This is a genomic window from Pseudomonas sp. CBZ-4 (genome assembly GCF_000346755.1).
Classification (GTDB): domain Bacteria; phylum Pseudomonadota; class Gammaproteobacteria; order Pseudomonadales; family Pseudomonadaceae; genus Aquipseudomonas.
Window position 1 is genome coordinate 1 of record NZ_ANNV01000113.1, and the last position, 54,891, is coordinate 54,891.

Below are 54,891 nucleotides of genomic sequence, written 5' to 3' on the forward strand. Positions count from 1 at the left end.
CAGGAAAATATGGGCTGGCTGGCACACCGCTATCGCAGGCAAGCCAGCTCCCACAGGGGTTCAGCGTAATGCTTCAGGGGCGGGGGGCGTAGGCAAACACGTCGGCGCGCATCTGGTGCGCATCCATCCCGGCCTCGACCAACGCATCCAGGGTGCCGTAGATCATCGCCGGTGAACCGCTGGCGTAGACGTGCACGGCCTTGAGGTCGCTGATGTCTTCGCACACCGCTTCATGCAACAACCCGCAGCGCCCTTCCCAGCCGCACAGGTCGCTGACGACTTTGTGCAGGAACAGGTTGGGCAGTTGCTGCCACTGGTCCCAGTGTTCGATTTCGTAGAAATCTTCCGGGCGCCGCACGCCCCAGTACAGGTGCACCGGGTGCTTGAAGCCGGAAGCGCGGCAGTGTTCGATCAGGCTGTGCATCTGCGCCATGCCGGTGCCGGCGGCGATCAAGACCAGTGGCCCGTCCGGCAATTCGGCCAGGTGGGTGTCGCCAAAGGGCAGTTCGATGCGCGCCATCTGGTCGCGCTGCAGTTGCGCCAGCAGGCTGCGGGCGCTGTCTTCGCGGGCCAGCACATGCAGTTCCAGCTCACGCCCGCCGTGGGGCGCCGACGCCAGGGAGAACGCCGACTTCTCGCCATTGTCCCGCTCGATCATCAGGTATTGCCCGGCGTGGTAACGCACCGCCTTGCCGGCCGGCGCGCGCAGGCGCACGCGCCACACGTCGCCACCGACGTCCACGCACTCGCTCAATTGGCACGACAACTTGCGCAACGGCAACTCTCCCGGTGCCAGCACGCCATCCCACAGCACGATGCAATCTTCCAGCGGCTCGGCAATGCAAGTGTAGAACTCACCGTGGTCGCGCACCTCACCGGCTTGCTGCACCCGGCCTTCCACCAGCAGCGCGGCGCATATATGGCACACGCCGTTGCGACAGGCCTGGGGGCATTCGTAGCCCAGGCGCCGCGCGCCTTCGAGGATTCGCTCGCCGGGGACCAGCTCCAGGATGGCGCCGGAAGGTTGCAGGGTTACACGCATCAATCTATTCCCAATTCTTTCCACATGGCATCGACACGGGCCGTGACGGCTTCATCCTTGACGATCACCCGGCCCCACTCGCGGGTGGTTTCACCCGGCCACTTGTGCGTGGCGTCCAGGCCCATCTTCGAGCCCAGGCCCGACACCGGCGAGGCGAAGTCGAGGTAGTCGATCGGCGTGTTGTCGATCATCACCGTGTCGCGCTTGGGGTCCATGCGCGTGGTGATGGCCCAGATCACGTCGTTCCAGTCGCGGGCGTTGATATCGTCGTCGGTGACAATAACGAACTTGGTGTACATGAACTGTCGCAAAAACGACCACACACCGAGCATTACCCGCTTGGCATGGCCCGGGTACGACTTCTTCATGGTCACGATGGCCATGCGGTACGAGCAGCCTTCGGGCGGCAGGTAGAAGTCGGTGATTTCCGGGAATTGCTTTTGCAGGATCGGCACGAACACTTCGTTGAGCGCCACGCCAAGGATCGCCGGTTCATCCGGCGGACGGCCGGTGTAGGTGCTGTGGTAGATCGGCTTGATCCGGTGGGTGATGCGCTCGACGGTGAACACCGGGAAGCTGTCCACTTCGTTGTAGTAACCGGTGTGGTCGCCGTACGGGCCTTCGTCGGCCATTTCGCCCGGGTGAATCACGCCTTCAAGGATGATTTCGGCGGTGGCCGGCACTTGCAGGTCGTTGCCACGGCACTTCACCAGCTCGGTGCGGTTGCCGCGCAGCAGGCCGGCGAAGGCGTACTCGGACAGGCTGTCGGGCACCGGGGTTACGGCGCCGAGGATGGTGGCTGGATCGGCGCCCAGGGCCACGGAGACAGGGAACGGCTGGCCCGGATGCTTCTCGCACCACTCACGGAAGTCCAGCGCGCCGCCACGGTGGCTCAGCCAGCGCATGATCACCTTGTTGCGGCCGATCACTTGCTGGCGGTAGATGCCGAGGTTCTGGCGGTCCTTGTTCGGGCCTTTGGTGACGGTCAGGCCCCAGGTGATCAGCGGGCCGACGTCGCCGGGCCAGCAGGTCTGCACCGGGAGCATGGCCAGGTCGACGTCATCGCCTTCGATGACCACTTCCTGGCACACCGCGTCCTTGACCACCTTGGGCGCCATGGCAATGATCTTGCGGAAGATCGGCAGCTTCGACCAGGCATCCTTCAAACCCTTGGGCGGCTCGGGTTCCTTGAGGAAGGCCAGCAGCTTGCCGATCTCGCGCAGTTCGCTGACCGATTCGGCGCCCATGCCAAAGGCCACGCGCTCGGGCGTGCCGAACAGGTTGCCGAGCACCGGGATGTCATAGCCGGTCGGGTTTTCGAACAGCAGCGCCGGGCCCTTGTTGCGCAGGGTGCGGTCGCAAATCTCAGTCATTTCCAGGACCGGGGACACCGGCATCTGGATACGTTTCAACTCTCCGCGCTGCTCAAGTTGCTGCACGAAATCCCGAAGATCCTTGAATTTCATTAACCATGCCACCCGTAAAATAGGCGTACATCCTACCTGCTCCGAGGGGCATTTGGCTGCCGGGCGCTGAAAAAGCGGGCGCAAAAAAAATGGCGCCCCTGAGGGCGCCATTCTTTCGGACCTGAAACGCGGTATTACTTGCGCTTCATCGACAGGAAGAACTCGTCGTTGGTCTTGGTGGTTTTCAGCTTGTCGACCAGGAACTCGATGGCGGCGACTTCGTCCATCGGGTGCAGCAGCTTGCGCAGGATCCACATGCGCTGCAGTTCGTCGTCGGCGGTCAGCAACTCTTCGCGGCGGGTGCCGGAACGGTTGATGTTGATCGCCGGGAACACGCGTTTTTCCGCGATGCGACGGTCCAGGGGCAGTTCCATGTTGCCGGTACCCTTGAACTCTTCGTAGATCACTTCGTCCATCTTCGAACCGGTTTCAACCAGTGCGGTGGCGATAATGGTCAGCGAGCCGCCTTCTTCGATGTTTCGCGCGGCGCCGAAGAAACGCTTCGGTTTCTCCAGGGCGTGGGCATCGACACCACCGGTCAATACCTTGCCGGAGCTCGGGATCACGGTGTTGTAGGCACGGGCCAGACGGGTGATGGAGTCGAGCAGGATCACCACGTCTTTCTTGTGTTCGACCAGGCGCTTAGCCTTCTCGATCACCATTTCGGCAACCTGCACGTGGCGGGTTGGCGGCTCATCGAACGTCGAGGCAACCACTTCGCCGCGCACGGTGCGCTGCATTTCGGTCACTTCTTCCGGACGTTCATCGATCAGCAATACGATCAGGTGAACTTCAGGATTGTTACGTGCGATGTTCGCTGCAATGTTCTGCAGCATGATGGTCTTACCGGCTTTCGGCGGTGCGACGATCAGGCCACGCTGGCCCTTGCCGATCGGCGCGCACAGGTCGATCACACGGCCGGTCAAGTCTTCGGTGGAACCGTTGCCGGCTTCCATCTTCATGCGCACGGTCGGGAACAGCGGCGTCAGGTTCTCGAAGAGAATCTTGTTCTTCGCGTTCTCGGGACGATCGAAGTTGATCGTGTCGACCTTGAGCAGGGCGAAATAACGCTCGCCTTCCTTTGGAGGGCGGATCTTGCCAACGATGGTGTCACCGGTGCGCAAGTTGAAGCGACGGATCTGGCTCGGCGAGACGTAAATGTCGTCTGGGCCGGCGAGATAGGAGGCGTCAGCAGAGCGGAGGAAGCCGAAGCCGTCCTGGAGAATCTCCAGCACGCCATCACCGGAGATTTCCTCGCCGCTTTTCGCGTGCTTTTTCAGCAGGGAGAAAATCACGTCCTGCTTGCGCGAACGGGCCATATTTTCTATGCCCATTTCTTCGGCCAGCTGGAGCAGGTCGGTAATCGGCTTTTGCTTGAGTTCAGTCAGATTCATATAGGAATGACGTAATCATTTATGGAGGGGGGAAATTAAGCTTTTGGCTTAATGAGGCCGCGCCGCAGAGAAGGCGACAGGATCGCGTACTAATCGAAAAGGAGTGCGTCGGCGACGGCATGCAGGGGGCAGTGGAGAAACCAGTGCGGGGCCGAATGTATCACCTGAGTTTCGGAGCGTCTAGCCCTGTTTCACGAAAAAGCCCCGCAATTTGCGGGGCTTTTTTGACGACGTTTAGATGTTCGCGTCGAGGAAAGCTTGCAGCTGGGACTTCGACAGTGCGCCTACTTTAGTGGCTGCAACGTCACCATCCTTGAACAGCATCAGCGTCGGGATACCACGCACGCCGTGCTTGGCCGGGGTTTCCTGGTTGTCGTCGATGTTCAGCTTGGCAATGGTCAGTTTGCCTTCGTAAGCAGTAGCAATGTCGTCCAGAACAGGCGCGATCATTTTGCAAGGGCCGCACCATTCAGCCCAGTAGTCAACCAGCACCGGGCCAGCAGCCTTGAGTACTTCGGCCTCAAAGGTCGCGTCGGTGACGTGCTTGATAAGATCGTTGCTCATGGATGTCTCCGGTTTGTAAGCAAAAAAAACGTGGCCCATCATAGCCGCCCTTCCACCGTTCAGGAAGCCGCCTCTGATTGAGTCTTGCTATGACCGGTATAGCCCAACTCAAGGCGCTACGGGCGTGACGAAGGCAATCCCGGTGCGCAGCGCGGCATTGCGCACGTGCTCCTGCATGGTTTTCTGCGCCGCGGCACTGGCACGCCGGGCCAGGGCGCGCAGGATCTTGCGATGTTCCTGCCAGGTTTCCATGGCCCGTTCCGGCCGGATGAACGGTAGTTTCTGGCTCTCCAGGAACACCTCCGCACTGGCGCTGAGGATGCTCACCATCGCCTGGTTGCCGCTGGCCAGCAGGATGCGCTGGTGGAATTCGAAGTCCAGCCGTGCCGCCGCGTCAAAATCGCCGGCCTTGAGCACCTTGCGCATCGCCTCGACATTGTCCTCAAGGCTGTCCAGCTCAGCCGTGCTCAGCGTCACCGCCGCCAGCCCCGCCGCAAAACCTTCAAGGGCATAGCGCAGCTGGAAGATATCCAGCGGCGTGGCCTGCGCGGCGAAGGGCCAGGCAAACCCCGGCGCCTCCTCCGCTGCCTGTACAAACACGCCTTTGCCCGGCTGCACGCTGACCACGCCCAAGGCGCTCAATGACGACAGCGCCTCGCGCAACGACGCCCGGCTCACGCCCAGTTGCACCGCCAGATCGCGCTGGGAGGGCAACGCATCGCCCGGGCCGAAGCCTTGTTCCTTGATCAGTTTGCGGATGGCCTGCAGGGCCGCTTCCGGTACGGCTTGGGCGATGGTATTCATAAAAAACTCAAGGTTCCGGTCAACTGAGTGGCTAGTTGTAAAGCTATTCGCAGCGGGCGGCAAGCCACGCCCCAAAGGGGCTCGCAGGGTTTTGGCGGCGCTCGAAAAGAGTGCGAAAAATGCAGCCACTGTTCAGACCAGTAAGACCACCGCAACGCAACAAACCCCTGGGTTCCAGCTAATCCCACACGTCATGGCATGGGCTGTGCAATCACCCCATGAGTCAAATCCAGAACATTCCTTCGCCCCTCGGAGAGTTGCCATGACCAAGCGCTACAGCGCCCTGCTCACTGCCCTGTTTGCCAGCCTGATGCTGGGCCAGGCACCCGCCCAGGCCAATGGTCTGGACGATATCGTCGCCCGTGGCACCCTCAAGGTCGCCGTGCCCCAGGATTTCCCGCCGTTCGGCTCGGTCGGCCCGGACATGAAACCGCGCGGCCTGGACATCGACACCGCCAAGCTGTTGGCCGAACAGCTCAAGGTCAAGCTGGAACTGACGCCGGTGAACAGCACCAACCGCATTCCGTTCCTGACCACCGGCAAGGTCGACCTGGTGATCTCCAGCCTGGGCAAGAACGCCGAGCGGGAAAAGGTCATCGACTTCTCCAAGGCCTACGCGCCGTTCTACCTGGCGGTGTTCGGCCCGCCTGATGCGCCTGTCACCGGCCTCGACGACCTCAAGGGCAAGACCATCAGCGTGACCCGTGGCGCCATCGAAGACATCGAGCTGACCGCCGTCGCCCCCAAGGAAGCCACGATCAAGCGCTTCGAAGACAACAACTCCACCATCGCCGCCTACCTCGCCGGCCAGGTCGACCTGATCGCCAGCGGCAACGTGGTGATGGTGGCGATCAGCGAACGCAGCCCGAAACGCGTGCCGGCACTGAAAGTGAAACTCAAGGACTCGCCGGTGTACGTGGGCGTGAACAAGAACGAGCCGGCGCTGCTGGAGAAGGTCAATCAAATCCTCGTTGCAGCCAAGGCCGACGGCAGCCTGGAAAAGAACGCGCTGCAATGGCTCAAAGAGCCACTGCCGGCTGACCTCTGAGGCGGAGCTGACCCATGGCCTATCAATTCGACTTTGTGCCCGTGCTGGCCAATACCGACCTGCTGTTGCGCGGCGCACTGTTCACTCTTGAGCTGACAGCCATCGGCGCCATCCTCGGCGTGGCCCTGGGCACTGTCGGCGCCGTGGTACGGGCGTGGAAGATCCAGCCGTTCGCCTGGTTCTTCGGGGTGTACGTCGAGTTGATCCGCAACACGCCGTTCCTGGTGCAGCTGTTTTTCATCTTCTTCGGCCTGCCGTCCCTGGGGCTGAAGATTACCGAGTGGCAAGCCGCCGTGCTGGCGATGGTGATCAACCTCGGCGCCTACTCCACCGAGATCATCCGCGCCGGCATCCAGGCCATCCCGCGCGGGCAGCTGGAAGCCGCGGCGGCGCTGGCGATGACACGCTTCGAAGCCTTCCGCCATGTGGTGCTGCTGCCAGCGCTGGGCAAGGTGTGGCCGGCCCTGAGCAGCCAGATCATCATCGTGATGCTCGGCTCGGCGGTGTGCTCACAGATCGCCACCGAAGAGCTGAGCTTTGCCGCCAACTTTATCCAGTCGCGCAACTTCCGCGCCTTTGAAACCTACGCCCTGACCACCTTGGTGTACCTGTGCATGGCGCTGATGATTCGCCAACTGCTCAACTGGATCGGCCGCCGCTTCGTGATGAGGAATAGCCGATGAGTGATTTTTCGTTCTGGGACATCGTGCGCAACCTGCTCACCGGCCTGCAATGGACGCTGTTGCTGTCGCTCGTGGCGTTTATCGGCGGCGGCGTGATCGGCTTGCTGGTGATGACCATGCGCATCAGCCGCAAGTCCTTTGCGCGCAACCTCGCACGCACCTATATCGAACTGTTCCAGGGCACGCCGCTGCTGATGCAGCTGTTCCTGGTGTTTTTCGGCATCGCCCTGCTCGGTGTGGATATCTCGCCGTGGCTCGCCGCCGCGATTGCCCTGACCCTGTTTACCAGCGCCTACCTCGCCGAAATCTGGCGCGGCTGCGTCGATTCCATCGCCCACGGGCAATGGGAAGCCTCGGCCAGCCTGGCGCTGAACCCGCTGGAACAGCTGCGCTACGTGATCCTGCCCCAGGCCCTGCGCATTGCCGTGGCACCCACTGTGGGTTTCTCGGTGCAGGTGGTCAAAGGCACCGCCGTGACCTCGATCATCGGCTTCACCGAACTGACCAAGACCGGCGGCATGCTCGCCAACGCCACCTTCGAGCCCTTCATGGTCTACGGCCTGGTGGCCCTTGGTTACTTTTTGCTCTGCTACCCCTTGTCCCTCAGTGCGCGCTACCTGGAAAGGAGACTGCATGCCTCTGCTTAGAATTTCCGCCCTGCATAAGTATTACGGCGATCACCATGTGCTCAAAGGTATCGACCTGACCGTTGAAGAAGGCCAGGTGGTGGCGATCATCGGCCGCAGTGGCTCGGGCAAGTCCACCTTGCTGCGCACCCTCAATGGCCTGGAATCGATCAACGACGGCGTGATCGAAGTCGACGGCGAATACCTCGACGCCGCCCGCGCCGACCTGCGCAGCCTGCGGCAGAAAGTCGGCATGGTGTTCCAGCAGTTCAACCTGTTCCCGCACCTGACCGTCGGCGAAAACGTCATGCTCGCGCCGCAAGTCGTACAGAAAGTGCCCAAGGCCAAGGCCGCCCAGTTGGCCAAGCAAATGCTGGAGCGCGTAGGGCTGGGCGAGAAGTTCGACGCTTTCCCTGATCGCCTGTCCGGTGGCCAGCAGCAACGTGTTGCCATCGCCCGCGCCCTGGCCATGTCGCCCAAGGTGCTGCTGTGCGACGAAATCACCTCGGCCCTGGACCCGGAACTGGTCAATGAGGTGCTCAGTGTGGTGCGCCAGTTGGCCCAGGACGGCATGACCCTGATCATGGTCACCCACGAAATGCGCTTCGCCCGGGAAGTCGGCGACAAGCTGGTGTTCATGCACCAAGGCAAGGTGCATGAAGTGGGGGACCCCAAGGTGTTGTTCGCCAACCCGCAAACCGCCGAGTTGGCCAACTTCATCGGCTCTACGGAGCCGCCGGGCTGACCAGCTCGAACGTACCCTGCCCTTCCAGCCGCTCTTCATTGCGTACCTGTAGGGCAGCGGACGGCAGGGTGGTTTCGACCTCGACCTGAGCGCTCAATCGCTGCCCCGTCACCGGGGCTCCAGCGGCCCGGGCCACCAGGATCTGGCCTGGCAACAGTTCACCGCTGGCCGTCTCACCGGGCAGATGGGCCACCTGCCACTCAACGGTGCGCCCATCCACCTGAGCGTGCTTGAGCCTCAGATGGAAACGCCCGTGGCGACCGAACAAAAAACCTCTGCCGTCTGCCGCCCCGATGAACCGCAACGCCATTGCCGCAGGCGCTGCGCAGGTTACGTTCAACTGCACCGTGCGAGTGCCAAGCGCCAGGTTGGGCTTCTCGACCAGCGCTTCCCGATGGATAACACCATAGTCGATGCGCGGCTGGCTCACGGTCAACCGGCAATTCTCGGCGTGCACCCCCGGCGCTGTCACCATCGCAAAGAACAGCACAAAGCCCATACGCTTCAGGTTACCGACCATGACACACCGCCGATTGAGTCTCATAGAACATGTCATTGTCAGGCCGGGTACCGGAATCAAGGCTGATCAGGCAGGTGGAAGAGTCCGGTAATGAAACCCGCAGCGTTTGCGCTTCACTCGCGTCGTTCAGGAAAATCATGCCCTCGCCCACCACGCTGGTCAGGAAACGATCATCCTTGCCGAACACCGAGGCGCCCTGGGGCAGTTGCCGACCTTGTTGATCACTGGCATTGAGCAAGACCCGGCGCACCTTCACCACATCGAACGCCACGGTACTGAAAGACCCTCGGCCAGCGGCGAGCACCTGGGTGCCGTTTTTCAAGTCAACGCGCTTGGGCAAGGACTGGGTCTGCACTTCGACGCGGCTGTTGGCATAGGCGGGCAAGCTGGCAATCACCGCCTGCCCGGTAAAATCCGTCCACACCGGCCCTTGCGGGGTATCGACCTTTGCGGCGCCGATATCCCCCACCGACACGATGCCGAACGTGTCCCCTACGGGGTAGGGCGAGAATGTCAACCCACCTTCGTGAGCCACGACACCACCTTGCAGCTGCCCCGTGTAACTGGTGCTTGATGGGGCACGACTGACGCCAAGGCCAACCCGGGCATAACGAGGCATCAGGTCGATCTGGCCACGCGTCGATTGCTCCTGGGCGCTGAGATCACGCTCGACGCCCACCTCGTAATTCACATAGTCATTGACCCGCTCACTGAGGGCCGTACCGGCGCGGGACTGGTCGCCACGACGACTGATATAGCTTTTCACACGGCGATCCGCGCCCAGGGGCACGCTGACTTGCAGGCGCACCGACAGGTCGTCGTCCATCGCGGCGTCGCGCCCACGGCTGGCTGGCGGGGTGTCACGGCGAACATGGCTCCCGCCCACCTGCGAATCGGCGATCAGTGCGACATCGGCGTAGCGGAACGTCTTGTTCCATGAGGCAAATACATGCTCGGTCATTTGCGCATCGAATTGGGCGCTGCGGGTATAGCCCACAGAGAAGCCGCCCAGCGTAGGGTCCAGCCAGCTCAAGCCCGCCGTGTATTGGTGCTTGAAGCGCGAACCCAGCTCATCGGCCCGGGCCGAACGGCCCGCCTCGAATACCTCACGATAGCCCTGGCTCTGCAGGGTTGCGCTGAGGCTGACGTCGATATTGGCAACCACCGGGCTGCTCACGGTCACGCTGCTGCGTGCCCCGGATACGGCGTTGCGACCGTCCCGGGACAGGTTGTGGCGGGCGCCCACGGAAACCCGCTGGAAAAACACACTGCTCAGAGCGCCACCGGCCGACGCATATTCATCCGTGCTCAACAAACCAAAGCCCGCAGACGAGTCGCGCCCCAGGCCCCACGTGCCACTGCCCATGGCAACCACCGGCGAGGGCCCCTCTTCCCCCGTGTTTTCCCGCATCTTGCCGAGGGAGAAGTAGTAACCCGGCGCTGTCGGCGCAGCCCCCGCGAACGACGCTGCGGGCACCACGAAACTGCGCTTGGCACCCTGTACATCGATCACGCTGACGTCCAGGTCGCTGGTGCCATTGAGCAACGCCAGCCCCGTCAACCGGAAAGGCCCTTCAGGCACCAGCGTACTGTGGATCAACACGCCGGACTGGCGCACCTCAATCCGTGACTGACTTTGGGCCAGCCCCTCCACCACGGCATTGTTACTGCCTGCTGGCGCGCGTGACTGGCCATCGGGGGAAAACTGTACGCCCGACAGCTGGACGCCACCAAACAACGGGTTGTTGCTGGCAATCTGGCCCACCTGGAAGGTCGAATGCAGCGTGGCGATATCCCGCTGGGCATAGGCATACAGGTGTTCCGTACGGGTGTCGCCATTGTCAGACACATAGAACTGGCGACTGCGCACAATCCAATCACCCAGGTTGAAGCCCGCCTCGCTGTAGGCCGACAAAAACCGACTGGTCCCGCCGCGTGAACGGCTGTCGAAGCCCAGCACGTCGTAGTTGAACAGGGCCGCCATGCCGCCCTGGGAAAAATGCCCCGCCTCCCATTGCGGCTCTCGAAATGACTGGGTTGGCACCACCAGCGCCACTTCATCGATACCCGGGCGCAACCGCACCATCGTTGTCGGGAAGGCACCAAGGAAGTCGTGGCAGGCCTGGTCCGCAGTGGCCCCTTTACGAACGATCTCCCGGGGCAACACCAACCCGGCTTTTTCCAACAGTCCTGGGGTGAAACACAATTGCCCCTGCGCATCGAACTGCGCATCCACCAGCCCGAGCGGGTTGCCATTGACCCGTAGCCCCACCACATGGCTACCCTCGCGAAAACGCGCTGCACTGCGGAAGTAGTCCGAGACCTTGGGGTCAATGCCGTAGGTGGTCAGTGCCGCCAGGTCAAAACCCTCCCCCAACTCCAGCGCGGAGGCAAAGCCCGGGGCGCCCCATAGCGTGGCGAACCCCATGAGCAGCGTGGGAACCGGAAGCCTGTTGCTCGACAGATAGGTCATGATTCGATCACCTTCCATCGGCATTGACCGAGGTCCGGTAGCTATCCACCGAAAACCCATAGACCGTCGCGGGCTGGATCTCGACTTCGGTCAAGTCGCCCAGGGCCCCCTCCACCCTTGCTGCCAAGGTCTCCCCCGGCAGGATGTAGGTGCGCGGCAACGTTGCCATGCGCCCCTGGGGCAGCAAATGCACATCTGCCGCCAGACGCACCACATAGGCACTGTCGTTATGCACCGCGAGGCGCTCACCCGACCGACTCCAGGTCAGCAATTCCCAGGGCGCGTCGTGCCGAGGCAGGCCCTTTGGATGCAGGATCAGCGGCAAATTCTGTCGAATGGTGATACCAATGGTCGCCCCCCCGGCAGCACGCGCCTGGGGAATGCCCTCGAACGTCACGCGCTTCAGACGCTGGGTCTTCAGCGGCGTCTTCAGCGTGGCGATGAAACGCACCAGCTGGGTTTCACCCGCCTCCACCCGTGTAATGGGCGGCGTGACAATCAATAGCGGCTCAACGTCCTCGGGCACATTCTCAACAACCGAATGAAGCAGCGCGGGGGCCTCATCGGTATTTTTGATGTTTATCGTGGCCTCGCCCTGCTCCTCATGAAGTATAACCACCGAAGTTTCCGGCAACATGCCCTCCGCGACCGCTACACCGGCAAAACATAAGTACCCACTTACACTCAACAGCAGCACACTATTTAAAACTGAAAGACTACGCACTCAGTATTCCCCACGACCATTGAGTGAACTATTGACATCCATGCGCCCACGTAAAAACAGCCGACAAAAAACGCTGGGTTTTCGATCGGCTGTATTTAAATCACTTAGATGTAATTCAACTCAAGCGACGCGCGGCCATCAAGCGTAACGTCACGACTCAGGTCCAGGTCCTGGGGCCTATTGATAACCGCCCTCACGGCGATAGTGCCGCTCAACTGAGAGATGGTGGCCGGTATAAATGGCGTGCCACTGCGCCAGGAGTGCTGGGTAGGGGACTGAGCGGCCTTGCCATCGCTGGTTTGCCAACTGGTCGTGCTGGCGCTCGCACGCATGATGGGGAACAACGTTGTACCCGACGACTTGAGGTCCCTGAGGGTGATCGCAAAACCGCCGGTTTTCCGGGCCGACACCATCCCCAAACCGTAGTTGTGCGCCTCGGTATAGCCGGTACCAAGAGCGTTCAGAATGCCCGGCACCTTGCTGGCGGACTGAAGGTCCTTGAAGGTCAGCCCGAACTTGGTCGCGCCGCTGGCGCAGGTAATACTCAGGGGAACGGTCCTTTCTTGAAGTGGGGTGAACGCTCCCGGCAGCAGCGTGCCCGAGGGAATGTCGCCGTAATTCACAACGCCCGCCCCGGTCAGGGTGAGGTTGCAGGCGGCAGGTTTGATCGTCCCCCTGACGCTCAGCTCGGCAGCAGTGGTTGCATGAGCGCCGAGAGCTGCGGCCAAGCATGCGATACCGAGGGTCAAGCCAATAATTTTCTTCATATTCGACCTATCACTGAAAGTTTTCAGGTGCATTTATTTTGTGTTGATCGATAAAAATCATAAATAAATAACACCACGGCAAAATCGCCGAGTGACAGTCTGCCGCCAAGCCGCCCAACTAAAAAATAAGCCAGCACCTCAATCATTGTGGGACCGATAAACATAGACCGACAACCAAGTAGAGTTCAAAGGTAGTCCAACACCAGATAACACATAGAACACTAAACCTTAACCTGTAGGGAAAGTTACTCATTGCACAAGGGAAGATTTAGACCAGTCTCCTTACAACAAACTAGTTAAACTCAACCGGCACGCGAAACAACATCCTACATATCCCACAGTATTTCCCCGCAGACAACACCCGGGAAATTACCCGAGCACAACGCGTTGGCTCCAGCGGTCGATCGTGGCACGATGGCAAGGTTATCGACCGAGACCCCCAAACCATGCCGCAATCCCAAGCCAAGAATCTGTCCCTGATCGCCGCCATCGACCTGGGCTCCAACAGCTTTCACATGGTCGTGGCCAAGGCCCAGAACGGTGAGATCCGCATCCTTGAGCGGCTCGGCGAAAAAGTACAACTGGCTGCCGGGATCGACGACGAGCGCCAGCTCAACGAAGAATCCATGCAGCGCGGCCTCGACTGCCTCAAGCGGTTTGCCCAACTGATCAACGGCATGCCCCTGGGCGCCGTACGCATCGTCGGCACCAACGCCCTGCGCGAAGCACGCAACCGCGGCGAATTCATCCGCCGCGCCGAGGAAATCCTCGGGCACCCGGTAGAAGTCATCTCCGGCCGTGAAGAAGCGCGCCTGATCTACCTCGGCGTGTCCCACACCCTGGCCGACACCCCGGGCAAGCGCCTGGTCGCCGACATTGGCGGCGGCAGTACCGAATTCATCATTGGCCAGCGTTTCGAACCGCTGTTGCGCGAAAGCCTGCAGATGGGCTGCGTCAGCTACACCCAGCGCTACTTCAAGGACGGCAAGATCACCCCGGCACGCTACGCCCAGGCCTATACGGCGGCGCGGCTGGAGATCATGAGCATCGAACACGCCCTGCACCGCCTGACGTGGGATGAGGCCATCGGCTCCTCCGGCACCATCCGCGCCATCGGCCTGGCCCTCAAGGCTGGCGGCCATGGCACCGGTGAAGTCAACGCCGAAGGCCTCGCGTGGCTCAAGCGCAAGCTGTTCAAGCTGGGCGATGCGGAAAAGATCGACTTCGACGGCATCAAGCCTGATCGTCGCACCATTTTCCCCGCGGGCCTGGCGATTCTCGAAGCGATCTTCGACGCCCTCGAACTGCAACGCATGGACCACTGTGACGGCGCCCTGCGTGAAGGCGTGCTTTACGACCTGCTCGGCCGCCATCATCACGAAGACGTGCGTGAGCGCACCCTCAGCTCGCTGATGGAGCGTTACCACGTCGACCTGGAGCAAGCGGCCCGGGTGGAGCGCAAAGCCCTGCACGCCTTCGACCAAGTGGCCGAGGACTGGGACCTGGAAGACGGCGTCTGGCGCGAACTGCTCGGCTGGGCGGCCAAGGTGCATGAAGTGGGCCTGGACATCGCCCACTACCATTACCACAAGCACGGCGCCTACCTGATCGAGCACTCCGACCTCGCCGGTTTCTCCCGCGAAGACCAGCAAATGCTCGCCCTGCTGGTGCGCGGCCATCGTCGCAATATCCCCAAGGACAAGTTTGCCGAGTTCGGCGACGAAGGCAGCAAGCTGATCCGCCTGTGCGTACTGCTGCGCTTCGCGATCCTGTTCCACCACATCCGTGGCACCCAGGAAATGCCCCAGGTCACCCTGCGCGCCAACGGCGACAGCCTGGACGTGGTGTTCCCCAAAGGCTGGCTGGATGAGAACCAACTGACCCAGGCGGATTTTGCCCAGGAAGCGGAATGGCTGACGCGGGTGGGGTTCACGCTGAACGTGCGCTAAAGCGCTCTAAAGAACACTGCAAAAACAAATGTGGGAGCGGGCTTGCCCGCGATGACGGAGTATCAGTCAATGCATCTTTGACTGACCTACCGCTATCGCGGGCAAGCCCGCTCCCACATTGGGTTATCGCCGGGGGTTAGTTCACCGTGAGGATCGGGCTACCCAACCGCTCCAGCAACGTCGCCTGCGCACTGCGCGGGTTCTGGTTGCCGGTTGGCGTGTTGCGCACGTAGCGGCCGTCCGATTGCAGGCTCCAGCTGTGGGTGTTGTCGGTCAGGTAGCTTTCCAGCTCCTTCTTGACGCGCATGATCAGCTTCTTGCCTTCCACCGGGAAGCACGTCTCCACACGCTTGTCGAGGTTGCGCTCCATCCAGTCGGCGCTGGAGAGGAACATCTGCTCTTCGCCGCCATTGAGGAAGTAGAACACCCGCGTGTGCTCCAGGAAGCGACCGATGATCGACCGCACGTGGATGTTGTGCGACACGCCGACAATGCCCGGGCGCAGGCAGCACATGCCACGCACCACCAGGTCGATGCGCACGCCGGACTGGCTGGCCTTGTACAGCGCGCGGATGATCTTCGGATCGGTCAGCGAGTTGAACTTGGCAATGATGTGCGCCGGTTTGCCGTCGAGGGCGAACTGGGTCTCGCGGGCAATCATGTCGAGCATGCCCTTCTTGAGGGTGAACGGCGCGTGCAGCAGCTTCTTCATGCGCAGGGTCTTGCCCATGCCGATCAGCTGGCTGAACAACTTGCCGACGTCTTCGCACAAGGCGTCGTCGGACGTCAGCAGGCTGTAGTCGGTGTAGAGCTTGGCGTTGCCGGCGTGGTAGTTGCCGGTGCCCAAGTGGGCGTAGCGCACGATCTCACCGGCTTCGCGGCGCAGGATCAGCATCATCTTGGCGTGGGTCTTGAAGCCGACCACGCCGTAGATCACCACCGCGCCCGCCGCTTGCAGGCGGCTGGCCAGTTGCAGGTTGGATTCTTCATCGAAGCGCGCGCGCAGTTCGATCACCGCGGTGACTTCCTTGCCGTTACGCGCGGCATCCACCAGCGCATCGACGATTTCCGAGTTGGCGCCGGAACGGTAAAGCGTTTGGCGTACGGCCAATACATGCGGGTCCTTGGCGGCCTGGCGCAGCAGGTCGACCACCGGGGTGAAGGACTCGAACGGGTGCAGCAGCAGGATGTCCTGCTTGCTCACCACGCTGAAGATGTTCTCGCTGTTTTGCAGCAGCTTCGGGATCTGCGGGGTGAACGGCGTGTATTGCAGTTCCGGGTGGCTGTCCAGGCCGGTGATGCTGAACAGGCGCGTCAGGTTCACCGGGCCGTTGACTTGATACAGCTCGGACTCTGCGAGGTTGAACTGCTTGAGCAGGTAGTCCGACAGGTGTTTCGGGCAGGTATCCGCCACTTCCAGACGCACCGCATCACCGTAGCGCCGCGAGAACAGCTCGCCGCGCAGGGCGCGAGCCAAGTCTTCGACGTCTTCGGAGTCCAGCGCCAGGTCGGCGTTACGGGTCAGGCGGAACTGGTAGCAGCCTTTTACCTTCATGCCCTGGAACAGATCGTCCGCATGCGCATGGATCATCGACGAGAGGAATACATAGTTGTCGCCAGCGCCCCCCACCTCTTCCGGTACCTTGATGATCCGTGGCAACAGACGCGGCGCCGGAATGATCGCCAGGCCGGAATCGCGGCCGAAGGCGTCGATGCCTTCCAGCTCGACGATAAAGTTCAGGCTCTTGTTCACCAGCAACGGGAACGGGTGCGTCGGGTCGAGGCCGATCGGGGTGATGATCGGCGAAATCTCGTCACGGAAGTAACGACGCACCCAGGTCTTGATCTTGGTGGTCCAGTGACGGCGACGGATAAAGCGGACCTGATGTTTTTCCAGTTCCGGCAGCAGGATGTCGTTGAGGATCGCGTACTGGCGGTCCACATGGCCGTGTACCAGCTCGCTGATGCGCGCCAGGGCCTGATGGGGTTGCAGGCCGTCGGCGCCGGCTTGTTCACGGGCGAAGGTGATCTGCTTCTTGAGGCCGGCGACGCGGATCTCGAAGAACTCGTCCAGGTTGCTGGAGAAGATCAGCAGGAACTTCAGCCGTTCCAGCAACGGGTAGGACTCATCCAGCGCCTGCTCCAGCACGCGGATATTGAATTGCAGTTGCGACAGCTCGCGGTGGATGTACAGGCTGCTGTCATCCAGGTTGGTCACCGCGACCACCGGCGCTGGCGCCGGGGCTTCGACCACCACGGCAGGCGGTGCTGGCTCCAGCTCTGGCGGGGTCTCGGTGACGGGTTCAACCACCGGGTGAGCGTCTTTTACGGCAACTTCTGTGAGTCCTTCGGTATTCATCGAGTGTTCCTGTGAGGGCTATTGTTGCTCTCTAAGCAATTGGGCAGCGCGGGCGGCGAAGTAAGTCAGAATGCCATCAGCGCCGGCACGTTTAAAGGCAGTCAGGGATTCAAGGATCACCCCTTCACTCAACCAACCGTTCTGGATCGCGGCCATGTGCATGGCGTATTCACCGCTGACCTGATAGACAAAGGTCGGCACCTTGAATTCCTCTTTGACCCGGTAAAGGATGTCCAGGTACGGCATCCCGGGCTTGACCATCACCATGTCGGCGCCTTCGGCGAGGTCGGCCGCCACTTCGTGCAGGGCTTCCTGGCTGTTGGCCGGGTCCATCTGGTACGAAGCCTTGTTGGCCTTGCCCAGGTTCAGCGCCGAGCCCACCGCATCGCGGAACGGGCCGTAATAGGCGCTGGCGTACTTGGCCGAGTAGGCCATGATCCGCACGTTGACGTGGCCGGCCAGCTCCAGGGCTTCGCGGATCGCCTGGATGCGGCCGTCCATCATGTCCGACGGCGCAACCACCTGGGCACCCGCCGCCGCGTGGGACAAGGCTTGCTTGACCAGCGCATCGACGGTGATGTCGTTCTGAACATAGCCGTCTTCGTCCAGAATGCCATCCTGGCCGTGGGTGGTGAACGGATCAAGGGCGACGTCGGTGATGACGCCCAGCTCCGGGAAACGCTCGCGCAGGGCGCGGGTGGCGCGCTGGGCGATGCCTTCCGGGTTCCAGGCTTCGGCAGCGTCAAGGGACTTGAGTTCAGGCGGCGTGACCGGGAACAGCGCCAGCGCCGGAATGCCCAACTCGACCCAGCCTGCCGCTTCGATCAGCAGTTGATCGATGGTCAAGCGCTCTACACCCGGCATCGAGGCCACCGCTTCCCGGCGATTTTCACCGTCGAGCACAAACACCGGCAGGATCAGATCATTCGTCGTCAGCACGTTTTCACGGACCAGGCGGCGAGAAAAATCATCACGGCGATTGCGACGCAGACGGGTAGCGGGGAACAGGCGATTGGCAGGGGTAAAGCTCACGACAGACTCCTGAGCCCGCGTTTACGGGCGAGCGTTGCAGTTATAAGCGGGCATTATGACGAATGAATGACAGTTGTGCTTATCGGTGCGACCTGTAGCCGCATTCGCGGTTTATGTAGGAATTGTTCACTTCGTGACACATCTCGATACTTTCACGAATGTTCACGAAGGCGTAGGCTGCGCGTTCATTTCGCCAGCACCCCCAGACCATGCTTCAACAATTTCTGCATGACTTCGGCTACTTTGCGCTCTTCCTGGGCACCTTCTTTGAAGGCGAGACCATCCTGGTTCTCGCAGGCTTCCTGGCGTTCCGTGGGTACATGGATATCAACCTGGTGGTGGTCGTTGCCTTTTTTGGCAGCTACGCCGGCGACCAGCTTTGGTATTACATGGGCCGCAAGCACGGGCGCAAATTGTTGGCCCGCAAGCCCCGCTGGCAATTGATGGGCGACAAGGCCCTGGGGCATATCCGCAAGCACCCGGATCTCTGGGTATTGAGCTTCCGCTTTGTTTACGGATTGCGCACGGTCATGCCGGTAGCGATTGGCCTGTCCGGCTACCCACCGTTGCGCTACCTGATCCTCAACGGGATTGGCGCGGCGATCTGGGCGGCCGCACTGGGCGCCGCGGCGTACCACTTCGGCGCGGTGCTGGAAGGCATGCTGGGCAGCGTCAAGAAGTACGAGCTGTGGGTGCTGGGCGCCTTGCTGGTCCTGGGCTTCGGCCTGTGGCTGCGTCGCCGCTTCAAGAACGCGCGTATCGCCCGCGAGGCCTGTGCCGACGCCAAGGCCCGGCTCGCCGCCGAGCCGGCCCCGGTCGAAACAACTAAGACGCCAGTCGAGTAAGTCGGCTTCTACAGCAGTAGAGGCCGATCACGCTGAGCAGGCTGTAGCTCAGCAGGCCCAGCCAGCCCAGGTTGCTGGCCGGCCACAGCCCCACCTGCGGTGCCAGCCACACCAGCGGCACGTTCAGCGCCAGCCGCGCCAGTTCGGCCTTCAATGCCCACGGGCGGTTCTCCAGGGCCACGCCCAAGGTAAACAAGCCCAGCGCCATCGCACTCCAACCCAGGATCAGCGCGGCCGTGGGCAACCCCTCGCCGAAATTCATCAGGTAGCTGCCAAAGCCCACATACGCGGCAAACTGCAGGGCGATGTACACCTGTTGGCGCACGTCCAGCGCCACCTCGAACTTACGGAACTGACTCAAGTCGTGCTTGGCCAACGGGTACTTGGCCTTCACATCCGCCGGGCGCCAGCCGGTACGCATGAACCAGATGCGCAGCTTGTCCCACCAACGCTCGGTGCGCCGCGCATCACTCCACAGCTGTGCATAAAACTGCAGGTTGGCCCACAGCGGGTTCCAACTGGCCAGGGGCGTGGTCACGCCGAAAATCACCGGTTCGTTGTCGTCTTCTTCCTGGAAGGTGCCGAACAGGCGGTCCCAAATAATGAACACCCCGCCGTAGTTGCGATCCATGTAGAGAGCGTTCTGTGCATGGTGCGCCCGATGATTGGACGGCGTGACGAAGAACCACTCGTACCAGCCAAGCTTCGGCACATGGCGCGTGTGCACCCAGAATTGATACAGCAGGTTGAGGGAGGCCACGCTGATAAACACCACCAGCGGCACGCCGACCACGGCCAGCGGCAGGTAGAAGATCCAGCTCAGCAGGAAGCCGGTGCTGGTCTGGCGCAAGGCGGTGCTGAGGTTGTAGTCCTCGCTCTGGTGATGCACCGAGTGCGCGGCCCAGAGGATATTGCGCTCATGGCCCATGCGGTGCAGCCAGTAGTAGCAGAAGTCGTAGAAGACAAAGGCGAACACCCAGGTCCAGGGGTTCTGGGCCGGCAAGTCAAACAGCGCCAGGTGCTTGAGGGCGAAAGCGTAGGTCAACAGGCCCACGCCCTTGGTCAACAACCCCGTGGTGGTGGACAGCACACCGGTGCTGAGGCTGTTGATGGCGTCCGCCACCCGATAGTTGCGCTCGCCACGCCAGCGGTCGGCGAGCAGCTCCACCACGATCAAGGCGATGAAAAACGGTACCGCGTAAGGCACGAAGTCCATGGGCTAGTCCGGTCTATTTTTGTTACATCTAGAGTAGGTGTAGCGGCGCAAGAGCCCATTGGCAACAGGTGACAAATTAGTAGACATTTAACGCCATGAACCCAGGAGAAATGCCCATGAGCAAAAAGATTGCAGTGATCCTTTCCGGCTGTGGCGTGTACGACGGCGCCGAGGTCCACGAAAGCGTGATCACCCTGCTGCGCCTGGACCAGCGCGGCGCTCAGGTCCAATGCTTTGCCCCCGACATTGCGCAACTGCACGTGATCAACCACCTCACCGGCGAGGAGATGCCCGAGACCCGCAACGTGCTGGTGGAGTCGGCGCGTATCGCCCGCGGCGAGGTGAAGGACATCGGTGAAGCCAACGCCGACGACTTCGACGCGCTGATCGTGCCGGGCGGGTTTGGGGCGGCGAAGAACCTGTCCAACTTTGCCGTGGCAGGCGCCGGTTGCAGCGTCAACCCGCAGGTCTTGGCGTTGGCCGAAGCCTTCGCCGAAGCGGGCAAGCCGGTGGGGCTGATCTGCATCTCCCCGGCCCTGGCGGCAAAAATCTACGGCCCCGGCGTGACCTGCACCATCGGCAACTGCCCCGACACGGCGGCGGCGCTGGACAAGATGGGCGCCACCCACCAGGAATGTGCAGTGGACGATATCGTCGAAGACAAGGCGCGCAAGCTGGTGAGCACGCCGGCCTATATGGTGGGCAAGAGCATCAGCGAGGTGGCTTCAGGCATCAACAAGCTGGTGGATCGGGTGCTGGAGTTGACCCACGAGAACGACTGAACACCGATGCTTGCAAGGGAATTTGTGTTGTAAGGGAGCTTATTGTGGCGAGGGAGCTTGCTCCCGCTGGAGTGCGCAGCGCTCCCAAGATTTTGGGGCCGCTACGCAGCCCAGCGGGAGCAAGCTCCCTCGCCCAGGTCAGGGTTGGCGCATCAGGCGCGTGAGGATGCGGTCCAGGGCATTGGCAAACGCCTGCTTGTCCTTCTCGCCATGAGGCGGTGGCCCGCCGCCCATCTGGCCCTGCTCGCGCAGATCGGTGAACAGGTTGCGCACCGCCAGGCGTTCACTCATGTTCGCCGGGCTGAACTCCTTGCCCCGTGGGTCTAGGGCGGTGACGCCCTTCTTCACCAGGCGATCAGCCAGCGGTACATCGCTGCAGATCACCAACTCACCGGGCACCGCGTGTTCCACCAGGTAGTCATCCGCCGCATCCGGGCCGCTGGGGACCACGATCAGCTTTACGCATGAAAAGCTCGGCTTGATCTGGCTCTGCCCGGCCACCAGTACCACGTCGAACTGGCGCTTGAGGGCGAACTTCACCACCTGGTCCTTGGCTGCCCGAGGGCAGGCGTCGGCATCGATCCATACGCGCATAAACACACCTTCCAGAAACAACATCTATCCAATGTGGGAGCGGGCTTGCCCGCGATAGCGTCGGATCAGCCAACACCTACATCGACTGACACACCGCAATCGCGGGCAAGCCCGCTCCCACACTGACTGTGCCCGATTAAATAGTGGCGCGACGCTTCTCGGCCAACCGACTGCGGCCATACAACACCACAATCGCCAGGATCGCCACTGCCTGCGCACTCAACGAGTACGCATCGGCATGAATCCCCAGCCAATCAAAGTCAAAGAACGCCACCGGCCGTGTGCCGAAGATCCCGGCCTCCTGCAATGCCTTCACGCCATGCCCGGCAAACACCACCGACAACGCGCACAACAGCGCCGCATTGATGCCGAAGAACAGCGCCAACGGCAGCTTCGCCGAGCCGCGCAGGATCACCCACGCCAGGCCCACCAACAGCACCAGCGCCGTGGCGCCACCCGCCAACACGGCGTTGTGCCCAGCCGGGCCGGCTTGCAGCCACAGGGTTTCATAAAACAGGATCACTTCGAACAGCTCGCGATACACCGAGAAGAACGCCAGCATCGCAAAACCGAAGCGCCCGCCGCCGCCCACCAGGCTGCTCTTGATGTAGTCCTGCCACGCAGCAGCATGGCGGCGGTCGTGCATCCACACGCCGAGCCACAGCACCATCACGCTGGCAAACAGCGCCGTGCAGCCTTCCAGCAGTTCACGCTGGGCACCGCTGACGTCAATCACATACGCCGCCAGCGCCCAGGTGGCCAAGCCCGCCAGCAGCGCCAGGCCCCAGCCAACGTTGACACTGCGCACCGCCGACTGCTGGCCGGTGTTACGCAGGAACGCGAGGATCGCCGCCAATACCAGGATCGCTTCCAGGCCTTCGCGCAGCAGGATCAGCAAACCGGAGATGTAGCTCAGCGACCAGCTCAGGCCATCGCTGCCCAGCAGGCCGGCGGATTCAGTCAGCTTGCCCTTGGCCACATCCAGGCGCTGCTGCACTTGTTCGATCGGCAGCCCGTCCTGCAACGATTGCCGATAGGCCATCAGGGCTTTCTCAGTGTCCTTGCGCAGGTTGGCGTCGACGTTATCCAGGGAGCTTTCCACCAGCTCGAAGCCTTCCAGGTAGGCGGCGACGGACAAGTCGTAGGCCTGCTCATGATCACCGCTGCGGAACGCGGCGAGGCTCTTGTCCAGGGTGCTCGCGGTGTAGTCGAGCAACTGCGCCGGGCCACGCTTGACCTGCGGCGGTTGTGCGCGCTGGGCGCGGAAGGTCGCGGCGGCGGCTGGGCCGCTGGCTGCCAGCACTTCGTTCGGGGTCTGGCGGGCCAGGTCGGCGAGGTTGAACGGTTGCTCGCTCTTGGCCGCAGCCGGGTCGGCGGTGAAGCCGGCGATGTAGGTGGCCAGGTCCCAGCGCTGACGGTCGTCCAGCTGGTCGGCAAAGGACGGCATGTCGGTGCCTTCGACGCCCAGGCCGAGGGTGTTGTAGATCGCATACAGGCTCAGGCGATCCAGGCGCGTGGCGTCCGTCAGGTTGGCGGGCGGCGGCGTCATGCCGGTGCCCGCTGGGCCATCACCGGCGCCGGCAGCGCCGTGGCACACCGAGCACTGCTGGGCGTAGAGCGGCGCGCCGCGCACAGGGTCGGGAGTGATCGCCGGGGCCTGGCTGACTTCATAGGCCACCGCCAGCTTGGCGCCCAACTGCCGGGCCTGGCGGGCGACGGTCGCGCCCTCCGCATGGGCAGTGACTGCTGCCAGCAACTCATCAACGCCGCTGATCAACTCGGCGCGCTCGGGCTTGGCCGGCAGATCCGCCACCAAACCCTGCAACACCCCAAGAAACTCAAGCTGCTCACGGTACTCGGAATCATCGACAACCTTGCCCGCCTCCACCGTCGGCGGGTAGTCGGCGCCAATGTAGTCCAACAAATGCAGGGCTTGTGGAGCGCCCTCGGTCGTCGCGGCCAGCAGATGAGAGCTGCACGACATCAACGCCGGCAGCATCAGCCAGGCGAGAAAACGGAAGGGGGCAGTCATGAATGAATCTCAAAGGGAAATACGAAGTAACATATTGTTTAACGTTAAGCGCTTTGACTCAAGGCGTTAGTGATTTGACGCAGGGAATAGCGTCGAAACAGTGATGGCGCCCCCACCTATCCCCCAGGCAAAAAGCCATTGTTTTGCCAGCTATGGCGCCTATAATGCCGCGCCCTGTTATCGCGAAAGGGTCTTTATTTCCTCGTTTTAATGAGGAATTGGCACATCAGCTGGTTACGTTCAGGGAAGAAGTCTGCATGGCATTTCGCGCCGTTACCCCGCTCGCACTCGCGGCGGTCACCTTGCTGTCGGGTTGCTCGATGTTTCGCAGCTACGACAGCGAGCTGCAAGCCACCAACCAGCAGTTGGTCAGCGGCAATGTCGAGGCCGCGCTGACCCTGCTGGAGAAAAACAACAGCGGCGAAGACAAGGACCTGCTGTATTTCTTCGAAAAGGGTGAATTGCTGCGGGCCAAGGGCGACCTCAGCGGCAGCCAGATCGCCTGGCGCAGCGCCGACCTGCAAGTCTACAAGTGGGAAGAGTCGGTCAAGTTCGACAGCGAGCGCTACCTCGCCCAGTTCGGCAGTTTCCTCGCCAACGACAAGGTGCGTCGCTATGAAGGCTATGACTACGAAAAAGTCATGCTGACCACGCAAATGGCCCTGAACCTGCTGGCCCTGAACGACTTCGACGGCGCCCGCACCGAGATCAAGAAGACCCACGAACGCGAAGCGGTGATCGCCGACCTGCGCGACAAGGAATACCTCAAGCGCGAGAACGAAGCCGAACGCCAGGGCGTGACGACGCAGTTCAAGGACCTGCGTGGCTACCCCGTGGAAACCCTCGACGCGCCGGAAGTGGTCGGCCTGAAGAACAGCTACCAAAGCGCATTCAGCCATTACCTCGCCGGTTTCGTCTACGAAGCCCTCGGCGAAAAAGACCTGGCCGCCCCCGGCTACCGCAAGGCCGCCGAGTTGCACCCGAACACGCCGTTGCTGGAACAAGCCCTGCTCGACCTCGACAAAAGCAGCCTCGGCGCCGATGAAACCGACGTGCTGATCGTGGTGCAGAGCGGCCTGGCGCCGGCGCGTGATTCGATCCGCCTGCCGCTGCCGATCCCGATCGACGGCCATCTGGTGATTACCCCGCTGTCATTCCCGGTGATCAAGGCCGACACCTCCACCGCGCACTTCGCGCAGATCGGCGTCGATGGCCAGCAACAGAACCTCACCGCACTCAACAGCACCACCGCCATGTCGCGCCGCGCCCTGCGCGATGACATGCCGGGGATCATCCTGCGCACCACCGTGCGCGCCGTGACCCGTGGCGTGACGCAAAACAACCTGAACAAGACCAACCCCATGGCCGGGCTGGTGCTGGGCATCGCCTCGGCCGTCACCGAAGGCGCCGACACACGCACCTGGCGCACCCTGCCGGACCTGACCCAGGTCACGCGCCTGCGCCTCAAGCGCGGCGAGCACCAGGTCAGCCTGCCCAACGCCCTGGGCGGCACACGGGTGACCGTCAAGGCCGACCAGCGCTACCAAGTGATCACCCTGCGCGTGGTCGGCAACCAGGTGTTCGCCGGCGGCCTGGCGGCCCACGTGGTGCCGAGCCCGACCACCCAGGCCATCGCCCTCAAACAACCTTAAGGAGCACGTTATGCGTCATTTCATCCTCGGCGCCCTGGCGCTGGTCCTGCTGGCCGGCTGCGCCACCCCGCCGCCACCGGAACCCGGCAGTGCGGCGAGCAAAATCGTAGTGATGGGCAAGTTCAAGGGCATCGCCGTCGGCGCCATCCGCGTGGCGCGCGAGAACGGCTTCCTCACCGCCAAGGTGCAGTTGAGCAATATCACCAGCAGCAACCAGACGATGTATTACCGCTTCGCCTGGCTGGGGGCCGACGGCTTCCCGGTGGGCGACGAAGACACCTGGAAAGTGCTGAACCTGTACGCCAACCAGGCGACCTTCCTGCCGGCCATTGCCAACTTGCCTCAAGCCGCGGACTTCCGCCTTGAAGTGAAGACGCCTTGACGCCCGCCCCTATTCAGCTCTGGAGAGATTCCCCCATGTTTGCACGCTTCTCGATCCTTGCCGTGGTTGCCGTCCTGGCCAGCGGTTGCTCCAACACCTCGCCGGTGCTGGGCAGCAAGAACATCAGCTACGGCGACACCAAGGCCGTGGAAACCGTGACCAACGAGTTCGGCTCCACCGACCTGCAGATGATCGCCGAAAGCATGACCCGCTCGCTCGCCCAGTCCGGCATCCTGCAAGGCCGCCCGGTGGTGCAGGTGTATGACGTGAAGAACAAGACCAGCGAGTACATCGACACCCGCGAGATCACCACGTCGATCAAGACCCAACTGATGAAGACCGGCACCGCACGCTTCGCCAGCGACAACACCGACATGCAAAGCCAGGTCGACCAGCTCAAGCTGCAGAACCAGAGCGGCCTGTACAAGAAGTCCACGGTGAGCAAGACCGGTAACATGGTCGCCGCCAAGTACCGCCTGGAAGGCTCCATCAGCTCCATCGTCAAGCGCAGCTCGGATTACAAGGACGTGTTCTACAAGTTCAGCCTGCAACTGGTGGACGTGGAAAGCGGCCTGGCCGAGTGGATGGACGAAAAAGAAATCCGCAAGACCACGGAGCGCTAAGCCATGCGTACATGGATCGGCATGATCGGCCTGCTGTGCGCCTTTGGCGCCTCGGCCGCACCGAAAATCGCGGTGACCGACCTGGCCTATCAGGCGCGGGTCGAGGAATACATCCACGCGGTGTCGGCCAGCAACAACTTCCAGGCCAGCGGCTACCACGCCAGCGGCGCGTCGAGCTACGCCGAGTTCGAGAGCCGCTCCAGCTACATCGAGCAGCTTGAGCTGCGCAAATTCAGCGGCGACATCAAGGGCGAGATCCTCAAGTCGCGCCAGTTCCAGTTGGTGCAAGGCACGCCCTACACCGCCGACGCCAAGGGTGACGTGTATGACGTGATCAAGCGGATCAAGGCCGGCAACTTCAAGGGCGCGGACTACGTGCTGTTCGGCACCCTGTCCGACATCGACTTCACCCAGGACCTCAACGCCATCGACCGCACCAACAGCTACTCGGCGGTGCTGAGCCTGACGCTGGTGGCGGATTTCAGCCTGATCAACACGCGCACCTTCGAAATCACCTCGGCGTTTACCGCCATGGGTGAAGGGCAAGACACCAAGCTGGTGAACAGCCGCGACGTGCGCGTGAACCTGAACCGGCCACGGGTGGTGAAGGACGTGTCGAAAACGTTGGGTGAGGATGTGGCGCGGCAGCTGGCGGAGCAGTTGGGTGGCGGGTATCAAGAACCCGGCCAACCCGTGTTGCGCAATAACCTGCCGAGGGATGAAGCGCCGAAGATCCTGCGCTGATCCTCGATAACGCGGCTAACACAAATCAATGTGGGAGCTGGCTTGCCTGCGATAGCGGTGTATCAGATACACCGCTATCGCAGGCAAGCCAGCTCCCACAGTTTTGATCCGGTTTCGTCAGTTATGCCGTGGCGCGGTGCAGGCTGGCGAGGAAGCCGGCGGCGCCGACAAACAACCCGGCAAACGTACGATTCATCCGCTTCTGCTGCTTCGGCGTACGCAACAAGCGCAACACCTTCGCCGCCAACCCCGTATACCCCGCCATCACGATCATATCCACGCAGATCATCGTCGCGCCCAGGATCACGTACTGGATCACCAGCGGCGCCTGCGGGTTCACGAACTGCGGCAACACCGCCAGCATGAACACCAAGGCCTTGGGGTTGCTCGCATTGACCAGGAAGCCACGGAACATCATCGCCATCGGCTTGCCGATCGGGCGCACGGCCGCGTCATCGCTCATGTCCATGGGCAAGGCGCGCCATTGCTTGATGGCCAGGTACACCAGGTACGCCACGCCAAACCATTTGATCGCATAGAACGCGGTAGACGACGTCGCCAGAATCGCACCCAGGCCGCCGGCGACCACGGCAATCTGCATCGCCAGGCCGATTTGCAGGCCAATGGCATTCCAGTAACCGCGCGCAAAACCGTATTGCAGGCCGCTGGACATCGAGGCGATGGCACCGGCACCGGGGGAAAGGGAGATGATCCAACTGGCCACGAAAAAGGCCAGCCATGTATCGAGCGCCATTACACACCTCGTTTCAAATTCGTCGTAAGCGTTAAGCTAACTCCGAGCACCGAGGCCTGGCTATAGAATTTTTACGCGGGGCTGGTCCAGCGGCGCACCGAACGCTGGAAGAACAGGCTGTTAGGCACCTGCACCATCGCGCTGTCGGTACCGGCTTCGGCCACTTCGATCAGCGTGGTGTACAGCAGGTTGATCGCCACGACGCGGCCCTTCACGCCCGGTTTGTCCACGGTGTCCACCAGCTCCACGATGTCGCCGATGCGGAACGGCCCGACGGTAAAGATCAGGATCGCGCACAGCAGGTTGGACAGCACCGACCACATGGCAAAAAACGCCACGGCCGCCACGGCGACAAACCCCGACAGCGCCGTCCACAGCACCGTGGCGGACACGCCCACGCGTTCCAGCACAAAGATCAGCGCGCTGCCCATGATCAACCAGCGCAAGCCACCGCGCAGCGGCATCAGCAGTTGCGGCGGGAACGGGTAGCGCTCGCCCAGGCGCGTCAGGCCCTTGGCGACAAAACGCTGCGCCAGGTAGCCGGCCAGCAGGATCAGCAGGATCTGCACGCCGATCCAGATCGGCTCGACCCACTGCGGCGGCAGCGGCAACTGCAAGGCTTCCATCAGGACAGCGCCTCCAGCTGCGCTTGCAGGGTTTCGAGCAATTCGAGGGCTTCCATCCAGGTTTCCTCCAATTGCCCTTCACGCACCTTGAGCTTGGCCTGTTCGGCCAGCAGGTCGCGCAGTTCATCCTTGCGTGCGGCTTCGTACACGGCGCTGTCGCCCAGGCTGGCTTCGATCTTGGCCAGGCGCTCATGCACCTTGCCCAGTTCGGCTTCCAGCTTGTCGGCTTCACGCTTGTGCGGCGCCAGTTGTTGGCGCAAGGCAGCGGCGGCCTGGCGCTGGGCTTTCTTGTCGGTCTTGTCCGGGTTGACCGGCGAGTTGCTGACCGGCGCGTTGCGCAGGCGGTAATCCGTCAGCCAGCGCGCGTAGTCGTCGAGGTCGCCGTCGAATTCTTCGACTTTGCCGTCGGCCACCAGCAGGAAGTTGTCGGTGGTGCTCTTGAGCAAGTGGCGATCGTGAGACACCACCAGTACCGCACCGCTGAATTCCTGCAAGGCCATGGTCAGCGCCAGGCGCATTTCCAGGTCCAGGTGGTTGGTCGGTTCGTCGAGCAGCAGCAGGTTCGGCCGGTCCCAGGCGATCAACGCCAGGGCCAGGCGGGCTTTTTCGCCGCCGGAGAAATTCAGCACCGGCTCATCGATACGCGCGCCACGGAAGTCGAAGCCGCCGAGGAAGTCGCGCAGCACCTGTTCGCGCTCGGTCGGCGCCAGGCGTTGCAGGTGCAACAGCGGGCTGGCCTTGGCGTCGAGGGAGTCCAGCTGATGCTGGGCGAAGTAGCCCACCACCAGGTTCTCGCCGCGGGTCAGGCGACCGGCCAGGGGTTGCAGCTCGCCGGAGAGGTTCTTGATCAGCGTCGACTTGCCCGCGCCGTTGGGGCCCAGCAGACCGATGCGCGCGCCCGGCGTGAGTTGCAGCTTCACTTTTTCCAGGATGGTTTTTTCGCCATAACCCAGGCGTGCATCCGAGAGGTCCAGCAACGGGCTGGAGATTTTCACCGACTCGCGGAACACAAAGTCGAACGGTGAATCGACGTGGGCCGCCGACAGTTCTTCCATGCGCTCCAGGGCCTTGATCCGGCTCTGGGCCTGGCGGGCCTTGGTGGCCTGGGCCTTGAACCGGGCGATATAGCTTTCCATGTGCGCACGTTGCGCCTGCTGCTTCTCGAACGCCTGCTGCTGTTGGGCCAGACGTTCGGCACGGGCGCGCTCGAACGCGGTGTAGCCGCCACGGTAGAGGGTGATTTTCTTCTGTTCGACGTGGGCAATGTTGTCGACCACGGCGTCGAGGAAATCCCGGTCGTGGGAAATCAGCAGCAAGGTGCCCTGGTAGCTCTTGAGGAAATCCTCCAGCCACAGGATCGCATCGAGGTCCAAGTGGTTGGTCGGTTCGTCGAGCAGCAGCAGGTCGGACGGGCACATCAGCGCCTGGGCCAGGTTCAGGCGCATGCGCCAGCCGCCGGAGAAGTCGGCGACCGGGCGATCCATCTGTTCGTTGGTGAAGCCCAGGCCGGCGAGCATCTTGCGCGCACGGGCGTCGGCGGTGTAGCCGTCGGCACTGTCGAGTTCCGCGTGCAGGCGCGCCTGGGCGCCGCCGTCCTGGGCTTTCTCGGCCTCGGCGAGCTCGTGTTGCACCTGGCGCAGGCGCAGGTCGCCATCGAGCACGTAGTCGATCGCGATGCGGTCCAGGGTGTCGATCTCCTGGCGCATATGGGCGATGCGCCAGTCGGCGGGCAGCAGGCAGTCCCCGGAATCCGGGGTCAGCTCACCCAGCAACAGGGCAAACAACGTGGATTTGCCGGCGCCGTTGGCACCGATCAGGCCGGCTTTGTGACCGGCGTGCAGGGTCAGCTCGGCGTCTTCGAGAAGACGTTGCGGGCCACGCTGTAATGTTAGGCTTTGAAGTCGGATCATAATGGCGGCGGAGTCTACCAGCTTCGTTGGCCGCTGGCTTGGGTGTGAATATGTGCGCTGACCTGTGGAGCTTTGCCCTCTCGACCTACGCCCGGCCGGGCGTCGAAGCCGCTTGCCTGCGCTTGCAGGAACAAGGTGCGGATGTGTGCCTGTTGCTCTGTGGTGCCTGGCTGGAGCAGCGCGGCGTAGCGGCTGCGCCTGATCGCGTGCTGGCCTTGCAACAACTGGCTCGCCCATGGCGCACGCAGGTGATCGAACCGTTACGACAGGTGCGTGTGCAATGGCGCGTCATGGCACAGCAGGATCAGCCATTGGCGGCGCTGCGCGAACGGATCAAGGCAGTGGAGTTGGAGGCAGAGCGGGAATTGCTGACACGCCTGGAAGCGTTGGCGCTGGCATGGCCGGCAGGGGAAGGTCAACAACAGTGGCTGGAAGGACTGGCGGCTGAGGATGCCGCCAACCTTGACCATGACGCGCTGCAGCAGCTGCGCGTCATGGCCACCGGCACTTAGGAAGCGCTGGTTGGGGTGGTGCTTGGCGCTACCGGTGCAGGCGTGCTGCTGGCCGATGCGGTTGGAGCGGTGGACGCGGTAGCAGCAGGTGCAGCTGGCTTGGCCGGTGCTGGTTTGGCAGCGGCGGGCTTGGCAACAGCTGGTCTGGCGGCTGGTTTTGCAGCAGCAGGTTTTGCAGCTGGCTTTGCAGCAGCGGCTTTAGCGACTGGCTTGGCAGCTGGTTTTGCAGCAGCGGTTTTGGCAGCTGGCTTAGCGGCTGGTTTTGCAGCAGCGGTTTTAGCAACTGGCTTAGCGGCTGGTTTTGCAGCAGCGGTTTTCGCAGCTGGCTTAGCGGCTGGTTTTGCAGCAGCGGTTTTCGCAGCTGGCTTGGCGGCTGGTTTTGCAGCAGCGGTTTTAGCAACTGGCTTGGCAGCTGGTTTTGCAGCAGCGGCTTTGGCAGCTGGCTTGGCGGCTGGTTTTGCAGCAGCGGTTTTAGCAACTGGCTTGGCGGCTGGTTTTGCAGCAGCGGTTTTAGCAGCCGGCTTCGCGGCTGGTTTCGCAGCAGCGGTTTTCGCAGCTGGCTTGGCAGCAGCTTTAGCTGGCGCCTTCGCGACAACGGCTTTTGCAGGTACACGAGCACCCAACACTTTAGCCACGGCTTCCTTCACACGACCAACGCCCTGGGCCAGTTTCAGGCTTTCTTGAGCGTCTTTTTTGAGTTGGGAAATGTAGCCGCGGGTTTCAGCTTGGCGATCCTTGAGGGCGTCCAGCAGGTCCTCAAGTTCTTTGACAGCGTCTTTGGCTTTGGCTTGTGCCTTGGCCTTGCCGGCAGTGGCGGCGTCTTGCAGTTTGGTGCGGGATTTGTGCAGCTTTTCTTGCGCTTTACCGCGTTGTTTTTCCAGCTTGGCGAGCAGTTTTTCTGCATCGGCCAGGGCTTGGGAACAAGCGCTTTCCAGATGTTCGAGCAAGCTGCCCGAAAGTTGTTGGAGTAAATGCAACGGGGTATTTACAGGCTTCTGTTTGGCCGACATGGTTTACCTCCTGGCTGACGTGGGTGCGGCTCATACTAGCCCTCTGCTCTTACCGCCGCTAGGGCATGTTGACAGTATCGTTTGCCCGGCGTTGCACCGCGCGAAAATTCTTATCGTTATAACGAAAATACCCGGCACTTTTTACCCACTCACACTGGCATAATCCGTCGCACTTTCGGCGGGAGGATGCCCATGTCGCGTTACCTTTTTCTTGTGCTTGGCCTGGCGATTTCGGTGGCCAATGCGAGCGAACAATCACCGCCCAAAACCACTGAGCAGAACCAGCACGACCTTGCCTACAGCCTGGGCGCCAGCCTCGGTGAACGCTTGCGCCAGGAAGTCCCCGACCTGCAGATCCAGGCCTTGCTCGACGGGCTCAAGCAAGCCTATCAAGGCAAGCCGCTGGCGCTCGACAACGCGCGCATCGAACAGCTTCTCGCCCAGCACGAAACGCAAAACGAAGCCGATGCACAGGCACCGCAAAGTGAAAAAGCCCTCGCCGCAGAACAGCAGTTTCTAGCCAAGGAAAAAACCGCCAGCGGCGTGCGCGAATTGGCCAATGGCATCCTGCTTACAGAGCTGGCACCCGGCAGTGGCGCCAAGCCGCTGGCAACGGATGAGGTGCAAGTGAAGTATGTGGGGCGGCTGCCCGATGGGACGGTCTTCGATCAGAGTGCGCAGCCCCAATGGTTTCGCCTGGACAGCGTGATCAGTGGCTGGACCAGCGCACTGCAACAAATGCCTACCGGCGCAAAATGGCGTTTGGTCATCCCATCTGCCCAGGCCTATGGCGCCGACGGTGCCGGCGAGTTGATCGCACCTTACACACCACTGGTCTTTGAGATCGAACTGCTCGCCACCCGCCATTGAGCGCAAAAAAAACGGTGCGCCATGCGCACCGTTTTTTGTCTCGCCATCCGGGATCAAGCCTGGGTAGCCGGCTCTTCCTTATGGGCGTTGTGCAGCACCTCTATCAGGCAGTCTTCCAGCTCGAAACGCTCGTGAAGCAGGCCACCCAACTCTTTGAATTTCTCGGCCACACAGTTGCCGGCATCACACAGGTCGGTGAACACCAACAGCTTCTCGGTGATCACATCGATGCGTGGGTAGATCGTTTCAGCGAGGTCCAGACCACGCTGATCGTCGAAGGCTTCCGCCTCCTTGGTCAGCTGCTCGTAGACACCGAAATGGCCGGCTGACACGTAGTCCACCAACACACCACAGAAGTCCTGCAACGGCTCGCGGTTCTCAGCCAGCGCCTCGGGCTTGGCGCCAAGCGCATCAAAGGCCCGAACCAGTTCATGACGTGCCTTCAACCAGCTGTCGATCAGCTTGTGCACACCACCCCAGCGTTCCTGAGCATTCTGACAACTTTCCAGCATGATGATCTCTCTTCCCTATAGGGGCGCTGCCGCCTGGTGCCCGCGCAACACTTCAAGGATAAAGCCGCAGCCGGACAAGGCCGCATCGGACAAACGGTTTCGATAACGCGTGCGGGCCAGATTATGCCCGCATGACTATGGCTTCAAGGTACGCAGGAGAGAAAGTTCATACAAGTGTTTAATCCCGTCCTACAACCATTGAACTGATTCAGGTGCTAGACCTGCCGCAAATGCAGGCCGGCCAACAGCCGTGAAAACGGAATGAGACCCAGGACAAGCATCACGACGAAGAACAACAGGCTCCACTCCGGGAGGCTCAAATCGAACAGCGTCCAGTTGATTTCCACGCAATCGACAGTGCCATTGAAAATAGCCTGGACTGCTTGCCACATGGACAGCCTTTCCAGCATGTCCTGCAGGCTTGGCCAGCACTCTGGAGGCGCGCCCGACGAAATACTTTGCAGCAATACCTGACGCGCAGCGGTGAAGGCACCCAACAAGGCGCAGCCCATGCCTGCCAACCCGTAAAGGCCAGCCCCGGAGCGCTTGGGGTTATGGATCGCCGCGATCAGGTTGATCAGCATGAACGTGGCAAGAAACACCCGCTGTACCTGGCACAGGAAGCAGGGGCGCAGCAGCGCACCATATTCCAGGTAGAACGACACACCCAACGTCAGCGCGCCAGCGATGAACGCCAGGAAAAACAAGGTGCGTGAGGGGGCCAAAGACATTGCTTATCCGTACCGCAGAAGATAGGCCGTTACGGTAGAGGAAAGGCCTGACCCCTTTCAATACGCGCTAGAGCAGACGATTCCGCGAAAGCGTGAGGACATCCCGCCAGAGCGCGGAGGACATAACGAAGCGCTACGTAGGAGTTTGTTACGAATCCCGCTGCACCGAGGAATTTCGCTGGCTTGAAGGGTTGGCTGTCAGAAGCATCTGCGCCAACCCTCTCATCTTTCCTACTTCAGACTCGCGCAGGTACCGGCAACGGAGAGGCGAGTAGACGGTTATCCAAAAGGCCCAGGCCTTCCTGGAACAGCTGGTTGCTGCGCTCGGTGTCCCCCAGCTGGGCCAACAGGCGTGCGAGCTCGGCACAGGCTTCGGGATTGCGCTGCACCTGCAGGCTGCTTTCCAAATAGTCGCGTGCCTTGCCCCACAAGCTGTTTTGCAGGCACAGGCGACCCAGGGTCAGCAGCAGGCTGGCATCGCCCGGATGGTCCTTGAGCCAGCCTTCGGCAAACTTCAGTTGCCGCGCCGGATCGCTGCCACGCAGCAAGCCATAGAGCCGGATCAGGTGGCTGTCATAGCCGCGCTTGATCGCGCCACGCAACACTTCTTCAGCCTTGGCGTCAGCGCCCAACTGGCGCAATTGCTCGGCATACGCCAAAACCAACTGCGGTTCCTGGCGCTGGGCGGAGGTCAACTGCTGCCAGGCCCGCTCAAGGGATTGCAAGCCGGCTTCGCCCTGCTCTTCACGCTGGGCCGCCAGGCTGAGGTTCTCACCCCAGGCGCGACGTTCCAGCTCGGCCAGCTCGGCGGCGGGCAGCACCTTGTCCTTGCGCAACTCGGGTAGCAGGCGGATCACCGACGACCAATCGCCACGCTGCTGATGCAGGCGCTGCAGCTGACGCAGGACCTGGGCGTTATGGGGATGACGTTCGTGCATGGCCTGCAAGGTAACGAGGGCGCCCTCGGTGTCACCGCGGTCCAGCTGCAGTTGCGCATGGCTCAAGGCGATTGCCAGTTCGGCCTGGGGCTGACGCTCCAGGGCGCGCTCCAGCAAACCGTCAGACTCTGCATAGCGGCCCTGCTCGTTCGCCGCACGCGCGGCGCCGAGGTAATAGAGCAAAGGTTGGCGTTCCGCTTCGGCAGCGCGGTGCAAGTGGCGCTCGGCACTGGCCCAGCGGCCTTCGGCGAGGTCCATCTGCCCCTGCTCGATGGCGATCTGCACACGGCGGCTGCGGTTGCGGCGCGACCATGGGTTGACCACGCCACCGGAGGTGGTCACAAGGCTCAACAGCAGGCGCACCAGGTAGATCGCCAGGCCGATGGCAAACACCGCCACCAAGGTCGCCCACAGGCTCGATTCGTAATGCAGCACGTGGGGATAGGTAATCAACACGTAGCCGGTGTGTTTCGAGATGCCCACCGCCAGTGCCAGGGCGATTGCAATCGCCAGCACCAGGCCCACATAGAAACGCTTCATCGGCTTTACTCCTGGGTGGCCGGCTTGCCAGCCGACGCCTTGGCTTCGTCAGCAGACAAGTGGCGACGCTCAAGGTACGCCTGCACCGCTGCCAGGCTCGCCGCCAGGTCTGGCGTCACCACCGACACGGCCTTGGGCTCAAGCTCGGCGATACGCGCCAGCATCGCCTTGCTTTGCGGGTTGTCCTGGTTGAAGTTGTCTTGCAGCACGCTGCGCGCCTCACCCAACGAACGGCTGTACACCGCCGTCTCGCCGTTGAGCGCAGCCCATTGCGCCTGCTCCAGCGCCAGGCTCAGGGCCAGGCGCACCTGGTTCAAGCCTTGGCCGGCCAGCAATGGGCGGATGTTGTCGTCCGGGTTGAAGTCGATGCGGAAGTAGCGCGAGATCTGCTCCCACCACTGGCTCCAGCGGCTATCGGTATCCGTGGTCGGACGCCCTTGGGAGGCCGGCTCGGTGAGCTGGTATTCGGGGGCAATCGCGGCCAATTGCACCACTTGGTCGCGCAGTGCCGCCAGTTGCAGGTACAGCCCGGTGCGATCCGGCTGCTCGGTGCTGCGCAGTGCGGCAAGGCTCTTGGCCAGCTGTTCACGCGCGGCGTAGGAACCCGGATCACTCTGTTCACGCAAGATCTCGTCGGCGCCCTGGACCAGCGACTGAGCACTGTTGATATCCTGCAAGGCCGACAAGCGCAAGCTGGCCAGACGGATCAGGTGCTCGGCTTCCGCCAGGCGCCAATCCTGGCGGCTGGCGCCCAGGACGGTTTCCAGACGCTGGCTGAGGCGCTGCTGATCGCCCTGCAACTGGGCCACCAGGCGGCGCCGCTCTTCAAGCTCCTCCGCGCCGGGCAACTGCGCCAGGCGTGCGGCCAACTGTTGCTGGCTCTGCTTGAGGGATTGGGCCTGGTCATCCAGCGTGCGCACCTGGCCCAGCTGTTGCTGGCTGCTGGCTTGCAGGGCGCGGACCTGCCAGAGCCCCCAGCCACCAGCTGCAACCCCGGCGGCGCCGAGCAACAAGGCCACGATCGCCAGGCCATTGCCACGGCGTGGCGCAGTGACCGCTGACTCAACCGGCGCATCGAGTGCGGGTTGGGTTTCTTCTTTGGGCAAGGCTGTTTCGCTCACGTATCCGTCCTTTGCGTATCAGAGAGTGGTCGCGCGATGGCTGCGCAGTGCCACTAACAAAGCCGCGGCGCTCGCACCGCGACAATCCACAACTTTTTCTGCGCCGGCAGCCCGCGCCATCTCATAGACTCGCGGGCTCGGCACGAACAACGGCAACTGTGCCACCTGTGGCCAATCGGCACCGGCCAAGGCTTGCAGGTGCAAAAAACCCTGCCCACTGCTGACCACCAGGCCGTTCAAGCGTTCCAACTGGATGCGTTGCATCAGCGTCCCGGCGGCATAGCTCGGCAGGAACCGACGGTACAACTCCAAGTAGACGACACTAGCACCTTGCTCGCGCAAACGCTCAGCGAGCAACTCCCGACCGCCTTCGCCGCGCAGGATCAGCACGCGCGCATCGGGCCGCGCAATAGCCTCGCGCAAGGCCGGCAGTGCAAGCAAGGCCTCACTGTCGTCACCGGTTTCGGGATAGTGAACGTGGAGCCCGTGATCGGCCAGGACCTGGCCCGTGGCCGCGCCGACGCTGAACCACGGCAACTGCGGCCAGGCTTGATCCAGCTGTTGCAGCGCCAGGCGTGCGGCGGGCTTGCTGACCACGATCACCGCGCAAAAGCGGCCCAGGTCACGAAAGATGGCCTGCTGTTCGGGTGTGACGGGTAACGGCTCGATGTCCAGCAACGGCAGGCTGCTGCTGAAAATCCCGGCTGCCGACAACGACGCCGCCAAGGACAACGACTCCTCGGCAGGCCGCGTCAGCAGCACACGCCAGTCGGTCACTGCGGGCCGGCTTCGCCGTAGACTTTTTCGAGGATGGCGCCGGCGCCTTTGTCCAGCAACGCTTCGGCGACCTGAATACCCAGGGCCGCCGCGTCACGTTGCGGGCCACGCACCTCGGCAGTCAGCAAGGTGCCGCCGTCCGGGTCGCCCACCAGGCCGCGCAGCCACAGGTTTTCCCCTTCGAGCACGGCGTAGCAGGCGATGGGCACCTGGCAGCCGCCATTGAGGTGCTTGTTCAGGGCCCGTTCGGCGGTGACGCGCACTTCGGTATCGTGGTGATCAAGGGGCTTGAGCAGTGCGTGAATCTCACTGTCGGCGGTGCGGCATTCGATGCCCACGGCGCCCTGGCCACCGGCTGGCAGGCTGTCTTCGACGCTGATGGCCGAGGTGATGCGGTCTTCGAAGCCCAGGCGGATCAACCCGGCGGCGGCCAGGATGATCGCGTCATACTCACCGGCATCCAGCTTGGCCAGGCGCGTATTGACGTTGCCGCGCAGGAAGCGGATCTGCAGGTCCGGGCGACGGGTCAGCAACTGCGCCTGGCGACGCAGGCTGGAGGTGCCGACGATGCTGCCCAGGGGCAATTCATCCAGGGAGGCATAGGTATTGGAAACGAAGGCATCACGCGGGTCTTCGCGCTCGCAGATACAAAAAAGGCCCAGGCCTTCGGGGAAGTCCATGGGCACATCTTTCATCGAATGCACGGCGATGTCGGCTTCGTTTTCCAGCAGCGCGGTTTCCAGTTCCTTGACGAACAGGCCCTTGCCGCCGATCTTCGACAGCGGCGAGTCGAGCAGCTTGTCGCCGCGACTGACCATGGGCACCAGGGACACCACGAGGCCTGGGTGAGCCTGCTCCAGGCGTGCTTTGACGTATTCGGCCTGCCACAAGGCCAGGGCACTTTTACGGGTGGCGATGCGGATTTCGCGAGAGGACATGGATCAATCCGTACTGAATAGATACGGCAGATAATAACAGCTCAGGCAAATACGCTTTGATTTGAATCAGCAAGTGCGGGGCCTCCCTGGCCGCGTCGCACCGGGATAAGGACTGCAGGCAACGCCAAAGCCCTTGGGCTAAAGCTGCTGCATCATCTTGCGCACACCGGCCACATGGCGTCGGCTGACGATCAGGGCATCGCCATTGAGCCCCTTCAGGAACAACTGAAAGTGCCCGAGTGGCGTGCGTTGCAACCGTTCGATACGGTCACGGGCCACCAGCGCATTGCGGTGAATACGCACAAAGCGGTCGCCGAACTCATCTTCCAGGGCCTTGAGCGGCTCATCGAGCAGCACTTCACCGGCCTCGTGACGCAGGGTCACGTACTTGTGGTCGGCAATGAAGTACACCACCTGATCCAGGGGAATCAGCTCGATGCCTTTGCGGGTACGTGCACTGATATGGCTGCGCGGCCCGTTGCCGCTCTGGGCAGCCGGCTGAGTCAAGGCGGTGAGTTGGCTGCGGTTGGGGCGCTCGGCCTTTTTCAGGGCCTTGAGCAGGGCGCCGGCTTCGACCGGCTTGGCCAGGAAGCTGACACCACTGGCTTCCAGGGTCTGCGCGGGGAAATCCTCTGGCCCTGCGTACAACACCAGCGCCGGCGGCGACTCGCGTTCGCTCAGGCGGGCGGCGACTTGCAGGCCATCAAGGCCCGGCAGGCGGATATCGAGCAGCACCACATCCGGCTTGAGGCTGTCGATCAGCGTCAACGCTTCTTCGCCCGTGGTGGCGCTCGGTTCAAGGACTGTATAACCCTCGAGTTCACTGACCAAACGGCTCAGTTGCTCGCGGGCTTGGGGTTCGTCTTCAACGATCAGGACATTCATATTGCGCTGGATTCCTGCGTGAGTCTCGCACAAGGATAGCGTAGACAGGTGCGGTGACTTGCGTCACAGCGATCCACGCTAAGACTAGCGCGAGCGGCAAAAAGTGCCCCGAGAGTGGCACCCATATTTACCCGGACCTGTTCAATTGCGCCCAAGACCTTCTGACTTCGGGCATCGTCGTAGGGTTTGCTGATACACAATCCGAATACCCCCCTTCTGAATGAATAGCCTGGGCTCTGACCGCATCACCCGGCTTTGGTGCATTCACGCTCTATCAGTGCAACTGTAGACGCTCACTGCGACGACATTGCTCTATCGTCAAATATCGTTTCAATAAACACCCGAGTCCAGTCTCTTCCCGGACGCGTCCGGCGGCAAGGCACTTTGCCATCCTTCGTGCAAATAAAAATGCCGACCACCCGTAGCACCGCCTCCACGGGCAACCCTGTTATTATCGCCGGCACACCTCCAAGCCTCTTTAAAGCAGATCACGAGCGAATCCATGAGCACCGACAAGACCAACCAGTCCTGGGGCGGCCGCTTCAGTGAACCCGTCGACGCCTTCGTCGCCCGCTTCACCGCCTCCGTCACCTTCGACCAGCGCCTGTACCGCCACGACATCATGGGCTCGATCGCCCACGCCACGATGCTGGCCAAGGTCGGCGTGCTGACCGACGCCGAGCGCGACAGCATCATCGATGGCCTGACCACCATCCGCGGTGAGATCGAAGCCGGCACGTTCGACTGGCGCGTCGACCTGGAAGACGTGCACATGAATATCGAGGCCCGCCTCACCGACCGTATCGGTGTGACCGGCAAGAAACTGCACACCGGGCGTAGCCGTAACGACCAGGTCGCGACCGATATCCGCCTGTGGATTCGTGATGAGATCGACCTGATCCTGGCCGAGATCACCCGCCTGCAACAAGGCCTGCTGGAACAGGCCGAGCGTGAATCCGGCACCATCATGCCCGGCTTCACCCACCTGCAAACCGCACAGCCCGTGACCTTCGGCCACCACCTGCTGGCCTGGTTCGAAATGCTCAGCCGCGACTACGAGCGCCTGGTGGATTGCCGCAAGCGCGCCAACCGCATGCCGCTCGGCAGCGCCGCACTGGCCGGCACCACGTACCCGATCGACCGTGAATACACCGCGCAACTGCTGGGCTTCGACGCCGTCGGCGGCAACTCCCTGGACGGCGTGTCCGACCGTGACTTCGCCATCGAATTCTGCGCCGCCGCCAGCATCGCGATGATGCACCTGTCGCGCTTCTCCGAAGAGCTGGTGCTGTGGACCAGCGCGCAATTCCAGTTCATCGACCTGCCGGACCGCTTCTGCACCGGCAGCTCGATCATGCCGCAAAAGAAAAACCCCGACGTACCTGAGCTGGTACGTGGCAAGAGCGGTCGCGTGTTCGGCGCGCTGATGGGCCTGCTGACCCTGATGAAAGGCCAACCCCTGGCCTATAACAAGGACAACCAGGAAGACAAGGAGCCGCTGTTCGACGCCGCCGACACCCTGCGCGACTCGCTGCGCGCGTTTGCCGACATGATCCCGGCGATCAAGCCCAAGCACGCGATCATGCGTGAAGCGGCGCTGCGCGGGTTCTCCACCGCCACCGACCTGGCGGACTACCTGGTGCGCCGTGGCCTGCCGTTCCGTGACTGCCACGAAATCGTCGGTCACGCCGTGAAGTACGGCGTGGACACCGGCAAGGACCTGGCGGAAATGAGCCTGGAAGAACTGCGCCAGTTCAGCGACCAGATCGAGCAGGACGTGTTTGCCGTGCTGACGCTGGAAGGTTCGGTGAATGCGCGTGACCATATCGGCGGGACTGCGCCGGCGCAGGTGAAGGCTGCCGTTGTGCGTGGCCTGGCCCTACTCGCTAGCCGCTAAAAGCATCGCAGGCAAGCCAGCTCCCACAGGAGACCCGGGTCGTCAAGACAACTCGGTCAACTGTGGGAGCGGGCTTGCCCGCGATGACGACCTCCCAGGCACCCAACATCTACTTCTTGGCAGCAATCATCGCCATAAACGCCGGCATCGCCGCTTCCCTGTCCGCCGCAACCCTCTGCGCATTGGGCAGTGCATGCAACTTGTCCAGCAACGCCTTGGCCGCCGGCATCTGCGCCAGCAAATCCACGCCAAACAGCTTCTCGCCCACCCCGCAGGCGAGGTTCACGCTGTACATGAAATACAGATCCGCAATCGTGAAGCTCTCCCCCGCCACATAAGGCGCGAACTTGCCGTGCCGACCGAGAGACCCCATCCCCAGCAACAGCTCGGCCTTGGATTTGTCCTTGATCGCCTCCGGTACCGGCATGCCAAAAAACGCCTCGGCGAAACACGCGCGGGCGGGCAATTCGATGTACAGCTCGATTTCCCGGCACAGCGCCAGCACCTGGGCAAGCTGGAACGGGTCCGCCGGCAGCAGCGCCGGACCTTCCTGGGTTTGCTCGATGTATTCGAGGATCACGCTGGTCTCGTTGATAAAACCCTGTTTGACCCCCAGCACGGGCACCTTGCCTCGGGGGCTCACGGCCAGGGCTTCAGGCGTCTGGCCCGCGTAGAAAGGCACCTCTTCAAACGGCAGGCCCTTCTCCAGCAGCGCCAGCTTGACCATGTTGTAGTAGTTGCTGACCGAAAATCCGTAGAGCTTGAGCATTGCGACTGCCTCCAGGCCGAGTATGGGGTTGGCTGCATGAGTTATAGATCCGAAGGCCCCGCCTGACCAGCAGCATCACCTGCCTGAATGGGGGTAGACTGGCGTCCTTTCCTTGAGGAGCCTGCCATGAGCGAGCCGACCGATATCGACAACGACGAAGAAGAATTCGCCGAAACCACCCTGATCGAAGCCATCGAAAACCAGATCGAGAGCGAAAACCCGCCTGCCGCCAAGGCCACCTTCAACAAGCTGACCCTGGTCGGCTACGAGCGTGAAGAGATCCTGCAACTGATGGCCCACGTGCTTGCCGTCGAGATCGACGCACTGCTGGAAGAGGACCGCGCGTTCAATACCGAATGGTATGAAACTGCGCTGCGCGCCCTGCCGGAACTGCCGCCCGAAAAGCAATAAATCCAACACGCGGCAACACACTGGACAGTTCGGCAAAGTGCGTTCACCTTATGGCCTGCTAGCCTCTAATAAATTCTTAGAAAGTCTGGAGTCCGTATGTCGTATACCCCTGAGTTGGTTGCCGAACTGGAAATCCTTGTACTCTTCCCATTAGACAGCACCAAGGAAGGTCTGAAAGTCCACCAGACCGCCGCCCCCACTGCTATCGCCGCTGCCAAGCGCCTCCACGCGAAAGGTCTGATCGACCAACCGGACGGCGGCTACCTGACCAGCCTGGGTCGTGACGCTGCAGAGCAGGCCCAAACCCTGCTGACCATCCTGACCACTGCCAGCACCAAAGAAGCCGCCTGATACCTGATCCCGCCCATGGAGTCCGCCCAATGCGGATTCCGGGGGCGTTGCTGTGAACGGGTTAAAGTTCTGGCGCCAAAAACCGATTACCTTCTAAACCTCCTACGCTACTGGCTGTAAACTCCAACACGGCCGCCCACGTCGGGCCCTGCGCGCCACCGAGTCCGACATGACCCGCACCCACGAAATCCGCCCAGACCTGGACGAAGGCATCGACCGTAAGGTCCTGGCCCAACTGCGCGCGCGGTTCATGGCCCTCAACGCAGGCCGCATGGCCCGGGCCGTCGAAGGGCTGACCCCACGCCAACAAAGCGTGTTGACCCTGCTGCCGCTGTTCTTTCACGTCAATCATCCGCTGTTGCCCGGCTACGTCTCCGGCAGCACGCCCGCCGGGCTGTCGAATTTCGAACCCGACGCCCAGGCCCTGACCGAAGCCCAGCGCCTGACCCGTTCGTTTTCCTACAAGCCGCGTCATGGCAACCCACCGCAACCCATCCACGGCCTGTTTCTGATGGGCAGCCTCGGCACCCTGGCCCAGGCCGACCAGAGCGATATGGACGTGTGGGTGTGCCACGCGCCGGACCTCGGCGAACACGAACTGGCCGAGCTGCGCAAGAAATGCCAGCTCCTGGAAACCTGGGCCCTGAGCATGGGGGCCGAGGCGCATTTTTTCCTGATCGAGCCGACCCGCTTTGTGCTCGGGGAGCGTGACGCCCAGCTCAGTTCCGACGACTGCGGCACCACCCAGCATTACCTGCTGCTGGACGAGTTCTACCGCACTGCCATCTGGCTCGCCGGGCGCACGCCGATCTGGTGGCTGGTGCCGGTGTACGAAGAAGCCCGCTACGCCGAGTTCACCCATACGTTGATCTCCAAGCGGTTTATCCGTGCCGATGAAACCCTCGACCTCGGCCACCTGGCGCGCATTCCTCCCGGGGAATTCATCGGCGCCGGGCTGTGGCAACTGTTCAAGGGCATCGAATCGCCCTACAAGTCCGTGCTCAAGCTGCTGCTGACTGAGGTCTACGCCAGCGAACACCCCCGCGTGCACTGCCTGAGCCTGCGCTTCAAGCGGGCGGTGTTCGCCAACCAGATGGACCTGGATGAGCTCGACCCGTACATCGTGGTCTACCGCCGCATCGAGGAATACCTCAAGGCGCGCAACGAACCCGAGCGCCTGGAACTGGTCCGGCGCGCCCTGTACCTCAAGGTCAACCGCAAGCTCAGCGCTGGCCAGCGCACCACCAGCTGGCAACGTCTGCTGCTGGAGCGCCTGGCCCAGGAATGGGGCTGGGACCAGCGCCAACTGGCCCTGCTGGACAGCCGCAGCCAATGGAAAGTGCGCCAGGTCGCCTCCGAACGCCGCGCCCTGGTCAGCGAGCTGAACTACAGCTACCGCTTCCTCACCCAGTTCGCCCGCACCGAACAAACCGCCAGCCTGGTCAACAAGCGCGACCTCAATGTGCTGGGCCGCCGCCTGTATGCGGCCTTTGAACGCAAGGCCGGCAAAGTCGAGTTCATCAACCCCGGCATCGCCCCGGACCTGGCCGAAGACACCCTGACCCTGGTGCAGTCGCCCAACCGCAAGGAACCCGGCCAGCATTTCTGGGGCCTGTACAACGGCAACCTGACGGCCCAGGAGTCCGAACACTTCGCGCCGATCAAGCGCAGCCGCGACCTGCTGGAAATGCTCACCTGGTGCCATCGCAACGGCGTGATCGACAGCAGCACCCGCCTGGCCTTGCACCCAGGCATCAGCGACATGACCGAATTCGAGCTGTTCAACCTGCTGGGCAGCCTGCAACAGAGCATCGCCCTGCCCCTGGCCAGCGTCGATGAAGAACGCCTGCTGCGCTCGGCGGTGCCGGAAGAAGTGTTGCTGCTGATCAACGTCGGCGTCGACCCGCTCAAGCATCACCGTGACTTGAACATCCTGATGACCACCGAGCGCACCGACTCCTTGAGCTACGCCGGGGTGCGCGACAACCTGGTGCTGACCCTGGACCAGGTCACGCTCAATAGCTGGAACGAAGTGCTGGTCAGCCGCTACGACGGCCCCCACGCCCTGCTCGATTGCCTGCGCGACTACCTCAACCAACTGCCCTCGGACCACCTGCCGCGCCTGCGGGTGCGTTGTTTCTGCCACAACCGTGCGCAGTTCATTGCCCAGCGCGTCGAAGAAATCTTCGACACCGCGCAGAACCTGCTGCTCGGCCAGGGCAACCACCGCTACCTGTTGCAGGTGCAGCAGCACTACCACGTGATGGAACTGGTTCCCGGCCAGGCCACTCACGTACCGCTGCCGACCCAGGACGCGTTGATCACCTACCTCAGCGAAGAGCTGGCGAGCTACAGCCCGCTGCACCTGGACGCCATGGCCCTGGAAGACCACGACCTGGCCTTGCTGCTGCCCATGGGCATGGCCGATTGCGTGCAGGTGTTCTACCGGATCAACGAAGGCGTGGCCGAGTTGTATGTGCTGGATGAGTTCAATGCGCTCTGGCAGCAGCGCTTGCCGTTCCATGATGAGCAGAGCCTGCTGGCACCGTTGCAGCGTTTCCTGCAATCGATCCTCTTCCGCCGCGAAGCACTGGCACCGCTGGACACACAACAACCCTTGGGTGAAGTGCAGGTCTTGTACTACCAACTGTTACCGTCGGGCAGCAACCGCGCGCGCACCGTCGAGCCTCGACCGGCTCCGCAGAACTCGGCGAACAAACCGTTTTATGACGTGCAGGCGATTATTGGCAAGGCCGCGCCTGGCCAGGTGGGCGTGACCCTGTACTGCAATCAGCGGGAGTTCTGCGAGCTGGAATTTGGCGACCAGCTATTTGCCGTGGTCGCCCAGGAGATCATCGGGCAGCGCCGGGAAACCGAGCGCTACCGCTGCTACATCACGGATCTGGACCTGTCAGGCCTGCTCGGCGATGGGCAAAGCCCGAGCAACCTGTACCTGCGCTACAAGGCCGAGTTGGAGCTGTCGCTCAACGCGGCGCTGAACCAGGTTTAGAGCGGGAAAGGGCCGCCATCTTTAGGCTGGCCTTCAACACTGAGCAATTCCAGCTTGAGGGTCTTGCCACCCGGCGCGGGCCAATCGATGTGCTGGCCCACTTGCAGGCCGAGCAACGCGCTGCCCACCGGCGCCAGGATCGAGATCTTGCCTTCATCGGCATTCGCGTGTTTCGGGTAGACCAGGGTCAGGTGGTAGTCCTTGCCGCTGCCTTGTTCACGGCAATGCACGCTGGAGTTCATGGTCACGACACCCGCAGGCACTTCATCGTGGCCAACCACGTCTTCGGCGCGGTCGAGTTCGGCTTGCAACGCTTCGACGCCAGGAGACTCGTCGCCCAGGCGGTCGATCAGTTGCTCCAGACGCTGCACGTCAAGACGGGTGAGGATGATGGACGGTGCGGTGGTCATGATTCAGGCAGACTCCTTTTTTCTGCACAAAAAAGCAAAACCCCGCCAGGAAAAGGCGGGGTTCTCACGGGCCTCGATGAGTTGAGGCGTAGCCGGACACTACCACAGCGTCACAAATAAACAAGACGACCTCAGGCGCTGCCCCTGCGTTGCTCGGCCTGGGCGCAGATCACCCGGCGTCGCGCATCGTCGGCAGAGCGCCATTCACGGATGTCTTCGACGTGGCGGAAGCAGCCGCGGCAGACTTTCTCCTCGTCCAGGCGACACAAACTGATACAAGGTGACGGCACCGCCGGGCTGACATTGCTGAACAGCGGCTTGGGCGGGCGTACGGGTGTGGGCTGCGTCACGATCAGATCTCGTCGAAATCCAGCTCGGCGCTGGTGTATTCCTGGACCAGGCGCGCGAGCATTTCGCCCAACAGCTCTTCGCTCTTGTCGCACTGCCATTTGCCACTTTCTTCGTCGTAGTCGAAGTGCACGCCACCGGAACGCGCCGCCAGCCACAGTTGGCGCAAAGGCTCCTGGCGGCTGAAGATCAGCTGTTGGCCGGTCTCGAATTTGACGGTCAGCACGCCCGCCGAGTTTTCCAGGTCCACGTCCAGGCCGCTGTCGTCGAAAATATCTTCCAGCGCCTGCTGGGTAGCATCCACCAAGTCGTGAAAACGGGCTTCGGTCAAACTCATTGTGGCAACCTCAAAAGTGTCTGGTTTTGCTCAAGCGCCGCACGATACGGGCGAGCCCGGCCGATTGCAAAGGATACCGATCCCATCGCGATTGGCGGTATGAAATATCCCCAGCCAGCGTAGTCCGCTTCACAGCCGTCTCGGCAAACCCCCGTCGGACGGGTATTTCAGCGCATAGGCAAGCTGGCAGGTGGTCGGTATACTCGGGCGCAATTAATGCATATTCAAGGATTTCGCCATGAAGCGCCTGATCTCTTCCCTTGCTGCGCTCGTCGCGGTCGCTTGCCTCGTTAGTGCCTGTGGTCAAAAAGGCCCGCTGTACCTGCCCGATGACAGCAAAGACCCGAATGAACAGGCGCAATCCTCGCAAAAGCCATCCAAAGCGCATAAGCACGACACCTACGAATAAGGGAGCTCCATGGACGCTTTTAACTACCGGGACGGCGAGCTGTTCGCGGAAGGCGTGGCGTTGTCCGCGATTGCCCAGCGCTTTGGCACCCCGACCTATGTGTACTCCCGTGCGCACATCGAAGCTCAATACCGCAGCTTTGCCGACGCGCTGGAAGGCACGCCGAGCCTGGTGTGCTACGCGGTCAAGGCCAACTCCAACCTGGGTGTACTGAATGTCCTGGCGCGTCTGGGCGCTGGTTTCGACATCGTCTCCCGTGGCGAGCTGGAACGTGTGCTGGCCGCCGGCGGCCAGGCTGACAAGATCGTGTTCTCCGGCGTCGGCAAGAGCCGCGAAGACATGCGCCGCGCCCTCGAAGTCGGCGTGCATTGCTTCAACGTCGAATCCACCGACGAACTCGAGCGCCTGCAAGTGGTAGCCGCCGAGATGGGCGTTCGCGCGCCGATCTCCCTGCGCGTCAACCCGGACGTCGATGCCGGCACCCACCCGTACATTTCCACCGGTCTCAAAGAGAACAAGTTCGGCATCGCCATTGCCGACGCCGAGGACGTGTACATCCGCGCCGCCCAACTGCCAAACCTGGAAGTACTGGGCGTCGATTGCCACATCGGCTCGCAACTGACCACCCTGCCACCGTTCATCGATGCCCTCGACCGCCTGCTGGCGCTGGTCGATCGTCTCGGCGAATGCGGCATCTACCTGCACCACATCGACCTCGGTGGTGGCGTGGGTGTGCGTTATCGCGACGAAGAGCCGCCGCTGATCGCCGACTACATCCAGGCCGTGCGCGAGCGCATCGAAGGCCGTGGCCTGACGCTGATGTTCGAGCCGGGCCGCTACATCGTCGCCAATGCCGGCGTGCTGCTGACCCAGGTCGAGTACCTCAAGCACACCGAGCACAAGGATTTCGCCATCGTCGATGCGGCGATGAACGACCTGATCCGCCCGGCGCTGTACCAGGCCTGGATGAATGTCACCGCCGTGGCGCCGCGCGACAGCGCAGCCCGCGCCTACGACATCGTCGGCCCGATCTGCGAGACCGGCGACTTCCTGGCCAAGGATCGTCAGTTGGCCCTGGAAGAAGGCGATCTGCTGGCCGTGCATTCGGCCGGTGCCTACGGGTTTGTCATGAGCTCCAACTACAACACCCGCGGTCGTACCGCCGAGGTGCTGGTGGACGGTGATCAAGCGTTTGAAGTGCGTCGCCGCGAGACGGTAGCCGAGTTGTATGCTGGCGAAAGCCTGCTGCCGGAGTAAGCCATGCTGCTGCGTTTTACCAAGATGCACGGGCTGGGCAATGACTTCATGGTCCTCGACCTGGTCAGCCAGCACGCGCATATCCTGCCCAAGCACGCCAAGCAATGGGGTGACCGGCACACCGGCATTGGTTTCGACCAGTTGCTGATCGTCGAGGCGCCGAGCAACCCGGAGGTGGATTTCCGTTATCGGATCTTCAACTCCGACGGTTCCGAAGTGGAACAGTGCGGCAACGGTGCGCGCTGCTTCGCCCGCTTTGTGCTGGACAAGCGCCTGACCGCCAAGCGGCAGATCCGCGTCGAGACCAAGAGCGGCGTGATCGAGCTGGATATCCGCAGCGACGGCCAGATCAGCGTCAATATGGGCGCGCCACGCCTGGTGCCGGCGGACATTCCGTTCCAGGCCACCGAGCAAGCAACCAGCTACGCGGTGGATGTCGACGGCCAGATCGTCGACCTGGCCGCCGTGTCCATGGGCAACCCCCATGCGGTGCTGCGGGTCAACGACATCAATAACGCGCCCGTGCATGAATTGGGGCCGAAGATCGAACACCACCCGCGCTTTCCCGCGCGGGTCAACGTAGGCTTCCTACAGGTGATCGACCGTTCCCGCGCGCAATTGCGCGTCTGGGAACGCGGCGCCGGCGAAACCCAGGCTTGCGGCACCGGTGCTTGCGCCGCGGCCGTGGCCGCGATCAGCCAGGGGTGGATGGATTCGCCGCTGTTGATCGACCTGCCCGGTGGACGCCTGTCCATCGAATGGGCAGGCCCAGGCCACCCGGTGCTGATGACCGGGCCGGCCTCGCGTGTATACGAAGGACAGGTCCGTCTATGAGTGAGCCCAGCCAATGACCGATAAGCCTCAAGTACCCGCACAAGCATCCCCGAGCGACAGTCTGGAGGCCGCTGCCGTCGCGGCGTACCTTGAGGCTAATCCGGACTTCTTCGTCCAGCACGAAGAACTGCTGCCGGCCCTGCGCATCCCCCACCAGCGTGGCGACACCGTGTCGCTGGTGGAGCGACAGATGAAGATCCTGCGCGAGCGCAATATCGAAATGCGCCACAAGCTCTCGCACCTGATGGACGTGGCCCGCGACAACGACCGCCTGTTCGAGAAGACCCGGCGCCTGATCCTCGCGCTGATGGATGCCACCAGCCTGGAAGAAACGGTGATCGCCGTGGAAGACAGCCTGCGCCAGGATTTCCAGGTGCCCTTTGTCAGCCTGATCCTGTTCAGCGACAACCCGATGCCGGTGGGCCGTTGGGTCAGCGGCAGCGACGCACAAACCGCCATTGGTGGCCTGCTGTCCGAAGGCAAGACCATCAGCGGCACCTTGCGCGAGCACGAGCTGGACTTCCTCTTTGGCGCCGAACAGCGCCAGCAGATCGGCTCCACCGCCGTGGTCGCCCTCAGCCATCAAGGCCTGCATGGCGTGCTGGCCATCGCCAGCCGTGATCCGGCGCACTACAAAAGCTCGGTGGGCACGTTGTTCCTGACCTACATCGCCGAAGTGCTGGGCCGCGTCCTGCCGCGCTTCACCACCGCCCTGCGCGCGGTGCGCTAGCCATGGAACGGCAACTGGACGCTTATTGCGCTCACCTGCGCAACGAGCGCCAGGTGTCGCCCCATACGCTGGAAGCCTACCGACGGGACTTGAACAAGGTCCTGGCGTTCTGCGAAAAACAACAGATCAACAGCTGGAAAGCCCTGGATATCCAGAGCCTGCGCAGCCTGGTCGCACGCCTGCACCAGGCCGGTCAATCCTCGCCCAGCCTGTCGCGCCTGCTGTCGGCGGTACGCGGCCTCTATCACTATCTCAATCGCGAAGGGCTGTGCGACCACGACCCGGCCAACGGCCTGTCACCGCCCAAGGGCGAACGGCGCCTGCCCAAGACCCTCGACACCGACCGCGCCCTGCAACTGCTGGATGGTGCGGTCGAAGACGACTTCCTCGCCCATCGCGACCAGGCGATCCTGGAGCTGTTCTATTCCTCGGGCCTGCGCCTGTCGGAGCTGACCGGCCTGAACCTGGATCAACTGGACCTGGCGGACGGCCTGGTGCAGGTGCTCGGCAAGGGCAGCAAGACCCGCGTGCTGCCGGTGGGCCGCAAAGCCCGGGAAGCCTTGCAGCTGTGGCTGCCGTTGCGGCTGCTGACCAACCCGGCTGACGATGCGGTGTTTGTCAGCCAGCAGGGCCGGCGCCTGGGGCCACGCGCCATCCAGTTACGCGTCAAGGCCGCCGGCGAGCGCGAGCTGGGGCAGAACCTGCACCCGCACATGCTGCGGCACTCGTTTGCCAGCCATATGCTGGAGTCGTCCCAGGACCTGCGCGCCGTGCAGGAACTGCTCGGCCATGCCGACATCAAGACCACGCAGATCTACACCCATCTGGATTTCCAACACCTGGCAACGGTGTACGACAGCGCCCATCCACGGGCCAAACGCATCAAGGGCGGCGACTCATGAGTATCAAGCTGATCACCTTCGACCTGGACGACACGCTCTGGGACAACGTACCCGTCATCATCAGCGCCGAAGCGTCGATGCGCGAATGGCTGGCCACCCATGCGCCAGAGGTCGGCGAGTTGCCGCTGGAGCATTTCGCCAACCTGCGCCAGCAGGTGCTGGAGCGCGATCCCGAGCTGAAACACCGCATCAGCATCCTGCGTCAGCGGGTGTTGACCCACGCCTTTGAAGAAGCCGGTTATCCACAACCCGAGGCCACGCAAATGGCCGATGTGTGCTTTGAAGCGTTCATCCATGCACGCCATCAGCTCACCCCGTTCCCTGAAGCCGTGCCGATGTTGCAAGCGCTGCGCCAGCACTTCCTGTTGGGGGTGATCACCAATGGCAATGCCGATGTGCAGCGCGTCGGGCTGGCCGATTACTTCCATTTTGCCCTGCGCGCCGAAGATATCGGCATTGCCAAGCCGGATGCGCGATTGTTCCAGGAGGCGATGAAGCGCGGTGGCGTGGAGGCCAGTGCGGCGGTGCATATTGGCGATCATCCGGGGGATGATATTGCCGGGGCGCAACAGGCGGGGCTGCGGGCGGTGTGGTTTAACCCGACGGGTAAGGTGTGGGATGGGGAAAAAAACCCTGATGCACAGATTCGCAACTTGGCTGAACTTCCAGCGCTCCTCAAAAGCTGGAATTAACACCGGGCCCAATGTGGGAGCTGGCTTGCCTGCGATAGCGGTGGGCCAGGCACCACAGGGCTAACTGACAGACCGCCATCGCAGGCAAGCCAGCTCCCACAGGGTATTGCTGTGCCCTGATGAGTTTGTTCCAGACATGAAAAAGCCCGCAGCGACGGCGGGCTTTTTCCTACAAGCAGGTGGCTGACCTCAGATAGGTCGGCTGCCGTACTTGTTATCCGGCTTCTTCGGTGGATCAGCCACCACGTTGGCCTCGACTTCCTGCACTTTGCCGCCTTTAGCGAGGAATTCTTCCATCGCACGGGCCAACGCATCGCGCTCTTTGTTCTTGGCTTCAACGCTCGGCAATTCGTCTACCGAAACAGCGGCCTTGGCTTTGCCTTTGGCTTTGGGTGCTGCGTCGCCGTCGCCACTGTCCTCGGCTTCGTCGGCACCGTCGTCAACGGCTGCTGCGTCAAGACCTTCATCGGTCTCGTCGTCGTCACCTACTTCGAGGTCGTCGTTTTCCAGATCATCGTCGCTCATGTTCTACCTCATGACTTGCGAAAAGCAGATTAGTTATAGCCCAGCTTCATCCTCTGTCGAGGCCGCCGGAAAAAAATCAACATCCACTGGATAACCAGTGGCTTATGCCCCATCACCGTGAGCGGTGGCGAGGACTTCACAAGCAGCGCCATGATCACGCTGCTCGCCCAGATAAATACAGTTTTGCGCCCATCGGCGCGCATTCTAGCGCGCTCTGGGAAAAAACAAAGTGCCGAATACGCCTACATGCCTGTAAGACATTCGCATGCGGGGCCGCGCCGTGTGCTCCCTCTCACAAACACCAGACAAAAAAATGCCCGGCAAGCCGGGCATTTTTTTTCGCATACTTACAAGTTGTAGCCGCGTTCGTTGTGTTGCGCCAGGTCGAGGCCGACCGCCTCTTCCTCTTCGGTGACCCGCAGGCCCATGACCATGTCCAGCACCTTGAGGATGATGTAGGTCACGATTGCCGTGTAGATCACGGTGAAGCCGACGCCTTTGCACTGGATCCAGACCTGTGCAGCCACGTCAGTCACGGTGCCGAAGCCACCCAGGGCCGGAGCGGCGAACACACCGGTCAGGATCGCACCGACGATACCGCCGATACCGTGCACGCCGAATGCGTCCAGGGAGTCGTCGTAGCCCAGCTTGCGCTTGAGGCTGGTGGCGCAGAAGAAGCAGATCACACCGGCCACCAGGCCGATCACCAGGGCGCCCATCGGGCCCACGGTGCCCGCAGCTGGCGTGATTGCAACCAGGCCGGCTACCACGCCCGAGGCAATGCCCAGTGCGCTTGGCTTACCGTGGGTGATCCACTCGGCGAACATCCAGCCCAGCGCCGCCGCAGCGGTAGCGATCTGGGTGACCAGCATCGCCATGCCGGCGGTGCCGTTGGCCGCAGCGGCGGAACCGGCGTTGAAGCCGAACCAGCCGATCCACAGCATGGCCGCACCGATCAGGGTGTAACCGAGGTTGTGCGGTGCCATTGGGGTGGTCGGGAAGCCTTTGCGCTTGCCGAGCACGATGCACGCCACCAGGCCAGCCACACCGGCGTTGATGTGCACCACGGTGCCGCCGGCGAAGTCCAGCACACCCCAGTCCCACATCAGGCCGCCGTTGCCGCTCCAGACCATGTGCGCAATCGGCGCATAAACCAGAGTGAACCAGATAGCCATGAAGATCAGCATCGCGGAGAACTTCATGCGCTCGGCAAACGCACCGACGATCAGCGCCGGAGTGATGATGGCGAACGTCATCTGGAAGGTGATGAACACCGCCTCAGGGAACAATGCCGCAGGCCCGGTGATGCTGGCCGGGGTCACGCCCGCCAGGAACGCCTTGCCCATGCCGCCGAAGAAGGAGTTGAAGTTGACCACACCCTGTTCCATACCGGTGGTATCGAACGCGATGCTGTAGCCGTAGACAACCCACAGGATGCTGATCAGGCCAGTGATGGCGAAGCACTGCATCATCACCGACAGAATATTCTTGGAGCGGACCATGCCGCCGTAGAACAGCGCCAGGCCAGGGATGGTCATGAACAGCACCAGTGCGGTGGCGGTCAGCATCCAGGCGGTGTCGCCGGAGTTGAGGACTGGAGCAGCCACTTCGTCTGCCGCCATGGCCAGGCTTGGCATTACGATGGACAACAGGGCTCCGAGCCCTGCGAATTTACGCAGAGTCATATTGTTTTCTCCTGGGGCGTTGGGGTTTGGCGGCTTAGATTGCGTCGGTATCGGTTTCGCCGGTACGGATGCGAATAGCCTGTTCCAGATTGACCACGAAGATCTTGCCGTCACCGATCTTGCCGGTGTTGGCCGCCTTGGTTATCGCCTCGATAACCCGGTCAAGATCCTTGTCGTCAATGGCGACATCAATCTTCACCTTCGGCAGGAAATCGACCACGTATTCCGCGCCGCGATACAGCTCGGTGTGACCCTTCTGCCGACCGAAGCCTTTGACCTCAGTGACGGTAATGCCCTGCACGCCGATCTCGGACAACGACTCGCGTACATCGTCCAACTTGAACGGCTTGATGATGGCAGTGACTAGCTTCATGAAAACTCTCTCCCGAATTGGTGGACTTGCCCCAGGAAAACAAACCCGTCTCAAGTCTAAGCGCAGTGCCTGGCTTTGTAACGCGTCGTCGCGAAGGCAATTGCCTTTGTGACGCCAGCGATCCACTGGTGACGAAACCTGTACCCCTGATCCGTCGGCGCACTGCATTCGTCACAGCGACTGCATCAGTGCATGGGTCATGATCGTCTAAGCAGAAACCTTGCCAGCTCCGTAAAAATCACTGAAATCAGTCCTTTGCCCACGTTTGCCCAGCTATGGGGTGTTTTGGCGACGGCAATGCGCACAAAAACAGTGCGCCGCCGTACGGCACGTTGCGCGAAAAGCGTGCGCTGGCGGCGGTAAAAAAGACTATAGACGCCGCGTGATACACTGCCGGCCAACAGTTTCTCGGAATATTTCCCATGCTCGCGCCCAAAGACCTCCTCGACGCCCTGAGCGGCCACGCCTCTCGCCTGTTCAGCGGCGACACCCCGCTGCCCCGCACTGAAATCGAAAGCCAGTTCAAGGCGCTGCTGCAAAGCGGCTTCAGCAAGCTCGACCTGGTGAGCCGGGAAGAGTTTGACAGCCAGATGGTCGTGCTGGCCCGCACCCGTGCGCGGCTTGAGAGCCTGGAAGCGAAAGTCGCCGAACTGGAAGCGCGGTTGACCCCGCCACCTGCTGAATAAACGCGGTCCATGTGGGAGCTGGCTTGCCTGCGATAGCGGGGGGGCAGCTCCCACATCTGTAACTGATAGACCGCT

The 54,891-nt window shown here is 62.1% G+C and carries 56 protein-coding genes; 24 read left to right on the top strand and 32 right to left on the bottom strand.

What is annotated here, in order from left to right; all coding sequences use genetic code 11:
• Positions 1-73: 73 nt before the first annotated feature.
• The 5 genes from B348_RS0115275 to B348_RS0115295 all read right to left on the bottom strand — a co-directional run bounded on the left by B348_RS0115275 (position 74) and on the right by B348_RS0115295 (position 5,270).
• Positions 74-1,042 (bottom strand): CDP-6-deoxy-delta-3,4-glucoseen reductase, encoded by a 969-nt coding sequence (locus B348_RS0115275; RefSeq protein ID WP_017736944.1) that lies wholly within the window; start codon positions 1,040-1,042, stop codon positions 74-76.
• Positions 1,042-2,508, bottom strand: a complete 1,467-nt coding sequence (ubiD, locus tag B348_RS0115280) for a 4-hydroxy-3-polyprenylbenzoate decarboxylase (protein WP_017736945.1) — start codon at positions 2,506-2,508, stop codon at positions 1,042-1,044. Before ubiD ends, B348_RS0115275 begins: the two co-directional genes overlap by 1 nt.
• A 134-nt stretch (positions 2,509-2,642) precedes the next feature.
• Positions 2,643-3,902 (bottom strand): transcription termination factor Rho, encoded by a 1,260-nt coding sequence (gene rho, locus B348_RS0115285; protein WP_016973082.1) that lies wholly within the window; start codon positions 3,900-3,902, stop codon positions 2,643-2,645.
• A 234-nt stretch (positions 3,903-4,136) separates the two neighbouring features.
• Complete coding sequence (gene trxA / locus B348_RS0115290; protein WP_017736946.1) at positions 4,137-4,466, bottom strand: thioredoxin TrxA; 330 nt, start codon at positions 4,464-4,466, stop codon at positions 4,137-4,139.
• Positions 4,467-4,574: 108 nt separating this feature from the next.
• Positions 4,575-5,270 (bottom strand): FadR/GntR family transcriptional regulator, encoded by a 696-nt coding sequence (locus B348_RS0115295; RefSeq protein WP_017736947.1) that lies wholly within the window; start codon positions 5,268-5,270, stop codon positions 4,575-4,577.
• Between the two features lie 262 nt (positions 5,271-5,532).
• Between B348_RS0115295 and B348_RS0115300 the strand changes: the two genes are divergently transcribed.
• The 4 genes from B348_RS0115300 to B348_RS0115315 are packed head-to-tail and all read left to right on the top strand — an operon-like array spanning position 5,533 to position 8,372.
• Positions 5,533-6,318 (top strand): transporter substrate-binding domain-containing protein, encoded by a 786-nt coding sequence (locus B348_RS0115300; protein WP_017736948.1) that lies wholly within the window; start codon positions 5,533-5,535, stop codon positions 6,316-6,318.
• A 14-nt stretch (positions 6,319-6,332) separates the two neighbouring features.
• Positions 6,333-7,001 (top strand): amino acid ABC transporter permease, encoded by a 669-nt coding sequence (locus B348_RS0115305; RefSeq protein WP_017736949.1) that lies wholly within the window; start codon positions 6,333-6,335, stop codon positions 6,999-7,001.
• Positions 6,998-7,648 (top strand): amino acid ABC transporter permease, encoded by a 651-nt coding sequence (locus B348_RS0115310; RefSeq protein ID WP_017736950.1) that lies wholly within the window; start codon positions 6,998-7,000, stop codon positions 7,646-7,648. Before B348_RS0115305 ends, B348_RS0115310 begins: the two co-directional genes overlap by 4 nt.
• Positions 7,635-8,372: an amino acid ABC transporter ATP-binding protein gene (locus B348_RS0115315; RefSeq protein WP_017736951.1), complete on the top strand. Its 738-nt coding sequence runs from the start codon at positions 7,635-7,637 to the stop codon at positions 8,370-8,372. Before B348_RS0115310 ends, B348_RS0115315 begins: the two co-directional genes overlap by 14 nt.
• Here the strand turns inward: B348_RS0115315 and B348_RS0115320 are convergent.
• From B348_RS0115320 to B348_RS0115335, 4 genes are all read right to left on the bottom strand, one after another.
• Positions 8,353-8,892, bottom strand: coding sequence for a DUF1120 domain-containing protein (locus tag B348_RS0115320; protein WP_017736952.1), 540 nt, complete (start codon positions 8,890-8,892; stop codon positions 8,353-8,355). The genes B348_RS0115315 and B348_RS0115320 overlap by 20 nt on opposite strands.
• On the bottom strand, positions 8,882-11,365 hold the full coding sequence (locus tag B348_RS0115325) for a fimbria/pilus outer membrane usher protein (protein WP_017736953.1): 2,484 nt from the start codon (positions 11,363-11,365) through the stop codon (positions 8,882-8,884). Before B348_RS0115325 ends, B348_RS0115320 begins: the two co-directional genes overlap by 11 nt.
• A gap of 7 nt (positions 11,366-11,372) precedes the next feature.
• Positions 11,373-12,089: a fimbria/pilus chaperone family protein gene (locus B348_RS0115330; protein ID WP_157356512.1), complete on the bottom strand. Its 717-nt coding sequence runs from the start codon at positions 12,087-12,089 to the stop codon at positions 11,373-11,375.
• 104 nt (positions 12,090-12,193) lie between these two features.
• Positions 12,194-12,856 carry a DUF1120 domain-containing protein gene (locus tag B348_RS0115335; RefSeq protein ID WP_026136810.1) on the bottom strand — a complete coding sequence of 221 codons (663 nt, stop codon included), beginning with the start codon at positions 12,854-12,856 and terminating at the stop codon, positions 12,194-12,196.
• Positions 12,857-13,302: 446 nt separating this feature from the next.
• Between B348_RS0115335 and ppx the strand changes: the two genes are divergently transcribed.
• The gene (gene ppx, locus B348_RS0115340) at positions 13,303-14,805 is read left to right on the top strand and encodes an exopolyphosphatase (protein WP_017736956.1); all 1,503 of its coding nucleotides are present in this window, start codon (positions 13,303-13,305) and stop codon (positions 14,803-14,805) included.
• 136 nt (positions 14,806-14,941) lie between these two features.
• On the opposite strand, the gene ppk1 is transcribed toward ppx, so the two are convergent.
• On the bottom strand, positions 14,942-17,164 hold the full coding sequence (ppk1, locus tag B348_RS0115345; RefSeq protein WP_017736957.1) for a polyphosphate kinase 1: 2,223 nt from the start codon (positions 17,162-17,164) through the stop codon (positions 14,942-14,944).
• 18 nt (positions 17,165-17,182) lie between these two features.
• Positions 17,183-18,196 (bottom strand): porphobilinogen synthase, encoded by a 1,014-nt coding sequence (hemB, locus tag B348_RS0115350; RefSeq protein ID WP_017736958.1) that lies wholly within the window; start codon positions 18,194-18,196, stop codon positions 17,183-17,185.
• 209 nt (positions 18,197-18,405) lie between these two features.
• On the opposite strand from hemB, the gene B348_RS0115355 reads away from it, so the two are divergent.
• Entirely contained in the window at positions 18,406-19,041 is a 636-nt protein-coding gene (locus tag B348_RS0115355; protein ID WP_017736959.1) for a DedA family protein, read from the top strand.
• On the opposite strand, the gene B348_RS0115360 is transcribed toward B348_RS0115355, so the two are convergent.
• Positions 19,022-20,257, bottom strand: coding sequence for a sterol desaturase family protein (locus B348_RS0115360; protein WP_017736960.1), 1,236 nt, complete (start codon positions 20,255-20,257; stop codon positions 19,022-19,024). The two genes, B348_RS0115355 and B348_RS0115360, sit on opposite strands and share 20 nt — an antisense overlap.
• 116 nt (positions 20,258-20,373) lie before the next feature.
• Here B348_RS0115360 and elbB point away from each other — a divergent pair, with 116 nt between their 5' ends.
• Positions 20,374-21,039, top strand: a complete 666-nt coding sequence (elbB, locus tag B348_RS0115365) for an isoprenoid biosynthesis glyoxalase ElbB (RefSeq protein ID WP_017736961.1) — start codon at positions 20,374-20,376, stop codon at positions 21,037-21,039.
• Between the two features lie 138 nt (positions 21,040-21,177).
• On the opposite strand, the gene B348_RS0115370 is transcribed toward elbB, so the two are convergent.
• Together B348_RS0115370 and B348_RS0115375 are read right to left on the bottom strand one after the other, a co-directional pair.
• Complete coding sequence (locus B348_RS0115370; RefSeq protein ID WP_026136811.1) at positions 21,178-21,633, bottom strand: YaiI/YqxD family protein; 456 nt, start codon at positions 21,631-21,633, stop codon at positions 21,178-21,180.
• 136 nt (positions 21,634-21,769) lie between these two features.
• A complete protein-coding gene (locus B348_RS0115375) occupies positions 21,770-23,665 on the bottom strand; it encodes an FTR1 family protein (RefSeq protein WP_017736963.1) in 1,896 nt (631 codons plus the stop codon).
• Positions 23,666-23,922: 257 nt separating this feature from the next.
• On the opposite strand from B348_RS0115375, the gene B348_RS0115380 reads away from it, so the two are divergent.
• Genes B348_RS0115380 through B348_RS0115395 form a run of 4 tightly spaced genes read left to right on the top strand, consistent with a single transcriptional unit; the run spans position 23,923 to position 27,066 of the window.
• Positions 23,923-25,317 (top strand): COG3014 family protein, encoded by a 1,395-nt coding sequence (locus tag B348_RS0115380; RefSeq protein ID WP_017736964.1) that lies wholly within the window; start codon positions 23,923-23,925, stop codon positions 25,315-25,317.
• A gap of 10 nt (positions 25,318-25,327) precedes the next feature.
• The gene (locus tag B348_RS0115385; RefSeq protein WP_017530843.1) at positions 25,328-25,699 is read left to right on the top strand and encodes a YcfL family protein; all 372 of its coding nucleotides are present in this window, start codon (positions 25,328-25,330) and stop codon (positions 25,697-25,699) included.
• 35 nt (positions 25,700-25,734) lie between these two features.
• Positions 25,735-26,322: a penicillin-binding protein activator LpoB gene (gene lpoB / locus B348_RS0115390; protein ID WP_017736965.1), complete on the top strand. Its 588-nt coding sequence runs from the start codon at positions 25,735-25,737 to the stop codon at positions 26,320-26,322.
• Between the two features lie 3 nt (positions 26,323-26,325).
• On the top strand, positions 26,326-27,066 hold the full coding sequence (locus B348_RS0115395) for a hypothetical protein (protein ID WP_017736966.1): 741 nt from the start codon (positions 26,326-26,328) through the stop codon (positions 27,064-27,066).
• A gap of 121 nt (positions 27,067-27,187) precedes the next feature.
• Here B348_RS0115395 and B348_RS0115400 read toward each other — a convergent pair whose 3' ends face one another.
• The 3 genes from B348_RS0115400 to B348_RS0115410 form a co-directional block, all read right to left on the bottom strand.
• Positions 27,188-27,820 (bottom strand): LysE family transporter, encoded by a 633-nt coding sequence (locus tag B348_RS0115400; RefSeq protein ID WP_017736967.1) that lies wholly within the window; start codon positions 27,818-27,820, stop codon positions 27,188-27,190.
• A gap of 71 nt (positions 27,821-27,891) precedes the next feature.
• On the bottom strand, positions 27,892-28,446 hold the full coding sequence (locus tag B348_RS0115405; protein WP_017736968.1) for a mechanosensitive ion channel family protein: 555 nt from the start codon (positions 28,444-28,446) through the stop codon (positions 27,892-27,894).
• Positions 28,446-30,356, bottom strand: a complete 1,911-nt coding sequence (locus B348_RS0115410; RefSeq protein WP_017736969.1) for an ATP-binding cassette domain-containing protein — start codon at positions 30,354-30,356, stop codon at positions 28,446-28,448. Before B348_RS0115410 ends, B348_RS0115405 begins: the two co-directional genes overlap by 1 nt.
• Positions 30,357-30,406: 50 nt before the next feature.
• On the opposite strand from B348_RS0115410, the gene B348_RS0115415 reads away from it, so the two are divergent.
• The gene (locus B348_RS0115415) at positions 30,407-30,868 is read left to right on the top strand and encodes a TIGR02444 family protein (protein ID WP_017736970.1); all 462 of its coding nucleotides are present in this window, start codon (positions 30,407-30,409) and stop codon (positions 30,866-30,868) included.
• Here B348_RS0115415 and B348_RS1000000130985 read toward each other — a convergent pair.
• Positions 30,865-31,878 (bottom strand): AlgP family protein, encoded by a 1,014-nt coding sequence (locus tag B348_RS1000000130985; protein ID WP_026136812.1) that lies wholly within the window; start codon positions 31,876-31,878, stop codon positions 30,865-30,867. The genes B348_RS0115415 and B348_RS1000000130985 overlap by 4 nt on opposite strands.
• Positions 31,879-32,070: 192 nt before the next feature.
• Here B348_RS1000000130985 and B348_RS0115425 point away from each other — a divergent pair, with 192 nt between their 5' ends.
• Positions 32,071-32,748, top strand: a complete 678-nt coding sequence (locus tag B348_RS0115425) for an FKBP-type peptidyl-prolyl cis-trans isomerase (RefSeq protein WP_017736973.1) — start codon at positions 32,071-32,073, stop codon at positions 32,746-32,748.
• 53 nt (positions 32,749-32,801) lie between these two features.
• Here the strand turns inward: B348_RS0115425 and B348_RS0115430 are convergent, their stop codons facing one another.
• The 7 genes from B348_RS0115430 to B348_RS0115460 form a co-directional block, all read right to left on the bottom strand.
• Complete coding sequence (locus tag B348_RS0115430; RefSeq protein WP_017736974.1) at positions 32,802-33,260, bottom strand: Rsd/AlgQ family anti-sigma factor; 459 nt, start codon at positions 33,258-33,260, stop codon at positions 32,802-32,804.
• A gap of 215 nt (positions 33,261-33,475) precedes the next feature.
• Complete coding sequence (locus B348_RS0115435) at positions 33,476-33,991, bottom strand: disulfide bond formation protein B (RefSeq protein WP_017736975.1); 516 nt, start codon at positions 33,989-33,991, stop codon at positions 33,476-33,478.
• Positions 33,992-34,227: 236 nt separating this feature from the next.
• Positions 34,228-35,469 carry a heme biosynthesis protein HemY gene (locus B348_RS0115440; protein WP_017736976.1) on the bottom strand — a complete coding sequence of 414 codons (1,242 nt, stop codon included), beginning with the start codon at positions 35,467-35,469 and terminating at the stop codon, positions 34,228-34,230.
• A gap of 5 nt (positions 35,470-35,474) precedes the next feature.
• On the bottom strand, positions 35,475-36,590 hold the full coding sequence (locus B348_RS1000000131965) for a uroporphyrinogen-III C-methyltransferase (protein WP_017736977.1): 1,116 nt from the start codon (positions 36,588-36,590) through the stop codon (positions 35,475-35,477).
• An 18-nt stretch (positions 36,591-36,608) separates the two neighbouring features.
• Positions 36,609-37,367 (bottom strand): uroporphyrinogen-III synthase, encoded by a 759-nt coding sequence (locus tag B348_RS1000000131970; protein ID WP_017736978.1) that lies wholly within the window; start codon positions 37,365-37,367, stop codon positions 36,609-36,611.
• Positions 37,364-38,305 carry a hydroxymethylbilane synthase gene (gene hemC, locus B348_RS0115455; RefSeq protein ID WP_017736979.1) on the bottom strand — a complete coding sequence of 314 codons (942 nt, stop codon included), beginning with the start codon at positions 38,303-38,305 and terminating at the stop codon, positions 37,364-37,366. Before hemC ends, B348_RS1000000131970 begins: the two co-directional genes overlap by 4 nt.
• A gap of 138 nt (positions 38,306-38,443) precedes the next feature.
• Positions 38,444-39,190, bottom strand: coding sequence for a LytTR family DNA-binding domain-containing protein (locus B348_RS0115460; protein WP_017736980.1), 747 nt, complete (start codon positions 39,188-39,190; stop codon positions 38,444-38,446).
• A 502-nt stretch (positions 39,191-39,692) separates the two neighbouring features.
• Here B348_RS0115460 and argH point away from each other — a divergent pair.
• Positions 39,693-41,087, top strand: a complete 1,395-nt coding sequence (argH, locus tag B348_RS0115465; protein WP_017736981.1) for an argininosuccinate lyase — start codon at positions 39,693-39,695, stop codon at positions 41,085-41,087.
• 109 nt (positions 41,088-41,196) lie between these two features.
• On the opposite strand, the gene B348_RS0115470 is transcribed toward argH, so the two are convergent.
• Positions 41,197-41,856, bottom strand: coding sequence for a glutathione S-transferase family protein (locus B348_RS0115470; protein WP_017736982.1), 660 nt, complete (start codon positions 41,854-41,856; stop codon positions 41,197-41,199).
• Between the two features lie 126 nt (positions 41,857-41,982).
• Here B348_RS0115470 and B348_RS0115475 point away from each other — a divergent pair, with 126 nt between their 5' ends.
• The 3 genes from B348_RS0115475 to B348_RS0115485 all read left to right on the top strand — a co-directional run bounded on the left by B348_RS0115475 (position 41,983) and on the right by B348_RS0115485 (position 45,628).
• Complete coding sequence (locus tag B348_RS0115475; protein ID WP_010207441.1) at positions 41,983-42,267, top strand: hypothetical protein; 285 nt, start codon at positions 41,983-41,985, stop codon at positions 42,265-42,267.
• Between the two features lie 96 nt (positions 42,268-42,363).
• On the top strand, positions 42,364-42,618 hold the full coding sequence (locus B348_RS0115480; RefSeq protein WP_003195403.1) for a TIGR02647 family protein: 255 nt from the start codon (positions 42,364-42,366) through the stop codon (positions 42,616-42,618).
• 169 nt (positions 42,619-42,787) lie between these two features.
• Entirely contained in the window at positions 42,788-45,628 is a 2,841-nt protein-coding gene (locus B348_RS0115485; RefSeq protein ID WP_017736983.1) for a class I adenylate cyclase, read from the top strand.
• Here the strand turns inward: B348_RS0115485 and rnk are convergent.
• From rnk to cyaY, 3 genes are all read right to left on the bottom strand, one after another.
• The gene (gene rnk / locus B348_RS0115490) at positions 45,625-46,038 is read right to left on the bottom strand and encodes a nucleoside diphosphate kinase regulator (RefSeq protein ID WP_017736984.1); all 414 of its coding nucleotides are present in this window, start codon (positions 46,036-46,038) and stop codon (positions 45,625-45,627) included. The two genes, B348_RS0115485 and rnk, sit on opposite strands and share 4 nt — an antisense overlap.
• A 131-nt stretch (positions 46,039-46,169) precedes the next feature.
• Positions 46,170-46,388 (bottom strand): DUF1289 domain-containing protein, encoded by a 219-nt coding sequence (locus B348_RS1000000130995; RefSeq protein ID WP_026136813.1) that lies wholly within the window; start codon positions 46,386-46,388, stop codon positions 46,170-46,172.
• A gap of 2 nt (positions 46,389-46,390) precedes the next feature.
• Entirely contained in the window at positions 46,391-46,723 is a 333-nt protein-coding gene (cyaY, locus tag B348_RS0115500) for an iron donor protein CyaY (protein ID WP_017736985.1), read from the bottom strand.
• A 238-nt stretch (positions 46,724-46,961) separates the two neighbouring features.
• Here cyaY and B348_RS1000000131005 point away from each other — a divergent pair, with 238 nt between their 5' ends.
• Genes B348_RS1000000131005 through B348_RS0115530 form a run of 6 tightly spaced genes read left to right on the top strand, consistent with a single transcriptional unit; the run spans position 46,962 to position 51,547 of the window.
• Positions 46,962-47,132: a lipoprotein gene (locus B348_RS1000000131005; RefSeq protein WP_010207449.1), complete on the top strand. Its 171-nt coding sequence runs from the start codon at positions 46,962-46,964 to the stop codon at positions 47,130-47,132.
• A gap of 9 nt (positions 47,133-47,141) precedes the next feature.
• Positions 47,142-48,389 (top strand): diaminopimelate decarboxylase, encoded by a 1,248-nt coding sequence (gene lysA / locus B348_RS0115510; RefSeq protein ID WP_017736986.1) that lies wholly within the window; start codon positions 47,142-47,144, stop codon positions 48,387-48,389.
• Positions 48,390-48,392: 3 nt separating this feature from the next.
• Positions 48,393-49,223 carry a diaminopimelate epimerase gene (gene dapF, locus B348_RS0115515; RefSeq protein WP_017736987.1) on the top strand — a complete coding sequence of 277 codons (831 nt, stop codon included), beginning with the start codon at positions 48,393-48,395 and terminating at the stop codon, positions 49,221-49,223.
• A 13-nt stretch (positions 49,224-49,236) separates the two neighbouring features.
• Positions 49,237-49,953, top strand: coding sequence for a DUF484 family protein (locus tag B348_RS0115520; protein ID WP_017736988.1), 717 nt, complete (start codon positions 49,237-49,239; stop codon positions 49,951-49,953).
• Positions 49,954-49,955: 2 nt separating this feature from the next.
• On the top strand, positions 49,956-50,855 hold the full coding sequence (xerC, locus tag B348_RS0115525) for a tyrosine recombinase XerC (protein WP_017736989.1): 900 nt from the start codon (positions 49,956-49,958) through the stop codon (positions 50,853-50,855).
• Positions 50,852-51,547 carry an HAD family hydrolase gene (locus B348_RS0115530; protein ID WP_017736990.1) on the top strand — a complete coding sequence of 232 codons (696 nt, stop codon included), beginning with the start codon at positions 50,852-50,854 and terminating at the stop codon, positions 51,545-51,547. Before xerC ends, B348_RS0115530 begins: the two co-directional genes overlap by 4 nt.
• Before the next feature lie 189 nt (positions 51,548-51,736).
• Here B348_RS0115530 and sutA read toward each other — a convergent pair whose 3' ends face one another.
• The 3 genes from sutA to glnK all read right to left on the bottom strand — a co-directional run bounded on the left by sutA (position 51,737) and on the right by glnK (position 54,130).
• The gene (gene sutA, locus B348_RS0115535) at positions 51,737-52,072 is read right to left on the bottom strand and encodes a transcriptional regulator SutA (RefSeq protein WP_017736991.1); all 336 of its coding nucleotides are present in this window, start codon (positions 52,070-52,072) and stop codon (positions 51,737-51,739) included.
• 347 nt (positions 52,073-52,419) lie between these two features.
• A complete protein-coding gene (locus B348_RS0115545; protein WP_017736993.1) occupies positions 52,420-53,757 on the bottom strand; it encodes an ammonium transporter in 1,338 nt (445 codons plus the stop codon).
• Between the two features lie 34 nt (positions 53,758-53,791).
• A complete protein-coding gene (gene glnK / locus B348_RS0115550; protein WP_002555808.1) occupies positions 53,792-54,130 on the bottom strand; it encodes a P-II family nitrogen regulator in 339 nt (112 codons plus the stop codon).
• Between the two features lie 422 nt (positions 54,131-54,552).
• Between glnK and B348_RS0115555 the strand changes: the two genes are divergently transcribed.
• Positions 54,553-54,816, top strand: a complete 264-nt coding sequence (locus tag B348_RS0115555) for an accessory factor UbiK family protein (RefSeq protein ID WP_017736994.1) — start codon at positions 54,553-54,555, stop codon at positions 54,814-54,816.
• Positions 54,817-54,891: the final 75 nt, after the last annotated feature.

Bases quoted from the DNA above. Each gene is read 5' to 3' on its own strand.
- B348_RS0115275 (WP_017736944.1), bottom strand. From the start codon at position 1,042: ATGCGTGTAACCCTGCAACCTTCCGGCGCCATCCTGGAGCTGGTCCCC.
- ubiD (WP_017736945.1), bottom strand. From the start codon at position 2,508: ATGAAATTCAAGGATCTTCGGGATTTCGTGCAGCAACTTGAGCAGCGC.
- rho (WP_016973082.1), bottom strand. From the start codon at position 3,902: ATGAATCTGACTGAACTCAAGCAAAAGCCGATTACCGACCTGCTCCAG.
- trxA (WP_017736946.1), bottom strand. From the start codon at position 4,466: ATGAGCAACGATCTTATCAAGCACGTCACCGACGCGACCTTTGAGGCC.
- B348_RS0115295 (WP_017736947.1), bottom strand. From the start codon at position 5,270: ATGAATACCATCGCCCAAGCCGTACCGGAAGCGGCCCTGCAGGCCATC.
- B348_RS0115300 (WP_017736948.1), top strand. From the start codon at position 5,533: ATGACCAAGCGCTACAGCGCCCTGCTCACTGCCCTGTTTGCCAGCCTG.
- B348_RS0115305 (WP_017736949.1), top strand. From the start codon at position 6,333: ATGGCCTATCAATTCGACTTTGTGCCCGTGCTGGCCAATACCGACCTG.
- B348_RS0115310 (WP_017736950.1), top strand. From the start codon at position 6,998: ATGAGTGATTTTTCGTTCTGGGACATCGTGCGCAACCTGCTCACCGGC.
- B348_RS0115315 (WP_017736951.1), top strand. From the start codon at position 7,635: ATGCCTCTGCTTAGAATTTCCGCCCTGCATAAGTATTACGGCGATCAC.
- B348_RS0115320 (WP_017736952.1), bottom strand. From the start codon at position 8,892: ATGGTCGGTAACCTGAAGCGTATGGGCTTTGTGCTGTTCTTTGCGATG.
- B348_RS0115325 (WP_017736953.1), bottom strand. From the start codon at position 11,365: ATGACCTATCTGTCGAGCAACAGGCTTCCGGTTCCCACGCTGCTCATG.
- B348_RS0115335 (WP_026136810.1), bottom strand. From the start codon at position 12,856: ATGAAGAAAATTATTGGCTTGACCCTCGGTATCGCATGCTTGGCCGCA.
- ppx (WP_017736956.1), top strand. From the start codon at position 13,303: ATGCCGCAATCCCAAGCCAAGAATCTGTCCCTGATCGCCGCCATCGAC.
- ppk1 (WP_017736957.1), bottom strand. From the start codon at position 17,164: ATGAATACCGAAGGACTCACAGAAGTTGCCGTAAAAGACGCTCACCCG.
- B348_RS0115355 (WP_017736959.1), top strand. From the start codon at position 18,406: ATGCTTCAACAATTTCTGCATGACTTCGGCTACTTTGCGCTCTTCCTG.
- B348_RS0115360 (WP_017736960.1), bottom strand. From the start codon at position 20,257: ATGGACTTCGTGCCTTACGCGGTACCGTTTTTCATCGCCTTGATCGTG.
- elbB (WP_017736961.1), top strand. From the start codon at position 20,374: ATGAGCAAAAAGATTGCAGTGATCCTTTCCGGCTGTGGCGTGTACGAC.
- B348_RS0115370 (WP_026136811.1), bottom strand. From the start codon at position 21,633: ATGCGCGTATGGATCGATGCCGACGCCTGCCCTCGGGCAGCCAAGGAC.
- B348_RS0115375 (WP_017736963.1), bottom strand. From the start codon at position 23,665: ATGACTGCCCCCTTCCGTTTTCTCGCCTGGCTGATGCTGCCGGCGTTG.
- B348_RS0115380 (WP_017736964.1), top strand. From the start codon at position 23,923: ATGGCATTTCGCGCCGTTACCCCGCTCGCACTCGCGGCGGTCACCTTG.
- B348_RS0115385 (WP_017530843.1), top strand. From the start codon at position 25,328: ATGCGTCATTTCATCCTCGGCGCCCTGGCGCTGGTCCTGCTGGCCGGC.
- lpoB (WP_017736965.1), top strand. From the start codon at position 25,735: ATGTTTGCACGCTTCTCGATCCTTGCCGTGGTTGCCGTCCTGGCCAGC.
- B348_RS0115395 (WP_017736966.1), top strand. From the start codon at position 26,326: ATGCGTACATGGATCGGCATGATCGGCCTGCTGTGCGCCTTTGGCGCC.
- B348_RS0115400 (WP_017736967.1), bottom strand. From the start codon at position 27,820: ATGGCGCTCGATACATGGCTGGCCTTTTTCGTGGCCAGTTGGATCATC.
- B348_RS0115405 (WP_017736968.1), bottom strand. From the start codon at position 28,446: ATGGAAGCCTTGCAGTTGCCGCTGCCGCCGCAGTGGGTCGAGCCGATC.
- B348_RS0115410 (WP_017736969.1), bottom strand. From the start codon at position 30,356: ATGATCCGACTTCAAAGCCTAACATTACAGCGTGGCCCGCAACGTCTT.
- B348_RS0115415 (WP_017736970.1), top strand. From the start codon at position 30,407: ATGTGCGCTGACCTGTGGAGCTTTGCCCTCTCGACCTACGCCCGGCCG.
- B348_RS1000000130985 (WP_026136812.1), bottom strand. From the start codon at position 31,878: ATGTCGGCCAAACAGAAGCCTGTAAATACCCCGTTGCATTTACTCCAA.
- B348_RS0115425 (WP_017736973.1), top strand. From the start codon at position 32,071: ATGTCGCGTTACCTTTTTCTTGTGCTTGGCCTGGCGATTTCGGTGGCC.
- B348_RS0115430 (WP_017736974.1), bottom strand. From the start codon at position 33,260: ATGCTGGAAAGTTGTCAGAATGCTCAGGAACGCTGGGGTGGTGTGCAC.
- B348_RS0115435 (WP_017736975.1), bottom strand. From the start codon at position 33,991: ATGTCTTTGGCCCCCTCACGCACCTTGTTTTTCCTGGCGTTCATCGCT.
- B348_RS0115440 (WP_017736976.1), bottom strand. From the start codon at position 35,469: ATGAAGCGTTTCTATGTGGGCCTGGTGCTGGCGATTGCAATCGCCCTG.
- hemC (WP_017736979.1), bottom strand. From the start codon at position 38,305: ATGTCCTCTCGCGAAATCCGCATCGCCACCCGTAAAAGTGCCCTGGCC.
- B348_RS0115460 (WP_017736980.1), bottom strand. From the start codon at position 39,190: ATGAATGTCCTGATCGTTGAAGACGAACCCCAAGCCCGCGAGCAACTG.
- argH (WP_017736981.1), top strand. From the start codon at position 39,693: ATGAGCACCGACAAGACCAACCAGTCCTGGGGCGGCCGCTTCAGTGAA.
- B348_RS0115470 (WP_017736982.1), bottom strand. From the start codon at position 41,856: ATGCTCAAGCTCTACGGATTTTCGGTCAGCAACTACTACAACATGGTC.
- B348_RS0115475 (WP_010207441.1), top strand. From the start codon at position 41,983: ATGAGCGAGCCGACCGATATCGACAACGACGAAGAAGAATTCGCCGAA.
- B348_RS0115480 (WP_003195403.1), top strand. From the start codon at position 42,364: ATGTCGTATACCCCTGAGTTGGTTGCCGAACTGGAAATCCTTGTACTC.
- B348_RS0115485 (WP_017736983.1), top strand. From the start codon at position 42,788: ATGACCCGCACCCACGAAATCCGCCCAGACCTGGACGAAGGCATCGAC.
- rnk (WP_017736984.1), bottom strand. From the start codon at position 46,038: ATGACCACCGCACCGTCCATCATCCTCACCCGTCTTGACGTGCAGCGT.
- cyaY (WP_017736985.1), bottom strand. From the start codon at position 46,723: ATGAGTTTGACCGAAGCCCGTTTTCACGACTTGGTGGATGCTACCCAG.
- B348_RS1000000131005 (WP_010207449.1), top strand. From the start codon at position 46,962: ATGAAGCGCCTGATCTCTTCCCTTGCTGCGCTCGTCGCGGTCGCTTGC.
- lysA (WP_017736986.1), top strand. From the start codon at position 47,142: ATGGACGCTTTTAACTACCGGGACGGCGAGCTGTTCGCGGAAGGCGTG.
- dapF (WP_017736987.1), top strand. From the start codon at position 48,393: ATGCTGCTGCGTTTTACCAAGATGCACGGGCTGGGCAATGACTTCATG.
- B348_RS0115520 (WP_017736988.1), top strand. From the start codon at position 49,237: ATGACCGATAAGCCTCAAGTACCCGCACAAGCATCCCCGAGCGACAGT.
- xerC (WP_017736989.1), top strand. From the start codon at position 49,956: ATGGAACGGCAACTGGACGCTTATTGCGCTCACCTGCGCAACGAGCGC.
- B348_RS0115530 (WP_017736990.1), top strand. From the start codon at position 50,852: ATGAGTATCAAGCTGATCACCTTCGACCTGGACGACACGCTCTGGGAC.
- sutA (WP_017736991.1), bottom strand. From the start codon at position 52,072: ATGAGCGACGATGATCTGGAAAACGACGACCTCGAAGTAGGTGACGAC.
- B348_RS0115545 (WP_017736993.1), bottom strand. From the start codon at position 53,757: ATGACTCTGCGTAAATTCGCAGGGCTCGGAGCCCTGTTGTCCATCGTA.
- glnK (WP_002555808.1), bottom strand. From the start codon at position 54,130: ATGAAGCTAGTCACTGCCATCATCAAGCCGTTCAAGTTGGACGATGTA.
- B348_RS0115555 (WP_017736994.1), top strand. From the start codon at position 54,553: ATGCTCGCGCCCAAAGACCTCCTCGACGCCCTGAGCGGCCACGCCTCT.